Here is a 57,377-nt window from a genome sequence, read left to right on the forward strand (position 1 = left end):
CCCGCGCCGTGGACACGGCGCTGCTGGATTCCTGTGACAGGCACAGGAATGAGGGTGGGTGGGGCGACGGCGGGGCCAAACAATCAGCAATGAGATCATAGATTGGCATTAGAGGACCTTCCGACGTCCGGCTCGTTCGACCCATTGCGGACGGTAGCCATCGGCTCAGCAGCTGCTGATCATGGATGGAATTCCTACAGCGCCGTGCGTCTTATAAGACGCACAAAGGTCGCTGTAGCACTTTGAATCGCTGCATGTTTTTATCCTTAAATCGGTTCCGATTTAAGGAAACATGCAGTGGAGGCAAGTGCCCATGATGGATATAATAGATCACTCGATGTCTTAAGCCGCGTGGACGGATTTTGATCAAGTATAGGCCTGCGAAACGACGACGGGCCTGCCCCGGACTTGTCCATCAAACCTCGCCGTATGGCGAGGCGTCCCCGGAATGCCGTCGTCAAGGAATGAGAAGGCCCTGGCTGGGGTGGATGGCCACATCGGGGTGAACCCATGGAACGACGCGACAAGGAACAGGAGAACCTTTCTCGGCTTGAACGGGCCGCGCAACAGACTGCTGATCCAAAAACTATGCAGCAGAAGGCGAAAAAGCCCGAGGAAAACTTTCGCTTCAGCCTGCGCAGGGGAGATATCTGGTGGATGGTTGGCTTCGCTGCCGCCGCCTTGCTGCTATTTGGCGTCCAAGTCCTGATCAATTGGCGCTTAGAATGGCTTGACGGGCCTTTGCGCGTTCGCGTGCTGAACTACGTCAGGGGCGGCCTTGTCATTTTCGTTTTGCTGACCGTGGCGAATGTTATCGAAGTCTTTCTCATAGGCCGAATTCCCAATCGTGTGTCGCGTTTCAACCTGAAACGTATTTTTCGATTGCTCGTCGCCATCGCCATCGTCTTCGTGGCCATTTCAGTCTTATTTGTAAACTGGTACGCCGCGGTTGTTTCGCTCGGCCTGATTTCATTGATTCTCGGCTTTGCGCTGCAAATGCCGATCTCCAGTTTCATCGCGTGGATTTATATTCTGGCCAGGGCGCCTTATCGCGTTGGTGACCGCATTCGCATCGGCGATGCCCATGGCGATGTCGTTGATGTCAGCTATCTCGACACGACGTTATGGGAATTCGGCGGCGAACATCTTTGGACCGATCATCCGAGCGGACGCATCATCAAATTTCCGAATTCCACCGTGTTTGACACGCCGGTCTTCAACTACTCCTGGCCGCTGTTTCCCTATGTCTGGAACGAAATCAAGTTCCAGCTCGCGTATGAAAGCGATTTGGAATTCGTGGCACTAACCATGAGAGAGGTCGTGGAAGAGCAGATGGGCGACATCATGAGCCAGAAGGTGAAGGTCTATAAGCACATCCTGTCGAAAACGCCGGTGGACGAACTCGAAGTGAAGGAGCATCCGGTGGTTCATTTTCGCGTCAGTGAAAACACCTGGCTCGAGGCCATCGTGCGTTACCTTGTGCCGCCGAAGGAAGCGGGGCGCACCAAAACGCGCTTGATCAAGGAAATGTTGGCGCGAATGAATGCAAAACCCGATCGCGTGCTGTTTCCGAAGAGCAATTTGAGGTGAACTTCCTCGCGCCACGCCGGCGAGGAGCCACCCCGCCCGCGTCGCGGCAGGCAAGCCCGGATACCTCCAGCGTGTGCGCCCAATCCTCCTCGCTCATTTGTGTCGACATGGCTTGCGATCTCCGGCTCAGTCGGGAACCCATGAACCACAACCGACCCCTCCAAGGAATCCTCATTCCTCTAATTCGTCCCCGCGGCCTACTGCATGTTTCCTTAAATCGGAACCGATTTAAGGATAAAAACATGCAGCAATTCAAAGTGTTGGCGCTGTAGCGACAGCAATCTTTTTTGCCGAGTTGTTCATGCTGTTGACGAGACAGGCCCGGAAGAGCCGGTTCGAGATGATTGAGATCGGGAAGAGCAACACGAACGCCGCGGAGGAAGACACTGCGGCCATCAAAGAATTCTTCAAACGGCTTGATAAGGCCAACCTATAGCTGGCGCTCTTAACCAAAAGGAAGCGACCACTTTCCAAAACGGACGATCGACTGCACATAGAGGCGACCGATTTCGGCCAAGAAGCCGACGCTGGCTCGGCTTGAATAAGTGACCGATTTGGGGCCGATTGCGGACTGTCGGCTTCGGAGGTCGCAAAACGAATAGCGGCCATCCAGCCATTTAGACCAACATTGAGTTCGACCAAGCGGACGCGCACTCCCCGGCAGAGATGCGGCTGGTTGTTACTTAGCGATCATGTTGCCGTTCGATCAACAAAAATTGGTTCGGCCTTGGAATTCGGACTCACAGACTGACGACGTTTGCGGTCGCACCGGGCTGAGGGCGACGGACATCCTCAAGCCGGCAGAACATGCGCTCGATTGCGTTCTGATCGATCTCGCTCACGTCTCGTCCTCGGCAACGCGAAACAGAAGCCGAATATACCGCTCCAAATGAGCAAGACTTTCGCGCGCCAGCTCCGCGTCATTTCCTGCTTTCGCAAGGACGAATCCTCCTTGGATAACAGTCTGCGTGTATCGAGCCAGACTTTCGGCAGTCCAATCGTCCGTAACACCGCGCTCACGGCGGGCCAGTTCAATGTCGGTCTCTAGCGTCGACGCATGATCGAACATGCTGGCTCCGCACGCATCGCGGATGCTGGGGAAGGTCATGTAGGTCTCTTGAACCATCGTTCCGACCAGACAGCTGGACTCCGCCAGATCCTCTGTGATGATCGCTTTGCGAAAGGCGACATAGGCAAGCACCCGCTCCAACGCATCGGGAGGGTGATGATAGGGAGCCGCGGCGAAAAAGTCCGAGGTGGTCCTGGCCCAAAATTCCGCAGCGGCAACTCCCAGGGCTTCCTTACTACCGAAGCTGTGGAAGAATGCCCCCTTGGTTACCTCAGCCGCCCTGCAAAGATCATCAATGCTGGCCGAGGCGAAGCCTTTGGCGCGGATGGTGTCCCTTGCAGCTTCCAGGAGCCGGGTTCGGGCATCACCGCGCTCGGGAGCATGTTTGGTTGGCCTAGACATGCGAACATTCATACCATAAGGTTGGTATGTGTCAACGGCGCGCGTAGCTCTCGAAAACACGGAGTCCGATATGAATTTATATGACGACGACCTTACCCGGTTTGCCGAGCATGGAGCTGCCCTTCTCCCCGCCCCCGATCGCGAGGATCGCGTGGAGCATGACGGAGCTCTGATCTGGTATGCATCATTTGGCAGCGGTCCTCCCGTCATCCTGTTGCACGGCGGACTCGGCCACAGCGGCAATTGGGGATATCAGGTGCCGGCCTTGGTAGCGGCGGGCCACCGCGTCGTGACGATCGACAGTCGCGGGCACGGCCGCAGCACCCGCGATCACAGGCCATATTCGTATGAACTCATGGCTTCTGACGTCGTGGCTGTGATGGACCACCTTTCCCTCGACAAGGCTGCCTTCGCCGGCTGGAGTGACGGCGCCTGCGTCGCTCTGGTACTTGCCTCCAAGGCACCAGCACGCGTGGCAGGCGTCTTCTTTTTTGCCTGCAACATGGATCCTGGTGGCACAAAGCAGATCGAACCGAGTCCGCTTCTCGATCGCTGCTTCAGTCGCCACAGGAAAGACTACGCCATGCTCTCCGCCACACCAGCCGACTTCGACCAGTTCGTCAGCGCGGTGGGGCTGATGATGCGAACCCAGCCGAACTATAGCAAAGAGGACCTTGGCGCCATCGAGGTGCCTGTCATCGTCGCACTCGGCGAGCATGACGAATTCATCAAGCGAGAGCATGCCAACTACCTGGCCGATGCTATTCCGGGGGCCGCATTAATAATTTTGCCCGGCGTTAGTCACTTTGCGCCGCTACAGCGTCCGGACGAATTCAATGCGACGGTCCTTGCCTTCATAGCCAAGGTATCGATCTCGGGTTCGGACCGATGACCAGTAGCTGGCGGTCGCGGCGACGCAGCCGGCTGCGAGGAGTCAATGATGACGACATGCGGAGAACCAGATGAGCGAGACGAGCCGTAAACGTCGATTGCAGGGGAGCTGCTTATGCCAAAAAGTCTGCTATCAGGTCACCGACGCGTTCATCTTCGCAGCAAACTGTCATTGCGCAGCTTGTCGCCGCACAACGGGGTCCGCGTTTAAGGCATTCGCCCGCATTCATGGCGAAGAACTGACTGTCATTCGGGGTGAAGGGGACATCTCCTCATTCGAGAAAGACCAGTTCAGCGATGAGCATTGCAAAACATGCGGCTCGCTGCTGTTCTCTCGCGTTGACGGAGGGTTCGTTCACGTCGCGATGGGGACGCTGATCGATGCTCCGTCAATTTCACCGACGGACCACATGTTCGTCGGCTCGAAGGCGCCCTGGTTCACCATCACCGACGCACTGCCCCAGCACGAAGGACACGTAACGCGGAAGGAAGCCGATTAGGCTCGAAACATGGACCAGTTTCCCGTCAACGGTTTCACCACACACCAGTAGGGCACGGTCATCGCTGTACTGGTCTCTCACGGCTCCGTGCGGAAGGGACCTCCTGCATTTGAATCCCAATTATCGAAGCATACTCCAAAGCTGCAGAGACGATATCGCCGATGATGGAATTCATTCTTCCCGCAGGGTCATAATGCGGGTTGATCACTCCACACTGCACGAGGTCGCCTGAGATTAAGCGCGCAATCTTGGGGTAGTGGGCCGCCGAAGCACCCTGGACTTCGGGGAAATGACCGCTTTGGGGACTGGAAATATCTGAGCTTAACGACCGACATTGGGGGCGCATTGCTGCCATCCGACGCCGGTCTGATTCAAGGCGTTGCCTTTTTGAAATCGTCGCCAGGCTGATTTGTGAGGATGGCGCTCGTAATGAGCTGAACGAGATGATCCGCCCGTGGCGCGAATGAGGGTTGGTCGACCGCCCAGCCGAGAGCCGTTATCAGGGCGAACAGGTCGTCCCCATCCATATCGGTGCGCGCCGTTCCCTCGCCCTGAGCACGGAGCAGTAGTCGCGCGCCTGCCGAGTGCACCGCTGCGCACGAAGCGTAAAGAGCGGAGTCCGGGTTCGTGTGGGCGGCCGCCATCATGGCGACGACGCCCCTGTAGCTTTGGGTGAATGCCACCAATTCCCGGAACCAGGTGAGAAGCGCTTCGTCAGCCGAAGTCGAGGTTTCGAGTTCGGCTGCCCTCTGCGTCAGTGCGTCCAGATTGGTACACAGCAACGCTTCGAACAGGGCTTCTCGCGTCGGGAAATGACGAAGCAGCGTGGCCAACCCGACGCCGGCTCGGCGGGCGATATCGCGCATCGACGCGTCCGCCCCATGCTCCGCGATGACGTCACGCGCAACGTTAAGAATTTGGCTGCGATTTTTTTCTGCGTCGGCTCGCATGGACTGCCTTGATAAGTGGATCAGTGATCCGTATATGTGGATCGGCGATCCGTTTATAAAGCGGATCAGTGATCCACTAGATAGTGTGCGTGTGCGCAAATGGCAACAGGCGCTGTCCGCACGACGAAAGGAAAAGTCATGGGAAAGCTTGAGGGTAAGGTTGCAGTCATCACGGGCGGGGCTACCGGCATCGGCCTCGGCGCGGCAAAGCGCTTCATCGAGGAGGGCGCCTTCGTCTTCATCTTCGGCCGCCGGCAGGAAGCGCTCGACGCCGCTGTAGCCGACCTCGGGCCCAATGCCCGTGCGGTGAAGGGCTCGGTTTCCAATGAAGCCGATCTCGACCGGCTCTATGCGGCGGTGAAGGCCGAGCGCGGAACCCTCGACATCGTCTTCGCCAATGCCGGAGCGGGAAGCATGCTTCGGCTCGGCGAGATCACCGCCGAACACATTGATGAAACCTTCGACACCAATGTGAAGGGCACGATCTTCACGGTCCAGAAGGCGCTGCCGCTGATGGGCGAAGGCGGATCGATCATCCTGACCGGATCGAGCGCCGGCACCACGGGCGCCCCGGCAATGAGCGCCTACAGCGCGAGCAAGGCGGCAGTGCGCAACCTCGCGCGGACCTGGGCGGAGGACCTGAAGGGCACCGGCATCCGGGTAAACGTGCTGTCTCCTGGGGCGACGGCGACGGAACTCGCGAAGGAATCGCTCGGCGAGGAGGGCCAGAAAGTCTTCGCCTCGATGACGCCGCTCCAGCGCATGGCCGATCCGGCAGAGATCGGAGCGGTGGCTGCATTTCTCGCGTCGTCGGACAGCAGCTTCATGACCGCCAGCGAGGTCGCCGTTGACGGCGGCCTTGCGCAACTCTGACGCGCCACGCGCGGCCGGTCACTCCAGTAATCCGGTTATGCACACATCCACGGAAGGAAATGAAATGGAACAGCCTCTTAAAGGAAAAACTGCTCTCGTTACCGGGGCATCGCGGGGCATTGGCCGCGCCATCGCCGAACGTCTTGCAAGGGATGGTGCGACGGTCGCGCTGACCTATAACGCCAGCAAATCTGGCGCAGACGAGGCAGTGGCGGCTATCGAGAAAGCCGGAGGCACGGCGTTCGCGATCCACGCGGACCTCGTTGACCCAACGACCGTCCCGACCTTGTTCGAGAGACTCGACGACGAGTTCACCAAGCGGAACGCAAGCAAAGCCCTCAACATTCTGGTCAACAACGCTGGCAACTCCGGCTGGGTTGGCTTCAAAGACGCGACGCCGGACAGTTGGGACACCCTGATCGCGGTCTACGCCCGCGCCCCCTTCTTCATCGTTCAGGCCGCTCTGGATCGTCTCGCCGATGGTGGACGCATCATCAACATCTCTTCCGCTGCCGCCACGAAGCCCGTAACAGCCGCGCCCGTCTACTCGATGACCAAAGCGGCCATCAACAACCTGACCCATGCGCTCGCGTCCGAGCTGGGGCCGCGCGGAATTACCGCGAACGCCGTAGCGCCGGGCTACACGCGAACGGACGCGAACGCCGCCTTCCGGGAGAATCCCGAACTCGTAAAGGCGGTTGAGGCCGAAATCGCGTTGGGACGCTTTGGCGAGCCTTCGGAAATCGCCGCCGTCGTGGCGTTCCTGGCCTCCGATGACGGCCATTGGGTGACGGGCCAGACGATTGAAGCAAGCGGCGGCTACAAGCTCTAACCGCGCCGAACAATCGAAGGAGAATATAATGAGCTACGCAATTATCGGTTTCGGCAAGATCGGCCACGCTCTTGCTAGGGCGTTTGCCCGCAAGGGCATCGAAGTATCCGTTGCAACCACGCGCGATCCGGCAAGCTTTGCAGCCGATGCAGCCGCGATCGGACCCGAGATCATTCCCACAACCCTGGCGGAAGCCGTCAAGGCGGACATCATCTTTTTGGCTGTCCGTTTCGAGTCGCACCCGGAGGTCGCGAAGGCGCTGCCCAACTGGAAGGGAAAGACCATCGTCGACGCGATGAACACGAGAGCCCCGCTTGAGGAACTGGACGGTCTCCCGTCCTCTGCCGTCGTCGCGAAGGCATTCACCGGAGCCAGGCTGGTGAAAGGCCTCAACCATTTGGTCGCTGCTGTCCTTGACCAAGACCCGGCCGTACACGGTGGCAGGAGAGTCGTGTTCCTGGCGAGCGACGATGATGGCGCCGCAGCGGCGATTGGTGCGCTTGCGGAAAATCTCGGTTTCGCGCCAATCGACCTCGGCGGGCTTTCGGAAGGTGGACTGCTTGTGCACGCGCGCGGAAATAGCTGGGGTCAACTGATCTTTAAGGACCTGGTCAAGTTCGACGGATGAAGCGTGCATGAGCACTATCTGCCTCATCGGCTCAGGAGGCGTGGCCGCGGCGATCGCGAGTTGTACCGCCAAGGCTGGACACACTGTCGAGGTGGTCAGCCGGAACGGCTACAAGGACGTATCGCCGCACATCTTCGAGCTTGCAATCGCAGAGAAATAGGCCGCTGGAACATCCTAGACACCGTGGAATTAAGCGACCGCTTTTGGGACCGACAGTGATGGAGCTCAACAACCGATTTGAGGCGCGCACCGGCCGAGGTAGGCGCCGTCGTTTTCGACCTCGCGAAGTGGGGCCGCGACCGCGACGGTGAGTTCACCAGGATGGCGTGCGTTAAAGAACCCCCTCAATCTGCCTGCATGTAATCCGCCACGCTGTAGCAATGGCTCGCCTGATAGGCGTTCCGCCCCCGGTTCATGTGCGTCAGATTGAACGTGCGAATGGCGCTCACCACGCGGCGGCTGGTGAGGAATTTGCGGATCGAGACAGAGCCGCGCACATTGATACCGAAAATGTCCGCACCACGCGGGAAGAAATAACTGACGTGCTCTGGCATCGCGACGCTTTGCTCGAGAAAGGGTTCGTCCACCCGGCTCGGCGTTGCTGAGCGATCTGTAGTGAAATCCGAAAGATGCACGATGAATCTGGCGCGGATATCGTCGCCTTGAGCATAGAGCGTGAAAAGCTCCATCCAACTCGCATTGACGCGTACGAGCGGCTTGTCCGAGGTCGACGGCAGACAGGAAACCGACCAGTAGTAGCGCTCGGTCTTGCGCAGCATGGGAATGCAGTTTGGACCGTATAGCCCGAGAATCTCCAGCACTTCCCGCGCTTGCGGGCGACTAAGTAGCTTCTCAAATCGAGCGACATATTTGAAGCGCTGTTGCAGGGACTCTAAGCGCTCGCCCGCGTCCGGCAAGTCGATCTTGCCCGCTATCCAATCGCGCTGCTGCTCAAGATCAAGGAATTGCCGCACGCCGGTGGCTCTCGGGCTTGAGGTCGCGCCCATGTCAGACGTCCTGCGAAATTCGTATGCGCGTCATCGGCCGACTCCTGTGTTCTCGCTAAGGCGTCTGCGAGTCTAAGCATCGCGCCCAATGCGCCTCCGAATGATACCTCGTAGATGGTAAATTTGGAAAGTCTGCGCGACCATGAGGAGAACGTCACATGACCGTTCGCCGTCTTGGCAACGGCTCAAGACTGGTAATCCCAGCGCTGCCGAGCGGCCGCTTCCAGGATCAGAGTTCGATCTAGCTGACGGCCGCGATGGGGGCGCATAGTCCGCTCCATCCTTCAACAACGAACAAATGTCCGCTGTGGGCCGAAAGGGTCATATAAGTTCCTTGGCGATGATCCTGCGCAATGTGCTCACGAGATTTCACTGCGTATGATGTAAGGGCGCGGTTGCGAAGTGCACGTGTAAGTCAAATAAATCGAGATAAATGATTTTGCTGTACCACTTAAAAGAAGTCTCACATTTAGGCCGCCACATCCAATGCTCATCCTATACATATTCATACCAGGGGCAGCGCTCGTCTTCTTGATCATGGGTATCGCTGCGATCCCAAAGGAAACGATTTCGGCCGGACAAGCGATTATTGCGAATCATGTAGTTCTGTATCGGTTCGTGGTCGTCAGCCTCGTTGCAGCAGGGTGCTATGTCTCGGAGATATTCCGAGTCGTGATTTACTGCTGGCTCACCTTAAGCATTGCAGGCTTGATTCTGTTTGTTGTCGATCGAGACGGATTCAATTCCGGTTTCTTCCTTCGTTTTGTATTTCCGTTTGTGGCACTCTTGTATGTCTGGAACGGTTTTCGTTGAGCAAGAGGGTCGTCCTCCCCACTGCGCCATGAGCGGACATCGCGGCGTCGTAAACTTTCTCTATTTCGTCCGTCAATTTGATCAGGGCCGCCAAGGATATCGCCAATGGGATGGGAAGCTCTCGGGCAATGGGGTGAAGACGCGGTTCGCATCGAACCACTCACTGGTGGATTTGCCAACGACGTGTGGAGCGTTCGCGTCCACGGACATATCGCGGTCGGTCGTCTCGGCTCCAGGACTGACGCTGACCTCGCATGGGAAACCGAGCTACTCCAACACCTCGACCGTAAAGGTATGACCGTCCCAGTGCCGATCCCGACGACTGACGGCCGCCTGTTCGTGGACGGTCTGGTGGTAATGAAATACATGGAGGGCGGACCGCCCGAGACGGGGTCCGACTGGCGTCGCGTGGCCGACACGCTCCGCGAGCTGCATCGGCTGACGCAGGGCTGGCCGCAGCGCCCAGGCTGGCAATCGTCGACCGACCTCCTGCATGCCGAAACCGGAACGAGGATCGATCTTAACGCGATGCCGCCTGAGGGTGTTATTCGATGTCGAGCAGCGTGGGCGCGGCTAATCGGGCGTCAGACATGCGTTGTCCACGGCAATCCGAACAACCCTGGCAACGTCCGCATGACCGCAGATCGCGTCGCATTGATCGACTGGGATGAGTCACACGTGGACGTCGCCGACCTCGACCTAGTGCTGCCCGACAACGCTGCCGATCTCGACGACGGCGCGCATGACATCGCCGCGCAAGCGTCAGCCGCATGGGAAGCCGCCGTCTGCTGGCAGGACGAGTACGCAGTCAAGCGACTTGCCGAAGTTCGAGCCGTCTGAGCAGTTCGGCGGATCGACAGGCCGTATCGATGCCGCAACCTCCGGCTACTGCATTGCGCCAGAAGCCGACCCTGGCTCGGCTTGAATAAGTGACCGATTTTGGGGGCCGAGAGCAGACTGTCAGCTTACAAGATCCAAATTGCGATAGCGGCCATTGTCGGCAAATCTGGAGAGTGCAGCTTCCGACCCATTGCGGTCATTAAGCGACTGGGCCATACTGCACGCCTGAGCGTCCGCGACGCGACCACTGCGAGGACCGCGCACGCGAAAGAGCTTCCTTGAGGAGGTGCCGGTGCCCGAGCGCGCTCCATACATCGACTTCGAAAAGTTGCCCACGCCGAGCGAGGGCTTCCTCGTGACGCTCTTCATCACCGTGCGCAATGTCGCTCGGTCCCGGGCTTTCTACTCCGAGGTTCTCGGCGGCGAGGTTGTGCTGGAGGAGAACCCGTGCATGGTCAAACTCTCCAACTCGTGGGTAATCATGAACCCGGGCGGTGGCCCCACCCCCGACAAGCCGGACATCTCGGTCGTCGACTACGTGTTTGAGAACAGGCTCTCCAGCTTCATGAACCTGCGCGTGGCCGACATTCAGGCGTGCTATGAAGAATGGAGCTCGAGAGGGGCTGAGTTCGTGACGCCGCCGATCGATCGCGGTGCTGAGATTCGCTGTTACATGCGCGACCCGGACGGCTACCTGATTGAGGTCGGCCAGTCCACGGGAATGTCCAAGGGCATACTCGCAAGAAAACGCCCCGAGGACCTGCCGGGCTAGCTCGGATATCTCACACTGCCGCGGACGTTGAGAAACGCTACGACAGCGAACGTCCGCTTTCCACCCAAGCTGGACATTCAGCCCGCATAAGCCGAACGGCAGCTTTTTAGGAAATCTCGCAGTCCGCCTGAACGACCGGATGAGGGCGCAAAGCAGCCCCATCCTCCAACAACGAACAAATGTCCGCTTTGGGCCGAAGGGGGCCGTTCGATGGTGGCATTTGCTGCATAGTGTCAGGGAAGCGCCACCTGCAATCGCTCGGCATGCGGGATCAGAGACTGCATGATGCCGGGGAAGAGCGAGACGCCTTCCTCCACGGCCTTTCTCTTGCGGGCGAGGCCGTTTTCGCCCGGCAGCCGCACCCGCTCGACGCCCGGGCGGGGCGGCGTTTCGCGGCAGGCGTCGACAAGCCAGCCGGTCTGCCGGAGGAATGCGGCGCGTCCGCCGAAGGCTTCCGGGTCGAAGACCTGGACCGTCACCGCGGCGTTGGTGCCCTTCGGCGCGTCGGCGCGGCCGTAGCCGGCAAGCCCCTGCGTAAAGGCTTCGACATGCAGCGCCATGCCGTAGCCCTTCTGGCCGTGATCGAGCCCGCCGGTCGGAAGCAGGGTGCCGCCGCGCTCGAGGACACGCGGATCGCGGCTCGGATTGCCGTTTTTGTCGAGAAGCCATTCATGGTCGTATTGCCGGCCTTCGCGGATCAGCCGCTGCGCCATGTTGACGGTCGTGATCGAGGCGCTGATGTCGATCAGGATGGGATCGCCGGGCGTCGGAATTCCATGGGCGACCGGGTTCGGCGTGTAGACGCCCTTTCTGCCGCCGTAGGGCGCCACCTGGGCGCCGGACGGGCTGGAGCTTGCGATGCTGACCATGTAGCCGCGATCCGTCGCGATCGTCAGGTAGGCGGCGAGGCAGCCGATGTGATGGCTGTCGGCAATGCTGATCGTTGCCGTGCCGTATTGCGCGGTCCGCTCATAACCGCCGGACGCCTCCATGACGACGAGTTCGACCCCGTGCGCCCGGCAAAAGTCGGCAAGCGCGCCGAAGCCGACCGCATCGTTGCCGAAGCGTTGGAACATCCCGACCGAACGGATATACGCGTCCAGCCAGTCTTTCGAAACATCCACTCCACAGAGAACTCTATTCACGGTAACCTGCCTTGTGCGTGCGATTGGAGCCAAGCGACTATTCGGTCGTACGTGACGATGACGAAGATCCCAGGCTCGTCCACGGTTGTAACCGAGGGAAGTACGGGCGACTTGGTCACGCCTCTGGCCGGGTGGCCACCCGACCAGAGGCTCAGTCGCTTCCATCGCACGAAATTGCTAACGTGCAGATACAAGGGAAGGTGGGGCGACGGCGGCGCCCAACAACCAGCAATGAGATCGTGGATTGGCGGGATTGCTCTGTAGGCCACCCCTCACGGAAATCCCCACCTCACCGATCACCACGGACAAGCACATCTAGGCTTTGGTCATCGGAAATTTCGGAACTGGTCTAGCGAAAACGGCTTTGATAGTCCGTTTCGAGCCGTTACCAAGTTCAACAACCATGACCATCATGAGTTGTTTGCCACGAAGCGCAAAAAGAACATCGAAAGCCTTATTGCTGTAAATCGTGCCCGGCCGCATTTTCCATCGCCCCTGGCCGAGAGCATAGTAGGCAGGACCGTTTCGATCCATCTGCACTGTAGCGGCCCAGCCGTTGTTTGTGCTGACGACAAGAACTGTGCCCTGTTTCACTATGCCAATGAAGCAAGTCGCGCATGGTCCGGCATCGGAGGAAATCTGCTGCCATCGGCCGGAAAGTCGGACTTCCTCTGACCTGACCTCTTGTGACGAGAGTAAAGCAAAGAAAGCGAACGAAATCAGCTTGAAAGCAAGGTTCAACATCTCTCTCCCCGAGCAACAAACAAACATCTATAATTTTCTATCCCAGCGAAGATGGTGAAACCATTAACCGGCAGCGCAAGTTTCTGCATATCATTATGGATTGCTTTTTCTTGATCGAGTGAGGAGATATCGAGCGTTGTCCGCATCGGGCAAAGTGGCGGATTGCCGTAACGCCACGTCTGCAATGGGCCGATATTGTTGAAAAACTCTGGAGCGTGACCCTTTAGTGACGGCTGGCAGAATCGTATTTCTTGAACCTGCTCCGGTGGAAATTCTGATTTAGTCTTCCGCTTACTTCGGAACAACTTTCCAAATTTCGCGTCGCGTTGACGGCACCGACGGTGTTCTTCGACAATATGCACCAATAGCGGACACTAAAGCTCCGTCGTGCTTAGTCAGGATGGCGGGTGGGATGGTGATGCAATGCTCGCCCGGTAAATTGGCGCAAGATGCGGAGCTGCAACGCTGTTATCAAAACCAGCTTAGCATCGTCAGCCCAGCGCATGACTAGTTCACCCGCTTCATCAACGCCCGGAAGTCGTCATCCAAGAGACGGAAACCAGCAATAAGGTCGTTCGTCCAGGTTTGCATATCCGAAGTCGGGGTCACGATGGTCGCAGCCACAACCACCTTGTGGGCAGCCCGTCCGCGAAGATCCCAAAGGGATTGAATGCTGCTTGTGAAACTCGGGGTGAACTTGGACGTGTCGATACCTATTGTGCCAAGCAGCTTGAAGTGAAATTTCGTCGCGATACCGTGATTGTCGCGGATGGCCCTCGCGTACCGCATAGATCCGCGCTTGAGGAGTTCTTTGACTTCAGCGTTCGAAGTGGTTGCCAAGCCCCGTTTGATGAAGATTCCCATTTCATCGTTGCCGAGCAGTGCTTTAAGTGCGTCGCTGTCGCGGTCGTCCGTGGGAAACTGCACGAACGGCATAAGGCAGAGGTGCTTGGCGGCGCGGTTGAGCTTCCCCGTCGAACCGAAGCGAGCGACTGCGTGAGTAGCGACGTGTCCACAGCGCTCTTCAAGGTAGTGCTCGCAGGCAGCCGAACTCATCACCGCGTAGGCGGAAATCCGATCCACCTCTGCGACAGTAAAAGAGCCAGGAACTGGCGGATCCGGCGGAAGTTGGGCGGCAAGGTGCGTCAGGCGGTGCCGCAATGCCTCGTAGTGGCTTGAAGGCATGGGTCACGCGAACTGTATGATACTGGTCGGGAACCTGGGGACATCAATATTCAGCACACGGCGGAGGCAGTCACCCCATACGTGGAAGCGCAGATTCGTAGCCTGCTCGGTTTTGGTCGAAGTTTGTAATGCCCTGAGAAAGTCGGGAAAATCTTCACAAACCTCAATGAAGCTATTACTCACGTCTTCGGCTTTCTCCACCGCCGCATGAGCAACGTTCATGTCGCTGAAGTAGTAGGTCATGATGTCCATGACGGTTCGGTTTTTGGTGTTCTGGTAGCGATCGTTCTGCCAGACCTTGAAAGCATCGTCGCCAAATATGAGCGCGGTTGTTTTAATGGAGCGCTCATAGCGCTCCCAAATCGCATCCAAGTCGCTGCTGACGGACTTCCAGTTAGTCGTAAACTCGCGTGTTACCTTGTCCAAGAAAAGCTTGAGGTTCCCTCGGTACTGTTCTCCGAAAAGCCCGAACGCCAAGTATCGGATAGCGACTTCCATATCGCGCATGCGGAAGTCCGGAACCTTGGAGAATAGGAACTTCATGCCGGGCGACGTGGCGGTCTTTTCATCAAGCCAGTTCATGAAATCGCCGGGGAAGAGCGCACGACGCAATTCCTGTGGGGACAGTGGCACGCTGTTTTGGTTCAATCGCAGGAACAAGAGGTAGATCAGTTCATTCGAGCCCCAGTTCTTGATAACTATGGTTCGAACTGTATGGGACTGGAAGGCGTCCACGGCAGGTTCATATTCGGGCCGCTTCAGCATGTCGTGGTAGGTCATGCCGTTGAGGTCATGCCGATAATCACAATGCGCCAGCCGCAAGGGCTCATCACGGTCTACGCAGAAGCGAGCAATCGAGTTGAGGCGCTGTTTCCCGTCAATAACCGCGAAATTTCCCGGACTTGTCTCAGCAAGAACAACCTGCGGCACTGGCAGTCGGAGGAAAAGGCTCTCGATGAACTTGGACATCTTATCGGGGGTCCAAGCAACGCGGCGCTGATAATTCGGTTGCAGGTCGATTTTCTTGCGCTTTAACAAATCGACAAGGACGCTGATGGTCCAGTCGGTGGGAGCCACCACCAGCTCTTGAAAATCGCGCGAACCGATACTCAGATCGTTTTCATCGATCTCACCCACGGCGTCAAAGATATCATCGTCTTCGGGGGCCATTATAACTCCAGTACAGGGAACGCCGGCATTGCCGACGATTTTGCGAAGCGGTCATTGCATGAAATTGATGCCTGTGTGAGTAACATCTTCCGGTTGCTAAAACGTGAAACTTGCGGAAGGAAGGGACTTGAGAATGTAGTTTGCGGGGGCTGTGAACGGTAGCCGAAATTACTTCCTTGGACCAGCGCCCTTTAGGGCCGTCGCTGGGCCGGGCATGGTGCGCCGATACCAAGCGTGGGTGTGTGAGGATGCGGCGTCCTTGGCGATGACCGCAGCCTTGTCGAGATCGTCCTCGTCTTGCGCATCGTCTTCAGCGTGACAGTCAACGGCATTAGACCCTTGGCATCGCAACCTTGGTCGATGCGTTGCGATGTGGCTGTTGGCAAACGTAAATCTCTAGTGAGCGATGCTCCTATCTCGTGCATAGTTGGTCCATCAACAAACTTTTTGGCGCAAAGGAGCTGCAGTGGCCCCCATTGAGATTTTCATTGGAACCCCAATAGAACATGCATCGGAGCGGACTACCCTTGCGCGCGTGGTTGAGGTCCTGTCGGCGCAGGGCATCCCGGCAGTTATCCTCGCCAATGTGAACTTCGGCGGCCGGCAGATTGATCTCGCTATCGGCCTTGAACAGCGCACCCTCGTGATCGAGTCAAAAGGGTTCACCTCCGCTGTGCGCGGCACTGAAAACGGCAACTGGCATGTACGCGTTGCCACCGGCCGGTGGAAAGCGATTCCCAATCTTTACGATCAAGCTCTTGCTGAAAAGCTTGCGCTCCGTGACGCGATGGCGACGTTCGCTGGGACAACGGTCCCCTACCCTGATGCAGCGCTGGTGTTCGTTCCAGCTGTTCCGCCGGGTTCGACGCTCCCGAGTTGTGATTTCAAGGTATCGATTGGCGGCCTTGATGCGTTGCCAGACCTGATTGCGTCGACGGCCCACCGTGGCTGGTCGTTGGCTCAGTGGCGTTCATTTGCGGCTCATCATCGTTTGATTGCAGTCTCTTCGCTCGACGCGGCCTTGGACAACGAACTGCTCCAGGCCGAACAGTTGCTCAAGGCATATTGCGACGCATTCACGCGCACCTATGGCCCGCTCGCGTCTGCCATGATCCCGGTTCTGTGTGTTCGTGATGGTGAGGCGCTTTCCTCGGAAATTGTCGTCGAACGGGCAATGGAAGACAGCAATGTTTTGCTGATGGGAGCTTCCGGTTGCGGCAAAAGCCTTCTTGCCTATAAGACAGCTGTCGCCGCACTCGGTATCGGGTGTGTGCCGGTTATTATTCCGGCAAAGGATTTTGAGGGTAGTCTGCGCGATGTGGCGAACCGCGAGGCGGCACTGCTCGACGCTCCATCATCGGCTGCTGTGATTGCGGCTACGCGGTTGCTGGATCGGCGTATCTTTCTTCTCGTCGACGGTTATAACGAGTGCACACCCTCGGAGCGAGAGCGCCTGACACGAAGCATTGCGGCGGCCGTCAGGCGGTACGATGCACATGCCGTCGTGTCGACCAGGATCATGCTGGAGCGCTCTGACCTTCTTCCCACGCATAATTATGCCGTGCAGGCGCCGGATATGGGCATAAAGCGGGCTATTGCCCAGCAAGCCGCAGACGGTGCGTCGGTCGAAGCATTTTCTGATCTGCTCGGCACCGTTGGAAGCGGCCTTGAGGCAAGGATGATTGGTCAGCTTGGACAACAGCTGCCCGCCGGCACAAGCAAATATGGTCTGTTCGATGCCTACGTGCGCGAGCGGCTTGGCCCAGCCGCTTCGGATGGAATTCGCACCTTGTCCCGTATCGGTGGGATGATGATCGACCGGATCAGCTTCAGCCTGTCGGTTCGGGAGCTTGACCGGTTGTTGGATCGTGAGGGTGTCTCCGGCACTCTGTTGCAGACTCTTCAAGCAGCAAACATCTTGAACAAACGTGGCGACAGGGTGAGTTTCAGTCACGAAATGTTCCTGAATGTGTTTGTGGCCGAAGCGATTTTACGGCGCTCAGGTGACGATGCGGATGCGGTGGTGGCGGCGTTGGGGCAGCCGTCGCATGTGGAAATGAAGCCTTTCGTGCTGCAAGCGATCGAGGATGACCGCTTTCGCCGGCGGGTGTTATCCAACCTGTCGGACGCATGGGTCGTAAGGGCTTGTCTGGCCGGACAATTTGGAAGAGATGCTCAGCTTTGGGCAAACAAACGCTGCGACGATGTGCTTGCGCGGATCAGGCAAGAGATCGAGACGGTGCGGTTTGAGGTGTCGAAGGATTTTGTCTGGAACGTCGAGGCAAGGCCGGCGACTTTGCAGCAGTGGACGGAGCAGGATCGAGCGGTACTTGCAGCTATTCCACACGAACTTGTCGAGGGACGTCGCCTCGACGAAGTGCTCTATCTAATTGGCATGATGGATGAGCGGCTGGCCGAAGAGCATGGCAGGTTGCTTGAAGAGGCCAGGAAACAAAAGCTGGGCCTGCGTAGCGGTCTGTATGCGCTAAGTTACACGGGATTTGCGCGGCGCGAGATCGGCTTGGCGCAGATTTGTGGCCCTATCTATAGCGGGCATCTCTACAACGGGCCGAAAGTCGCAGCCAGTACAAAGCTGTTCGAGCGATTGCGCTCCAAAACCCTAAGCCCCGGTCAGGTCGGTTTGCTTATTGAACTCGACAAATATTCCGACCGGGATGCCCCTTCAATCGGACCCATTTTGCCGACTGTCCTGAAGCGTGTCTGGTCAAAGGCAGCCCATCACTTGCGCGTGGCACTCATGCACGCAGCTGGAATGAGTGCCGATGCGCTTAATGATCATGAGCGTCATGCCTTAATTACCGTCATCGAAGACCTGATGCCCACGAACAACGGATTCGATTCAACAGGTATGATTGATGCGCTGAAGTTTCTCGGCGCGCTGGATGACGACCAGGCGGAGCATGTCGCAAGCGTCAAAGCACAAATCGGAGCGGTACTGGCGAATCGTGGCGATCCCGAGATGTTTGATGTCGCAGCTGGCCTGTGGGACGCGCAATTCGATCATCCCTACGATGGTGCATATTGCGAAGCGTGGGGCGAGTTGTCTGACGACGACCGCAAAGCTCTGCTGGTGATGGCCGCGCAAAACGTTGATCACAATTCGATGTTCGCGCCTCCATTGATTGCGGAAGTGGCATCAAGCGGGGATCCGGCGGCCGGCCCTACCATTACGCGATGGACGGCTCCGCCGCCGAAAAATGAAGTGATGATCCAGGACGCCGTTCGTATCTTTGGAATGGCGCATGCTGCGCTTGCACGCCTGCATTATCCGCTGCCTAACCAGTCGGTAGAAGCCGTTCTTCCGGCCGAACAGGCGTTTCTGGCCTGTGGTGCGATTATCTATTGGCTCAACCGTGATGATCTTTCGTCCGCTGAACGCAGACTGAATTGCGCTGGGCCGCTTGCGATGTTGTCGAGGCATGAATTGGGTGTGGCGGCAGCGGTGATCGGGGAGTTTTTCGGCTCTGGCTATATGTTTTCTGAAAGCGCCCAACGACTCCCGGGATCGGAGCCGCTGGTCACATCGTTCGTCCGGGACTTTCCCGATGAAGTCGCCGCGATTTACCGCGCGGCGCTTGAACACCCGACACGTCAGACAGGGTATTTCGAGTTTTTCCGGACCGATGATGTAGTCGAGAAAGCACTGTCAAACCTCGGACACCTCGGCAACGCAAGCGATATTCCGCTACTTCGGGTCTGGTCAGTTCATCCTAAGCACGGCAACGTGGCGGTGCGGGCAATCAAGAAGATTGAAGAGGCATCCGCTTAAGCCCGAAAGGTGCCGCTCGATGGCGACATTTGCTACACAAGACCGCTCAATGTCAGGGGAAGAGCTACCTGCAATCGCTCGGCGTGCGGGATCAGCGACTGCATGATGCCGGGGAAGAGCGATACGCCTTCCTCCACGGCCTTTCTCTTGCGGGCGAGGCCGTTTTCGCCCGGCAGCCGCACCCGCTCGACGCCGGGGCAGGGCGGCGTTTCATGGCAGGCGTCGACAAGCCAGCCCGTCTGCCGGAGAAAGGCGGCGCGTCCGCCGAAAGCTTCCGGGTCGAAGACCTGGACCGTCACCGCGGCGTTGGTGCCCTTCGGCGCATCGGCGCGGCCGTAGCCGGCAAGTCCCTGCGTGAAGGCTTCGACATGCAGCGCCATGCCATAGCCCTTCTGTCCGTGATCCAGCCCGCCGGTCGGCAGCAGGGTGCCGCCGCGCTCGAGGACACGCGGATCGCGGCTCGGATTGCCGTTTTCGTCGAGAAGCCATTCGTGGTCGTATTGCCGGCCTTCGCGGATCAGCCGCTGCGCCATGTTGACGGTTGTGATCGAGGCGCTGATGTCGATCAGGATGGGATCGCCGGGGGTCGGAATTCCATGGGCGATCGGGTTCGGGGTGTAGATGCCCTTTCTGCCGCCGTAGGGCGCTACCTGTGCGCCGGACGGGCTCGAGCTTGCGATGCTGACCATGTAGCCGCGATCCGTCGCGATCGTCAGGTAGGCGGCGAGGCAGCCGATGTGATGGCTGTCGGCAATGCTGATCGTTGCCGTGCCGTATTGCGCGGTCCGTTCACAGGCGAGCTTGACGGCCTCCGACGTCAGCCAGGCGCCGGGCAGGCGGCGTCCGTTCCAGGCGATCGCGGGCCCGCGGTCGGAAATCACATGAGGTTCGCCCGCTCCCTTCATGACGCCGTCCGCAACGCTCTGCAGGTACCAGCCGGCAAGCGCGAGCCCATGGGTCGAGTGGCCGAGCAGATCGGCCTCCACGAGATAATGGGCCACCGCACCAGCCTTGTAGTCTTCGAGCCCGGCGGCGACGAACAGCGATCTTGCGAAGGCGCGCAGTGTGTCCGCCGGATACCGTCTTTCGGAGAAATTGGTCGAATCTGCCATGGAAGCTTCTCTCATGATTGAACCGCGCACATCTTTCGGCATCCGCTTCAGTTGTGAACTTTCGGGAGGTTGTCCGCGTTGACGCGTGAGTTAGGAGGTGCGCCTCTCTCCACCCTCATTGCTGTGCTTGTCACAGGAATCCAGCAGCGCCGTGTCCACGGCGCAGGAGAATCGCCTTTTCGCGATACCGGCAGATGGAGGAAGATCTGTTTGCCTGGTTCCATCATGACGATCTCGGAGAAGGTCGACCGGCTGGCAGGAGTCTTTTCGCCGTGCCGACGCACGGCGGCTGGATTCCTGTGACGAGCAGAGGAATGAGGGTGGGTGGACCAGCGTCCGCGCCAAACAACCACCATGGAAATCGTGGATTGGCGGGATATGCTCTGTATGTCACTCCTCACGTAGCCTCGTATCTTCCTCATTAACGCGGACAACCTCCCGAGAGTTTACAGCTCGCTAGCGCGCAAGAAAGCGCGGCGGCAGCTCTTCGCCGCGCAGGGTCTTCAGAACATTCTCGGCTGCGCATATCGACATGGCGCGTTTGGCGTCGAGCGTCACGCCGGCCACATGCGGGGTCACGATCGTATTCGGCAGCTTGAAGAGCGGGTTATCTGTGTCCGGCGGCTCGATCGCGAAGCTGTCGAGCCCGGCGCCGGCCAGATGTCCGGTTTGCAGCGCTTCGATCAGCGCCTCTTCCCCCACCACTTCGCCGCGGGCGGTGTTGACGAGATAGGCGCCTCGTTTCATCAAGGCGATGCGACGCGCGTCGATCAGGTTGCGCGTTTCCGGCGTCAGCGGACAGTGGAGGCTGACGATGTCGGCTTCCGCAAGCAACTTGTCGAGATCGGATTCGCGCAGGATGCCGCCGCCGAAGGCGGCGTCGGGCGCATGCGGATCATAGGCTGCGACCGTCATGCCGAGCGCCTGCGCCATCCGCGCGACCGCCTGTCCGATAAAGCCGAAGCCGACAAGAGCGAGTTGCTGGCCCCTGAGCTCGCGGCCGTAATACCGGTTCTTGTCCCAGACACCGTCGCGTATCAGCGCATCCTGGCGGGTGAGATCCTTCACGAGCGCCAGCATGAGGGCGAGCGCGTGTTCGGCGACGGATTGTCCGTTGCTGCCGGCCGTGATGGAAACCGGAATTTTGAGCCGGGTCGCCGCTTGGACATCGATATCGTTCGTACCGACGCCATGCTTGGCGATATGCTTCAGCCGGCCGCCGGCCTCCATCTCGTGCGATCCGAGCATATCGGCAATCAATCGCACGATCACGCCGTCCGGCCTGTGCGCTTCCATGATGGCGATCACAGCCAGGCGATCGGGATAGGGTCTGGTTGCGACGACCTTGATGCCGGCCTCTTCGAGGACCGCACGACCTTCCGGGGCAAGATCGCCGCCAAGCACGACAATTGTCTGATCCAAAGGCTCGCCTCCTCCTGACGCTACCTCGTTACCGGAACGCCTCCGGTGCTATTTCTCCCGCGGCGAGCGTGCCATGAGCCTGGCATAAGCGATCGCCGAAAGCATGTTGACGTGGTTTGCCTTGCCGGTTCCGGCAATGTCGAAGGCGGTGCCGTGGTCGACCGAGACACGGTCGATCGGCAGGCCGAGCGAGACGTTGACCGCGGTTTCGAAGGCGACAAGCTTGATCGGGATGTGGCCCTGGTCGTGATACTGGGCAATGACGAGGTCGAAGGCGCCGTTATAGGCGCGGGCAAAGACCGTATCGGCCGAGATCGGCCCGACCACGTCGAAGCTCTTGGCCTGCGCCTGCTCGACCGCGGGAGCAAGAAACTCCATGTCCTCGGTGCCGAACAGCCCGTTCTCGCCGCAATGCGGATTGAGCCCGGCGACGGCAATGCGCGGCTTCTTGCCGAGGCGCATGAAATGCTTGTGCCCGGCCTCGATGGTCGCAAGAACGCGTTCGGTCTTCGCCCGTTCGATCGCGCCCTTCAGCGAGACATGCGTCGAGACGTGGATCGTGTTCAGACGTTCGGAGGCGAGCAGCATGAAGGAGCTCTTCGAACCCGTCAGGTGGGCGAGCAGGCCGGTGTGGCCGTCAAAGTGATGGCCGGCGAGGTTCATCGATTCCTTGTTGATCGGCGCCGTCACGATGACATCGGCCTCGCCCGACATTGCGAGATCGACGGCACGGCGGATGTAGCGAACCGAAGCGTCACCGGCGACCGGGCTCACCTTGCCGATTTCCGGGAGGGCCGCGTCGAGCGGCACCTCATCGACGGCCACCGTGCGGCCGTCGCCCGATGCCGTGGGGCCGAAGTTGAGATCGACGCCCGTCGCGCGCCCGGCGCGCTCCAGGGCTTCGGTGTTGCCGACGATCACGAAATCGCGGCGCTCTTCCCTGGGCAGCGCGGCCAGCGCCTTGACGATAACCTCGGGGCCGACCCCTGCCGGATCGCCGAGCGTCACCGCAACTTTTGCATTCCTCTCCATCGGTCAGGATCCTTTTTTGAAACGTTAGCGGTTTAGAGCATTCAGCCTTTCACGGAAGCGCAGAACCGCTCTAACTTTTTGTTTTTACGCAATTCCGAACGGAAAACCGCTTCGCACTTTTCCTGGAATTGCTCTAGAAGGCCGCTTCGTAGATCGAGCGGATGTCCTCGCGCGTCAAGTCGCGCGGATTGTTGTCGAGCAGGCGGCGGATGGCGAAGGCGTCATCCGCCATGGCATCGAGATCGCTTTGCGGCACGCCGAGGCCCGAGAGCCGCATCTCGATGCCGAGCTCGGCGCAGAAAGCATAGGCGGCGTCGAAGACGGATTTGATGTCGTCCGAGGTCCGTCGGCCCAGGGCCTCCATGACGGCTTGCGTCTTTTCAGGAACGGAGGGCGTATTGAAGGCAAGCACATGCGGGAAGATCAGCGCATTCGCAGCGCCATGGGCCACATGCCAGCGGGTACCGAGCGGATAGGCAAGCGCATGGCCGCCGGCGGTGTTGACAGGTCCTAAGCAAAAGCCGCCATAGAGCGAGGCGAGCGAGAGCCCGGCGCGCGCCTCGGCATCGGAACCATCCCTGACGGCGCGGGCGAGATATTTGCCGACAAGGCGGGTGCCCTCGATCGCATAGATATCGATCATCGGATGCGCCTTGCGATTGGTGAAGGCTTCCACGCAATGGGCCATGGCATCGACGCCGGTCGCAGCGGTGGTGCGGGCGGGAACGGTGAAGGTCAATGCCGGGTCGACCACGGCGATATCGGCAAGCATGTGCAGGCTTTCGACGGCAAGCTTCGCCATGGTTGCCGGATCGGTTATCAGCGCGCGAATGCCGGCCTCGCTGCCCGTGCCTGATGTCGTCGGCACCTGGGCGAGTGCTGCCTTGCGCGGCCCGTGAACCCTGTTCGGCCCGACAACGTCGCGCAGCGTCTGCGAGGAGCCGGCGAGAACGGCAGCAAGCTTGGCGAGGTCCATGGCGCTGCCACCGCCGAAGCCGACGATCAGGTCCGCCTGTGCCGCTTCAGCCGCAGCGAGCACCTTGTCAAGATTGCCGGTATCCGGCTCCGGCGTCACATCGGAAAAAACCGAGACGTCGCCTTGCAGTTCAAGGACATCGACACGCGAGGCGTTGAACGCATCGGAAATGACAAGTGTGCGGCGATAGCCCTTCTCGGTCGCCCATTTCCCCAGCCGGCCCGCGGTGCCGACGCCGAACTCGATCAGATGCGGCCTGATAACCGTGATAGGCGAATCCAAACTGACCATTCCAGCGGTCCTCCCCAATGCGGCGGCGGATCAATTCCGCTATGATGTAAAGTTGTTATAGCAAGCGTGACTTTTTGACAAGGCGAGGGGTGGTGTTTTCTCTGTGTGATCTTCGATTTCAGTAGGGTTTGAATTGTAGATAATCAATCCAATACGCCTAGTGAATTGATTTTTCTGTAATTTCTCTGATGGTGTCGATTTTCGCGGTCTTCGTCGGCCTTAGCCTTTAAGCTACGAGACGACGTCGTATATTTGTAAAAAATCTACACCGCACGGAGAATATGAAACCGTGTCACCCCTGTCCTCGCCATCGGCACCGGATGCGCCCCTCTCGCCCTCATTCCTGTGCCTGTCACAGGAATCCAGCAGCGCCGTGTCCACGGCGCGGGAGACTCGCATGTTGCGGTGCTGGCCGAGGGGGAGAAAATCGTTTGGATAGCTCTGCCTCATACAGGGGTGAGTTTGCCCCCTTCTTCCACCCCAAACTCCGTCATCCTCGCCCTTGAGGCGAGGATCCATTTCCCATGGCTGCCTGTATGTGGATCCTCGGGTCGGAGCCCGAGGATGACGGAGTGTGGGAAAGGTGCTGATGCCAAACAGCTCCCTGCAGCCGGCGCCTACAGGAGTCTTTTCGCCGTGCCGACGCACGGCGGCTGGATTCCTGTGACAAGCACAGGAATGAGGGCGGGTGGGGTGGCGTCCGCGCCAGACAATAACCGCCGGACAGTGGCCATTGAGATCACGCGATGGCAGGGTCGCCCTGTGCGCCAACCTCACGCCGCTCTTCTCAGAAGGCCCTATCTCACACATTGACACGTGCAACTTCCCTAAAGCTCACATCTAGCCGATCGTATTTGCCGGCAGCCGCACATATTTGATCGCACGGCGATAATAGGTGTAGGCGATATGCAGCGTTCCATCGGGTCCTTCGACGATCGATGGATAGGAGAATTCTCGATTGAGCATGTCCTTGGAGTTGTTGCTGAGACAGGTGCCGTCGCCTGTATCGAGGTCGATGCGATGTTCGAACGTCCTGCCGCCATCATCGGAGATGGCGAGGCTGAGCGGAGCGCGCGGCACGCCCCAGACGGCCTTGCGTGACGGGCTTTCCCCGGCAGTCGTCGCGGGCGCGGAGCCGCTTTCGATCTCGTCATAGAGCGACTGGCGCCGTGCATCCGAGGTGGCGGCACTGCTGTGGTTGTAAACCATCGCAATCCTTCGATCTTTCAGAATCACCGCCTGGATCGAGGAATTGTTGTTGGGAAGATTGACCGGTCCCGGTCTGCTCCAGCTTTCGCCGTCGTCCTTAGATGATGCCGATAGGATATTCCCCGCGAAGCGGTTGCGGAAAAAGGCGATCATCTTGCCGCCGCCGAGCTTCAGGATGTTCATGTGCACGGCGCCGAGACTGTCCGGCACATCCTGCATCCGCCATGTCCGGCCCTGGTCGCGCGAGATCAGCACGCCGGCCGTGTCGGCATCGCCGCTCCAGCGCTGTCCCGGCAGGCTGACGCAGCGGAATGCGGGCAGCAGCCAGTCTTCGCGGAAGTTGACCACGATCGGCTGGCGCACGAAGGTTCCCGGCAGGTCGCAGAGGATGCGCGGTTCGCCGAAGTTTTTGCCGCCGTCCTCGGAGATGCGGCATTTGACAACCGCCCCATCCTGGTCGCCCGAGGTCTGCGATGTGTAGAGCAGCCAGACGCGCCCATCCGGCGCATTGAAAATCAAGGGATTTTGCTCGGATTTTGCCGGGTCGTCGGACATTTTTTCCGGCTCGGACCAGCGATCGGATCCGGGTACGAGACGCGACATGTAAATTGAGATGTCGCCCATTCCCTCCATCGTGCCGCCGAACCAGACGCAGGTCAGCGTTCCGTCGGGCAGGAAGGCAAGGTTTGCGGCGTGGTTCTGGATGCAGGGGGAGGGGAGATAGGCATCGCTGCGGCCGGCTTGCGCATCATTGGCCTTCAGAATGCCCGTCATCAGCGCCGGAACCGTTTCGGGCGCAAGACCTGTAAAGCTTGTGGAGCTCATGGAACTCTCCTTCACGGAAGTTGCGCATAGCCCGCCGAGAGGGCGGCGTATTCGGCATCGTTGAGTGCGACGAGCGGCGGGCGCGTCCGTTTCCAGGCGGCATTTCCGGTCTTCAGGCCGACCATCGCCTTGATCGTCGGGATCTGGACGTAGGAGTTCGACAGCGTGCGGTAGGCGTTGATGCGCGCCTGCGCCTTCTCGACGTCGGCAGCGCGGGTCTCGTCATGCACATGGTCGTAGACCGTGCGCAGCGAGTCCGCGACAAGGTTGGAAGTTGCGGTAATGCAGCCGGCGCCGCCGGCTTTCAGCAGCGGCAGCAGCAAGGGATCGGCGCCGCACAGGACCGAAAAGCCCGGGCAGGCCGTGATGATTGCCTGCATGTTGTTGAAATCGCCTGCAGATTCCTTGATGCCGACGACCGTCTCCGGGAAGGCCTTCACCAGCCGGCTGATCAGCGGGATCGATATCGGAACGCCTGAAACCTGAGGGATGTGATAGAGGATCACCTGCAGGCGGCGATCGGCCACCTTTTCCAGGATTTCGGAATAGGCGGCAAAAAGCCCGTCGTCGGAAACGCCCTTGTAATAGAATGGCGGCAGCATCACCACCTTCGTGACCCCGAGCGAAAGGGTGTGCCTCGTGAGTGCAACGGTCTCGGGGATGGCAACGACGCCCGTGCCGGGCAGGAGCTTGTCGGCCGGAATGCCGGCCTTCAGGGCTGCTTCCAGAAGTGTATGGCGTTCGGCCGTTGAGAACGAATTGGCCTCGCCGGTGGTGCCGAGAAGCGCCACGCCATGGCAGCCTTCGGCGATAAGCCGCTGGCAATGCTCGGTGAAGAGGCCTAGATCAGGGCTGCCATCGGCATTGAGAGGGGTGGTGGCGGCGCTGAATACGCCTGTAATCTTGTGATTGCTCAAGTTATCCTCCTCGTCAAGCCGAGCGCGCCTCGGCATGATCTTACCCCGTCGAGTTCATCGCAATGGGGCGGAGTTGTCAATCTTACAAGTTAACAGAAAGTTTTGTCAGTTTTATAATATATTGATCTATAATGATAAATATTTTTGTCCGCATCTTTTGAGCGACACTTTATTCTTTTCGATTGACAGATTTACAATATCGCGCAACTCTCCGGCATCATATCGCGCATCCTCGGGGAGGGTCTTTCGAGAGGCGCACCATGTTGCACGGAGGAGCAGATGAAAATTCGCAACGACCAGACCGTTTCGCAGATGTCGCGCCGCGATGCCCTCAAGCTCGGGCTTGCCGCCGGCGTCGGCTTCACCCTTTTCGGCATGAACGCGCGCATCGTGATGGCGCAGGAGGGCCAGGTCCTGAAGGCCATCAATCCGGCATTCGACCAGGACTGGTCGCCGCTGCGCGGTGGCGGCAGGACGTTCCGCTGGAACTCCTTCTGGTGGGCGTCGCCGATGTATTTCGATGCCGCAGGCAAGATCCAGCCCTATGTCTTCACGAGCTGGGAATCCCCTGACAACAAGGTGTGGACGTTCAAGATCGATCCGAAGGCCGTGTTCTCCGACGGCAGCAAGATTACGGCTGCGGACGTGAAGGGCTCCTGGGAAGTGGCCTCCATGCCGAACACCAAGAGCCAGCGCGCCGACCAAGTGCTCTCCAAGGTGCAGGGCTACAAGGAGATCGCCGGCGGCTCGGGCAACGAGCTGACGGGTGTCGCGACCCCCGACGAAGGCACGGTCGTCTGCACGCTGACCGAAGCCGACCCGATCTTCTTCATGCGGCTTGCGAACCACATCATCCCGGTCACCAAGGCATCGCAATCGCGCGGCAGCGACGGCGAGGAGGTCATCGATTGGTACCGGCCCGACAGCAATGCCGTCTATTCCGGCCCGTTCAAGCTGACGGCCATCGATATCGACACCGGCACGCTCACCTTCGAGCCGAACGAGAAATTCTTCGGCCCCAAGCCGAAGCTCGCCCGCATCGAGATCGCCTCGATCGAGGACAATGTCACCGCGACCTCGCTCATCCAGTCGGGCGAATACAACGCCCATACGGAGCTCGTCACCTCGACGATCATTCAGGACCTTGGTCCGGAATTCTCGGCGGGGCCGATCATCCCGACCAGCCAGCACTTCTGGTTCAACATTTCCCGCGCGCCGATGGACGATCCGAAGGTGCGCCAGGCCCTCATCATGGCGGTCGATCGAGACGCCCTCTTCATGGCCTCCTATCCGGATGGACCGCACAAGAAGGCGGACCAGATCCTCAATTCCGTGCCGGGCGCCGAGAATTCCGGTTTCGAGCCCTATCCTTATGATCCGGCCGGCGCCAAGAAGCTTCTGGCGGAATCGAGTTATGGCGGTCCGGAACGCCTGCCGAAGATCATGTTCGTCGGCATTTCCGCTCCGGCCATCGAGGCAGCCGCGCAGTTCATCGCCGAACAATGGCGGCAGAACCTCGGTATCACGGCCATCGACATGAAGCCGCAGCAGGACGCCTATGCCGGTCCGGACCAGAACTCGGTCCAGATCTTCCGCGACGACGTCGGCACCCGTGTTCCCGATGCCGTCTCCTATCTGACGGGCTGCATCGCTTCCACGTCCTCCAATGCGCAGAACAAGCTCGGCGGCTACAAGAACGAGAAGGTCGACAGCCTGCTCACTGAAGCCGCGCCCAAAGCGGTCGACGATCCGCAGCGCGTGAAGCTCGCCCAGGAAGCCCAGAAGGCGTTCCGCGAGGATTGGGCCTTCATTCCATGGTATTCTCAGGCCATGTCCCGCTGGGCGACGAAGGAGGTCAAGGGCATGGACAAGAACCTCGACTGGCAGGTCGTGGCGCCCTGGGACGTTTCCATCGGCTGAGCATAAGAAAGTCGCCCTCTATCGGGGCCGGCTACTGCAACAGGCAGCCGCGCGAGGACCGGAAGGTCTTCGCGCAAGTTTCAAGAAGAACAGGCTCGCTCCGCGGTTCGTTTCGCGGAGAACGCGCCGAACAACAGGTGGGAGGTGGCCTTGCTTCGCTACGTGTTAACGCGGTTTGCCATCTGGATTCCGTCCGTTCTCGTCGTCATGCTGGCCGTCTATGCGATGGCCTTCTACGGCGCCGGCGATCCGATCAAGCTGATATTCCTTCGCGCGCCGGGCGATGTCGCCTACAACCCGCAACGTATCGAGGCGATCCGCGAAAGCGCGGGCCTCAACAGGCCCTTCATCGAGCAGTTCGGCCTTTACATCTGGCACATGCTGCATGGCCAGTTCGGCAATTCGCTGAGCTCGGGCCGTTCGGTTTGGGCCATGGTCTCCGCCGCAGCTCCGGTTTCCTTCCAGCTTGCGCTCTGTTCCATCATCCTGACGGCGCTGGTTGCGATCCCGCTCGGCATGATCGCCGCGCTCAACCAGAACTCACGCATCGACTATACGATTCTCGGTTCGGCCCTGTTCCTGTGGGCAATCCCGGCCTATGTCGCAGGTCCCCTGCTGATGGTCGGCCTCATCGTGATCCTGCCGATGATCAAGGTGCCCTACGGCTGGGGCGGGGTGTTCGATATCCGCATCATCCTGCCGCTGATCGTGCTTTCCTTCCAGCCGATCGCGCTGATCGTGCGCCAGACGCGCGCCGCCGTCATCGAAGTGCTGTCGGAGGATTTCGTCCGCACCGCCCGGGCCAAGGGCGTGCCGGAAATCATGGTCGCGCTCAGGCATATCCTGCGCCCGGTGCTGACCCCCGTCGTCACCCAGCTAGGCCTCATCATGATCACCATCGTCAACGGCGCGATCTTTGTGGAGCTGGTCTTCGGTCTGCCCGGCCTCGGCCGCCTCACCGTGCAGGCGCTGACGAATTCGGATTACCCCGTCATCCTGGCGATCACGCTTATCGGATCCTTCCTGGTGATGCTGTCGAACCTTCTGGTGGACGTGCTCTACCCGCTGCTTGATCCGCGCGCCAACGACGCAAGAAGGAGCCGCTGACCATGTCCGCCATCCCTCTCCAGACGGCCGATACGGCCGAGGAACCGCCGGTCAGCCTGTGGCGCGACGCCTGGTATCGCCTGAAGCGCAACAAGCTCGCCGTCTTCGGCCTCATCGTCGTGCTGATCCTGGCCTTCGCCGCGATCTTCGGTCCCTACCTGACGCCCTATGATTATCTCAGCCAGGATCTGGCTGCCAGAAACGCGCCGCCGTCGCTGGCGCACTTTTTCGGCACTGATGATCTCGGCCGCGATGTCTTCAGCCGCGTGGTTTACGGCACACGCACGGCTTTCCTCGTCGCCGTCATCGTGACGCTCGTCGCGGTATTGATCGGGCTCACGCTCGGCGCCGTCGCCGGCTTCTTCGGCGATCCCTTCGACCGCGTCATCATGTGGCTGACTGACGTCACCATGTCGGTGCCGAACCTGCTCCTGGTCGTCGTCATCAATGCATCGCTGAAGTCGCCGATCACCAAGTGGATGGAAGCCCGCTACCTCGAGACGCTCAATCCCTTCTATCGCCAAACGATATGGGTCGACTTCATCCTGGTCTTCGGCTCGATGGCGCTGATCTCCTGGCCGCCCTATGCGCGCCTCGTCAGGGCCCAGGTGCTGTCGATCCGCAACCGGCCCTATATCACCGCCGCCCAGGCGCTCGGCCTTTCGAACTGGATCATCATCAAGCGCTACATCGTGCCGAATGCGCTGGGGCCGCTGATCGTTTCCGTCAGTGCCGGCCTCGGCACGGCGATGGTGCTCGAAAGCGCCTTCAGCTTCCTCGGCGTCGGCGTCAATCCGCCCACGCCCAGCTGGGGCAACATGATCTCGGACGGTCTGCGCGTCTGGCAGCACTATCCCCATCTTCTCGCCGCTCCGGCGGCTGTGCTCGGCCTTGCCTCGGTTGCCTTCAGCTTCCTTGGCGACGGTCTCAACGACGCGCTCAATCCGCGGGGAAGCAAGTGATGAACATGAAGACGAACGAACGCCTGCTTGATGTCCGCGATCTCACCGTCGAGATCGAGACCCGTCGCGGCCCCGCCGTCGTTGTCGATGGCATCGATCTCTACGTCAACAAGGGCGAGACGCTCGGCGTCGTCGGCGAGTCCGGCTGCGGCAAGAGCCTTACCATGCTGAGCCTGATGCGGCTTCTGCCGAACAAGATCAAGGTCACGAAGGGGGCTGCCAATTTCGATGGCCGCGACCTGCAGAAGATGTCGAATTCGGAGCTGCGCAAGGTGCGCGGCGGTGACATCGGCTTCGTCTTCCAAGATCCGATGACGTCGCTCAACCCGGTCATGCGCGTCGGCGATCAGATCTGCGAACCGCTGATCTATCACCGCAGGATATCGAAGGCGGAGGCCCGCACGCGCGCCGTCGAGCTGTTGCGACTCGTCGGCATTCCCGGTCCCGAAGAGCGTCTGCAGGCCTATCCGCACGAGCTTTCGGGCGGCATGCGCCAGCGCGTCATGATCGCGATCGGCCTTGCCTGCAATCCGAAGCTCCTGATCGCCGACGAGCCGACCACCGCGCTCGATGTGACCATCCAGGCCCAGATCGTCGACCTGGTGAAGGACCTTCGCGAGAAGCTCGGGATGTCGGTCGTCTGGATTACCCACGACCTTGCGCTGATTGCCGGCCTCGTCGATCGCGTCGCCGTGCTCTATGCGGGCACCGTCGTCGAGGATGCGCCGGTCGACGAGCTCTATGCCCGTCCGAGCCATCCCTATACGCGCGGGCTGCTCTCCTCTATCCCGAAGCTTTCGGATGCGCCGGCCAGCCGGCTGAGCTCGATCGGCGGCACGCCGCCGGAGCCGGGCCGCCGCCCCAAGGGCTGCCCCTTCGCGCCGCGCTGCCCGCTCGTCGAGGCGATCTGCCATGAGAAAGTGCCGCGGCTCGAGCCGCTGTCGGGCAGCAGCGATCACCGCGCGGCCTGTTTCGTCGTCCAGAGAATGCAGGAGGCTGCGTGATGGGTGCTCAACCGCTGCTCAAGGTCGAAAACCTCGTCAAGCATTTCCATGTCAAGCTCGGCGCCTTCGGTGAGCGCTCGGCGACGGTCTATGCGCTCGACAACGTCGATCTCGACATCATGGAAGGCGAAACGCTGAGCCTCGTCGGCGAATCCGGCTGCGGCAAGTCGACAACCGGCTTTACCATCCTCAATCTCTACAAGGCGACCAGCGGCAGGGTCGTCTACAAGGGCCAGGATCTCGCGACGCTCGACGAGAAGCAGATGCGGCCTTTCCGCCGCGACCTGCAGATCGTGTTCCAGGATCCCTATTCGACGCTCAATCCGCGCATGACGGTGGGCGAGGCGATCGGCGAGCCGATCCTCTTCCACAAGCTTGCCACCAAAGCGGAGCTCAAGGACCGGGTCGCGGCACTCTTGACCGATGTCGGCCTGCCGACGCGTTTTGCCCAGCGCTACCCGCACGAGCTTTCCGGCGGCCAGCGCCAGCGCGTGGTAATCGCCCGGGCGCTCGCCTGCCAGCCGAAATTCATCGTCTGCGACGAGGCGATCTCGGCGCTCGACGTCTCGATCCAGGCACAGATCATCAACCTCCTGCTCGATCTGCAGGAGAAATATGGCCTGACCTATCTCTTCATCGCCCATGACCTGGCGGTCGTGCGCCATATCAGCACGCGCGTCGGCGTCATGTATCTCGGCCGTCTTGCGGAGCTTGCGACGCGCGAGGAACTCTTCGACAATCCGCTGCACCCCTATACCAAGGCGCTGTTGTCCGCGGTACCGGAGACCGATCCCGAGCATGAGCGCAGCCGCAAGCGGCAGATCCTGCAGGGCGACGTACCGAGCCCGCTGAACCCGCCATCGGGCTGCCGTTTCCACACGCGCTGCCCGATCGCCATGGACGTCTGCAGCAAGGTGATCCCCGAGTGGAAGGCGGCGAAACCCGGCCACCTCGTCGCCTGTCACGCCGTCAATCCGGGGCAGGAAGCATGACGCTCAAGGCCGCCATCATCGCCGACGATCTGACGGGCGCGCTCGATACCGGCACGCCCTTCGTCGACTCCGGCCTTTCGGTCGCGGTCGCGGTCGATGTCGAGGCGGTGGCGGAAGCGCTTGCGGCCGGTTGCGATGTCGTCGTCATCAACACGGCTTCGCGGGCGCTGCCGGAGGAGGAGGCTGCCCGCCATGTACGCCGGGCGGCGGAGACGCTTCTTTCCGAAAGGCCCGGGGTCGTGATGAAGAAGATCGACTCCCGGCTGAAGGGCAATGTTGCGGCTGAAAGCATCGCGCTCGCCGAGGTGCTGGGGCTCAGGAACATCCTCGTTGCGCCGGCCATTCCGGATCAGGAACGCATGACCTATCGCGGCTGCGTCGTCGGCCGAGGTGTCGACAAGCCCTTGCCGATCGCCGATCTCTTCACCGGCCGCTCTGCGACCGTCAGCATCGCGGATGCCGAGAGCGACACCGATCTCGACTGGATCGTCGAGGATCACGACTGGCTCTCGACGCTTGCCGTCGGCGCCCGCGGCCTTGGCGCCGCGCTGGCGCGCCGTCTCGGCGAGGGTGCCCGCGCCGTCCCGGAATTTGCGGCGACGCGCAAGACGCTCTTTGCCTTCGGCTCCCGCGACCCGATCACGGTCGCGCAGATGGACCGGCTCGAAGCCGCCGGCGTTCTGCGCGCGGTCATCGATGCGCCGATGGGGCATCTCGCATGCGGGGAGGGGTTGGCGCTGCCGGCGCTGCTGCGCTGCACCGGCGAGATCTCCGCCGATGCCGCCGCGGTTGCCCGCCTCTTTGCCGGTGGCGTACATGCTGTCATCGAGGACACGAAACCGGATATGCTGATGGTCGGCGGCGGCGATACGGCGCTCGCCGTCTTCCAGGAGCTTGGAGCCAGGGTGTTGAGGCCGATGGGCGAGGTGGAGGCCGGCGTGCCGTGGTTCGAGCTGAGATCGGCCGATGGCCGGCATTTCCGATGTGCGGTAAAGTCCGGGGGCTTCGGCAATTCCGATAGTTTGCTAAGACTGATTCCCCGGAATCAGGCGGCTTGAGACAATGCCGCAAGGAGAACGAGATTGGCTGAAGTGAATGGGGCATCGTTGAAGGCGGAAGCGGGGAACGCGGAAGCGGGCCAGACCGGCAGGCCGGAACGCGGCAAGGCCGTGAAACTGGTCGACCGTGTCACGGATCAGCTGCTGGAGCGTATCCGCGCCGGCAACTATCCGCCGGATTCGCGCCTGCCAGGCGAACATGAGCTTGCCTCCATGCTCGGCGTCTCGCGCCCGATCGTGCGCGACGCGCTGGCGCGGCTGCGCGAGCAGGGCATCGTCTATGCGCGCCAGGGCGCCGGCACCTTCGTCAGCGCCCAGGGTTCGCCGACGGCGCAGCTTGCCTATTCGCCTGTAAAGACCATCGCCGATATCCAGCGCTGCTACGAATTCCGCCTGACGATCGAGCCGGCGGCCGCCTATTTCGCCGCCAAGCGCCGCGATGCCGCGGCCATCCAGAAGATCGCCGCGGCACTCGCAGACCTGCGCGAGGCGACGAACCATCAGCTTCACCGGTCGGACGCGGATTTCATCTTCCACCGCTCGGTCACGGAGGCCGCCAACAACCACTATTACACCGCCTCGATGGACGCGCTGAAGGCCCATATCGCCGTCGGCATGCATCTTCACGGCCTGTCGCTGCTCGGTCCGCGACAGGGACTGCAGCAGGTCTTCGACGAGCATGATGCCATCTACAAGGCGATCGCCGACGGCCGTGCGGAAGATGCGCGCGACCTGATGCAGGCGCATCTGGAGGGCTCGCGCGATCGTCTGTTCGAGGGAAGGGTGCTGGATCTGTCGTTTTGATTGCAGCGAATTCCCCTTCTCCCCAGCGGGGAGAAGTGCCGAGCAGCGCGAGGCGATGAGGGGGCGAGGAGCGAAAGCGACGAGCGTCCGGAGCGCAAGCGAAGGACAGAGCCGTGCGGCGAAACCCCCTCATCCGACCCTTCGGGCCACCTTCTCCCCGGCGGGGAGAAGGGGGAGTCGCGTCCTCCTTCGTCCCTCACGCGGCGATTGTTTCAAAGCCGCGGCTTGTTCGATTGTCCCCTCGCCCCGCTTGCGGGGAGAGGGCTAGGGTGAGGGGCAAAACTCTCAGCGAATCCGATAGTTGCAGACCAAAACTCGAGCGGCGGACCGCCGCTCATTCCTGCGTCCGTCATGCCTTCAGCACGGCGGGCGCAACAGCCCCTCGTCATCATGCCCCAGGGCGGAACACGAGGATCGCGGCCCCGGATCCCGGCGTTGCACGCACGGCAACGAAGAGGCGATCTAACTCCGGCACGAAGAGCGACGTCCGAGCTCCGCTGGAGGTCGTCACTCTCTCCGTCGTTCGCAGCCCGTCGCGGCTGCGCTGCACGACATCGATCACGCCCTCTCCACAGCTCACGTAAATTCGATCGCGTTTGCCGTCGAAGAACACGTCATCGGCATCGCCGCAAATGGCCAGGCTTTGGGTCATCGCGCCTGTTGCCATGTCCCAGAGGGTGAGCCTTGCAGGACTGCGGAACACGACTGCAAGCTGTCTGCCTGTTCCTTCCAAAGCCATGGGAAAGTTGGCCGACAGGTCCGGTGTCTTCCAGATCGTCACCTGCCTGCGCGTTTTGAGATCGGCAACGACGATCTGGCGCGCGTCCGGCACATTGGCGAATACTCGATCCGTTTTCGGATCGAGCTGAAAGCTCTCCGGATGGCCGGCCAGCGCTATGTCACCAATCTTGGAGCGGGTTGCCGGATCGACGATGGCCAGGCTGCCATTGCCATATCCGATAAGAACGTCACCTGTTTGCCGATCGACACGGATGTTGTCCGCATCATCGCCGAGGCTTACGGCACCCGCGGGCGACAGATCCCCGCCACGGAAGAACCGCACGGAACCGTCGCCGCCATTCGCGACAAGGATCAGATCCGGGTCAGGAAGATAAGCAATTCCCTGCGGCTCGCTCAGCCCGTCGATCCTCTCAAGGACTTTGCCAGTCTGGAGATCGATGACATCGACGCTATTGTTGCCGAGTTCGGCGACGAATAATCGCTTCCTGCCGATATCGACCGCCATATGATCGATGCGACCCCTTACGTTTTCGAGCGGGATCGTCCGTTCGAGGATCAAGGGTTCTGTGGCCGAGGCCGACGTGCTGATTGCGCTCGCGATCAGCAGGATCGACGCCAAGAGCTCAAAAGCCGACCTGGATGCGCGCATCGGACCTCGCCTCCTGCATGTTTCCTTAAATCGGAGCCGATTTAAGGATAAAAACATGAAGTAATTCAAAGTGCTACAGCGACCTTTACGCGTCTGATAAGACGCGCGGCGCTGTAGAAATCTTGCATTCGTTTCAGGCTGACGCCTGCGTCATCGCCGGCGGCCAGCTATGCGTCTCGGCCTTGCGCCGTGAGGCCCAGGCATAGAGCGCGTCGTAGATGATAAATCCGTGCTTCAGCACCTCATGGTCGTCGGGGCTCAAATCCCGCAAGCCCATTGAGATCGCCAGAAGGCCTGCCGATTGCGGTGTGAGGTCGTGCCGATCGGTGTCGGCGCCCCGCACGATCGCGGCAATCGTCACAATGGCCGGATCGCGGTCCAGGCCGTATTTCGACACGAAGGTGTCGAAGCTGCAGCCGTCGCCCACATGCGTGAATTCGACATCCGGCACGTCATAGGGTATCGCCCCGGTCTCCTTGGCGATGCGGACCACCTGGTCGGGTGGGGCAAACAGGAATTCGGGTTCCTTGTCGATGAACCGGGTAATCAACCAAGGGCATGCAATCCGGTCGATGACCGGACGTTCGCGCGTGACCCATTTCATAACTCATCCTCCTCGGTTGGGTGTCAGCCGGACGGTCGGAGCGCCGATCGCATGCCAGGCGGCGATGCCGCCCGAAAGGATCTGCGCGTCGAAGCCGCGGCGGCGCAGTTCTGCAGCGGCATCGCCGCTGACCTGGAAACCATAGACGCAATAGACGACGATCGGTTTGTCTCGCGGCAATTCATCGGCCCAATCGGCGATCTTCTGCGGGGCGCGGAGGATCGCGTCCGGCAGCATGTCGTTGCGTTTGGCAAGATCCTCGGCGAGGCAGACGTCGAGCAGGACAATGTCCTCCTTTCGCTCCAGACGCGCTCTCAGATCTTCCGGAGCGATAGCCTGCGCGCCCTCGTCGGAATCGGAAACGGACCCCGTCGAGTCGGCCCGCTGGGCCATCACGCGTCGATGACGGGAAGCGACCCGCTCCCAATGAATGTTCTTCATGAAGGCGTCGACATAGGCGCCGGCTCTGGCACCGAAATCCAGGTGATAGGCATGTTCGTACATGTCAAGCGCCAGGATGGGCACGCCGCCGGCAAGACAGTTGGTGTGGTCCGCCGCCCATTGGACCGTCAAGCGGTTGTGACGTTCCGACCAGGTGAGCAGGGTCCATCCCGAGCCGCCCGCCTGTGCCTTGGCGCAAGCCGTAAACTGGGCACGCCAGCCGGCGACACTGCCAAAATCCCGCTCCAGAGCGCTGGCGAGATCCCCGGTGGCTTCGCCTGAACCACCGAGCCCGTCGAAATAGATCTCGTGCAGGATCGCCGAGTTGGCGGCGACCAGTTCTTCCCGCTTCAACCCGTTGATGTCGAAGATGAGTGCGGAGCCCCAATCGAGCGCGTCAAGCCGGCGCTCGATTGCATTCAGGCGGCGAACCGCACCGCCGTAATTGTTCTCGTAGTGGCTCGCCAGCAGCCGTTCGGAAAGACCGTTGAGGTGGGGCGGTTTGAAGGGGAGAGGCATGATCCGGTGCATGGTTTCCTCACTGGGCGTCCTCATTCAGCACGGATAATCCGTGAACAAGCATAGGCTACGCCCGAAGTGAAAATGATACAAGTGTTGCATTTTGAAAATGAGGTGATACGGTGTGCTTATGGACCAGGGGGAACTTCAGACGGAGCAGCGATGGCTGCTGCTGATTCATCAGCTGCCGACAAAGCCGGCCTATTTTCGGGTGAAGATATGGCGGCGGCTGCAAGGTATCGGAGCGGTCGCGGTCAAGAGCACCGTTTATGCGCTGCCGGCCAATGCGGAGACGCAGGAGGATTTCGAGTGGCTATTGAAGGAGATCGTCGACGGCGGCGGCGAGGCGGTTGTCTGTGAGGCGCGTCTCATCGATGGCCTCTCGGATGCACAGGTCCGGGCGCTGTTCGACGCCGCGCGGGACGCCGACTTCGCGGAGATCGCCAGGGAGGCACGCGATCTCGCCGCAGAGCTCGATACCGAGATGACGGCAGAAAAGTGCGCAGACGCGCGCACGCAGATCGGCCGCATGCGTAAGCGGCTCGCCGAACTCGTGGCGATCGACTTCTTCGACGCCACCGGCCGCCTTACGGTAGAAGGGCTGCTCGCCGAGCTCGAGGCACGGGTCAGAGAGGACGAGGTTATGAGCAAGGCTCCATCAAAAGCTGCCGATCCGATCGCCGAATTGAAGGGGCGGATCTGGGTGACACGCCGCGACGTGCATGTCGATCGCATCGCCTGCAGTTGGTTGATCCGTCGATTCATCGATCCGGATGCCGTCATCCGCTTCGTGCCGGGTAAGGGCTATGTCGCCAAACCCGGGGAGCTGCGCTTCGACATGTTCGAAGGCGAGATCACCCATGAGGGCGACCGCTGCAGTTTCGAGGTGCTGCTCACGCGCGCCGGCCTGACCGATCCGGCGCTCCAGGCGATCGCAGAGATCGTCCACGACATCGATCTCAAGGACAGCAAGTTCGGCCGCGAGGAAACAACCGGTATCGCGAGTCTGATTGCCGGGATTGTCATGACGAACAAGGGCGACGAGCAACGGATAGGGCAGGGAGCGCCTGTGTTCGACAATCTCTATCAATATTTCCGTCAGCAGCGCGGGTAAGGAACGTTCATGGTCGATATCCACGCCACCCATCCTGCATCGGATCCTCGCGGTAATACGCCTTCGCACGGCGTCCCCTTCAGCGAAGCTGTCCGGGTGTGGGCGCGTGTCGCCGCCCTGAGCTTCGGCGGCCCGGCCGGCCAGATCGCGGTGATGCATCGTATCCTCGTCGAGGAGAAGCGCTGGATCGGCGAGACGCGGTTCCTGCATGCACTGAACTACTGCATGCTCTTGCCGGGACCGGAAGCCCAGCAGCTCGCGATCTACATCGGATGGCTCATGCACAAGACGAGGGGCGGGCTGGTCGCCGGCATCCTGTTCGTGCTGCCGGGCGTCGTCGCCATCATGGCGCTCAGCTGGATCTATGCGATCTTCGGCAATGTCGGCGCGGTCCAGGCTCTTTTCTTCGGCTTGAAGGCCGCTGTCCTTGCCATCGTGCTCGAAGCCGTTGTGCGGGTTGGCAAGCGGGCACTCAAAAACAACGTCATGGTGGCCCTGGCCGCGGCTGCTTTCCTCTCGCTCTTCCTCTTCCACGCTCCGTTCCCGTTGGTCATCCTGGCTGCGGCGGTGATCGGGTATATCGGCGGGCGCGCCGGGCAGGCCGCATTCCTGGCGGGTAACGGTCACGGCAAGCTTGGCGGCAAACAGGTCGCCGACGCCGATACTGTGCTGGGTGAAAGCATTCCCGCTCATGCAAGTCCGCCGGTCAGCTGGTCGTTGAAAATGGGCGGCGTGTTTCTGGTCCTGTGGCTGGCGCCGGTTCTGGCATTGCTGGTGCTGTTCGGCCACGGAAATGTGTTCAGTGATATCGCCGTGTTCTTCTCGAAAATGGCCGTGGTGACCTTCGGCGGCGCCTATGCCGTGCTTGCCTATGTGGCGCAGCAGGCCGTCGACACCTATGGCTGGCTGAAGCCGGGGGAGATGCTTGACGGCCTCGGCATGGCAGAAACGACGCCGGGCCCGCTGATCATGGTCACCCAGTTCGTCGGATTCATGGGCGCATTTCGCGCGCCCGGATCGCTCGACCCACTGCTCGCCGGTACGCTCGGCGGTCTTCTCACCACCTGGGTCACCTTCACACCCTGCTTCCTTTGGATTTTTCTCGGCGCCCCGTACATCGAGACGCTGCGCGGCAACGAGGCCCTGTCAGCGGCGCTGGGGACGATCACGGCGGCGGTCGTGGGCGTGATCTTGAACCTCGCCGTGTGGTTCGGGCTTCATGTCCTGTTTGGAGAGCTGCATCAGGTTCACGGGTTCGGGATGACGATCGACGTGCCTGTGCTCAGCTCCGTCAACGTCGCCTCGTTGATCCTGACACTGGGCGCCTTACTCGCGGTGTTCCGCTTCAAGATCGGGATGATCCCCGTGCTTGCGGCATGTTCGATCCTGGGCATGCTTCTGGGGGTGGCGGCCGGATCGGTCTGACTTCACGGCCTGCACGACTATTCGCAGGAGGAGATCTCAGTGACAACCCAGCGGCCGCCAAATGCCGCCTTGCACGAACAGCTCACGAAAGGCGGGGGAACGCTGCTGCCTGCCGGTGCCCAGCCGGCGGCAGCCTACCTGCTGACCTCGAGAGGACTGCGGGCGTTCGGCGATGGCCTTGTCAGTCTTCTGCTCCCCGCCTATCTCGCCACGCTCGGTTTCAACCCGTTCGAGATCGGCGTGCTGGCGACGGCGACACTCGCGGGTTCAGCGGCGCTCACCCTCGCTGTCGGACTTGTCGCGCACCATTTCGCCCGGCGCACGCTATTGATCGCCGCTGCCGTCCTGATGGTGGCGACCGGGATCGCTTTTGCAGTGGTTCAGGACTTCTGGCCGCTGCTTCTCATCGCATTCATCGGGACGCTGAACCCATCCTCCGGTGACGTGAGCGTGTTTCTGCCTTTGGAACACGCGCAACTCGCCCACAGTGTTAACGACCGTGACCGCACGGCGCTTTTCGCGCGCTACAGCCTCATCGGCTCACTTGCCGGCGCCGTCGGCGCGCTCGCCGCCGGAGCGCCCGATATTCTCGGCGGTGCCCTCGGCCTGAACATCAAAGAGGCTCTGCAGGTCGCATTTCTGCTCTATGCGTCACTTGGGCTCGCGACGCTCGTCCTCTATCGGAGGCTGCCGGTCGAGCCGCTCGATGCGAATGCGGCACCGGCGGAACCATTGGGAAAATCCAAATCCATCGTCCTGACGCTCGCCGCACTGTTCAGCCTCGACGCCTTCGCGGGCGGTTTCATCGTACAGTCGCTCTTGGCGCTGTGGCTTTTTCAGCGGTTCGATCTTTCGCTCGCCGTGGCCGGCGCGATCTTCTTCTGGTCGGGCGTGCTTTCCGCCGGATCCTATCTGGTAGCCGTGCGTATTTCCAAGCGCATCGGGCTCGTCAATACGATGGTATTCACGCACCTGCCCTCGAGCTTGTGCCTTGTGCTCGTCCCGTTCGTGCCGCATCTCGGTCAGGCCATTGGGCTTCTGCTCATCAGGAGCGCCCTGTCGCAAATGGACGTGCCGACACGCACATCCTACGTCATGGCCGTGGTGGCGCCTGGCGAGCGGGCGGCGGCGGCGAGCGTCACGGCCGTTCCGCGCAGCCTTGCGGCTGCCGCCAGTCCCATCTTCGCCGGCTCGCTTCTTGCGATTTCCGGTTTCGGCTGGCCGCTGCTTATCGCCGGGGCCTTGAAGATTGTCTACGATCTCCTGCTGCTTATGATGTTTCGCAAGATCCGCCCGCCCGAGGAAGATCGAGATCAGCCTTCGTAAGACCCTGTCTCGGAAGGGCCAGAATCGGACGCACGCGTGAGAAAGTCCCGGATGATCCGCGCGATATCTTCGGGGAATTCTTCATGGATCGCCAGTTTACCAAGATCGAAACGTTCGAGCCTGACGTTGGGCAGGTCTGCCAGGGCGTCCATTTCCGCTCGGGACTTTCGCGGCGTCTCCATACCATAAGTCACCAGGATCGGGCAGGGAACATGGCGGGCATTGTTGAGAAAGGCTGCCCGATCGGTGAACCGATCAAGTGCGCCCGTGACGAACCGCACGGATGCATGCCGAGCGCCTTTACCGCTGGTGACGGCCATTTTTGATCGAAGCCGCTCGTCGGAGAGCCAGTCCGGGTCGCTGTAGACGTGCTCGCGCGCCATTTTCTTGACGACAGGTTTACTCACGTTGAGGGCATAGAGGAGAGGGCCCGTTGCACGACTGTCGATGGCTCCTCTGATGCGTCTGAACCAGGACCTTTGGCCACCCATCATCGTGGGCAGCGGTCCCCGCCATGTGGGTGCGACGAGGACCAGCCCCTGCAAGATCTGCTTGTGACGAGCCAGATGATAGACGGCGTAGCTGGCCGCATGTCCAGCCGCGACCACGGCCTGTGGTCGAACCTCATCCATGATTTCGGCAAGGAAGGCGGAAAGGATGTCCGGACTCCAATCGGCGCGTGGCCGCGTTTCTGTGCCAAAGCCCGGCCAGTCCACTGTATGGACGTGGAAGTCCTGCGACAGGATCTGGGCAAGTTGCGCCATCTCGCTGCGGGTCGAGATCGAGCTCAGCGCAGGGAGCAGCAGCATCGGGGGGCCTGCACCGGCCTCGTCCATGGAGACCTCGACGGACACACCATCATCGACGAAGCGGATCGTCTTTTGTTCGTTCATCTTAGTCTCGCTATTTCAGGTAGGCCCGCACAACGTCGATCAGTTCGGTTGCGCCCTCATTGCGGTCCTTCTGTGCCAAATCGGCGTCTGCGACGTGCTGAAGGATATGGTCTTCGATGACGTCTGACATCAGGCCGTTGATCGCACCCCTGACGCCGGCGATCAGCTGCAGCACTCCGCGCAGCTCTTCTCGTCCTCCAGCATCCGCTCGACCGCTTCGATCTGGCCGCGGATGCGGCGAACGCGATTGAGCAGCTTGCTCTTTTCGCGCGTGGTATGGGACATGCGACTTCTCCCGAAAAGTGCCCGACGCTTTTAGACTAGTAAGGTATCCTATTTCCTGCAATGAACTTGACTGTATCCTATCCAGGAGGATACGCCGGATGACCATCACGCGCTCCAGAGCGCCGTGGCTCCGGCGGAACCGCATGAATTCGACGCGGTGCTCAAGCTCATTGCGGGGGAACGCAAGGAAGAGCTTCCCTTCCGGATGGAAGAGCCGGAAGGGCATCATCATTGAAGGAGACTGGAGGTAGGTGCGGAGCCGTCAGTGTTGTTGACACCCATCCTCTCCTTGGGGATACATGAACCCCTGACAGAACACACGCATGCCACTCATCCGGAAATCGTCAAACGGCTCAAGCGGGCCGAAGGGCATCTGAAGAGCGTCATAGCCATGATCGAGGGCGGCAAGCCGTGCCTCGACATCGCGCAGCAGCTCTCGGCGGTGGAGAAGGCGATCATCAACGCGAAGCGGACCCTGATCCAGGATCACCTTGACCATTGTCTTGAGGAGACGGTCGGAGCGCTTCCCAGGGATCGACGGCAATCGATCGACGAGTTCAAGACGATCACGAAGTATCTTTGAAGGGATGGCGGATCTCGCGGCCTACGTCGGACTGTTCATGGCCGCACTCGCCGCCGCGACCATCCTGCCGATGCAGTCGGAAGCCGTCCTCGTGGGCTTGCTGCTGACGAAGGAATATCCAGCCTTCTGGCTGGTCGCTATCGCAAGCATCGGCAACATTCTCGGCTCCACGATCAACTGGGTCCTCGGACGCGGGATCGAGCGGTTCCATGGTCGGCGATGGTTTCCAGTCGGCCCGAAGGCACTCGCGCGGGCGCAAGGGTGGTATCATCGCTACGGACGATGGTCGCTGCTGGCAAGCTGGGTGCCGATTGTGGGCGATCCGATCACCGTCGTCGCGGGCGTCCTGCGCGAGCCTCTGCCGACGTTCCTACTGCTTGTGGCCGTCGCCAAGGTAGGGCGTTATATTGCGCTCGCGGTCGCGACGACGGGCCTGACATGATGCTCTGGCAATCGATCATCGACTATCAACGGGAGACAGCGCGCCGCACCGCAAAGGCGTTGGTCTTGATCTGCGGAAACATGAAGGCCCCTTTATCCGCCGGTTCGCTTGCGCACCATTATATCGGCAGGCAAACCATGTCCCCGATATTTCCTGGTTGTATCGTTTCGGCGCGCCTAGTCACTTCGTGGTTCGTCCGCTAACGCAGTTCGCGCAGTGGCCGATGAGATCTCAGCCGCCGCCATTCAAGCGCTCCGTTCGCCTGCTCGGCGCGACGCTTTCATCGCTGACGACTGCTGGAGCTGCACAGCGGCAGTGCCAGCTCCATCTCGGATTATGACTGTTGCTTACGCCGTCATTGAGCGCAATTGGCTGATATGAAGTTCGCGGGAACACTGGGGGGATGTGTCGTGACTAGCCAGCGGTCTGTCGAAAAATACATCTTGGTCCTCATCTGCGAACCCGAAGCCGCCTTGAGACCAAGAGCAAAATTAAAGTTATTTTCGCTGCCGGCTTCGCGGGTGAAGCTGAGATAGGCGCCGAATCGTTCGTATTCGACATTGCGAAGGTTTTGGATCGACGTAAGCGCATCCTCAAAATCAGGCCAGCACGCCTGCTTCACAATGATCTCGAAAATGCGCAGGACGTCCGGGGCGAGACGTCCCTGGGCATCTGTCTTCGGCCCAACGATCTTTGCGCGGATCTCAAGAATATCACCCATTTCATTTCCACGAACCCTAACGAAGGTCGAACTGATCGGTCGCACCTCGTCCCGTTCGTAGATGCGCTGAAAATAACATTCGTAATTGCGATTGCGCATCGATGCGGCTTTCCATTCGCTCATCTCGATGCCGGCCTCTCGAAGAGCGCCGCAAATATCCGCACCTGAGACCAGCCACATCCGCAGAAACTGACTTGCCAACTCGAGCTTTGGGAGCTCGATCAGATGCCGCGATATGGATATCGGCCGAAGAGGAGAAAGAGCCGCCGTATAGGGGTGGACGGATATGCGTGATGATCGGGCAGTCTTATTGAGAGTTCGGTATTCAAGGAGCCCGACAGGATCTTCGACGTGGCGGATCTCACGATAATAAACAACGATACCTGCAAAAAGCAAAAAGGGTATCAAAAGCGCTGGCCAAAGCAGCCAGCGGTGGTTGCTGCGCATTGGGAACTTCCAATGCCAAGGTGGGCTGTCGCGAGGAGGACCGACTGTTGATAACACTTTACCCACGGCGTTACCTCGCAAGCTTGCGACCAGCGGTATCGGTCGGCGCGTGGCCAATCAGCCCCTGCGGCAAGTCCTTCTGAGGCGAGCAGCGATCTGAAAGCGGTACAGTCGACTCACCTTCGAGACGAAGATTGTGATGTCGAGCGTATCAAGCGTCAAGCAGGAGCCTCGGTGCAAGGCCGTTCGCGCTCTAGGGGCCGGGAGCTGACGGGCTGCGTCGAGGCACGAGTTAGCTAAAGAGCAGACCTCCAGGCACCCTGCGTGCATCATCTTGAAAGTAAGCTGTTGCTGTCGTTGATTTCCGGCACGGCGGCTTTTCGGAATAGCGGCAACGGACAGTGCCGCACTGGCAACCGCCGGAATAGGACTCAGCCATCACGCCTCCTCACCGCCCATGAGGTGGTATCGTGATCGGGGTGCTGGTTGTTGCTCTCCTTGATCGCCGCGGCCCAGTCGGCGCCGTTGTTTTCGGTCGCACCGGTATCTTCTATGCCTGTGATCGTATCGAACCATGCCACCATGTTCTCGGTGCAGGTATTGGCAAGCGGCGAGAAGGCGTGCGGATCGTCAAGCGAACCCATCATCAGATTGGTGCGGCCGTTTTCGAGGTGGTGGAAAAACAATGGCGTGCCACAATTGGCGCAGAAGCCGCGCTCGACAAGCTCCGAGCTCTTCCAGACGCTCGGCTTGCCGCGTGTCCAGGTGAGCGCATCATCGGGCGCGGCGACGAGCGCGGCAAAGATGTTGCCCGAGGCTTTCTGACACATGCGGCAATGGCAGAGATGCGAATTGTCAAGCATAGCGGTTGCGTGGTAGCGCACGGCACCGCACTGGCAGCCGCCGCTCACCTCCATCTCGATGCGTTTCATTTTTTCTCCTCCTTCAAGAGGCGGGTGGGCTTAATCTCTTTTAGGTTTTCATCTTTTGATCGTCCAGCTCTCCCCAGAGCGGATCCAATTCCGGTATTAGCGGGCGTGGTTTGCCAACCCAAAAGAATGGACCCGAGCACGCCTTCTCCCCGTCGGGGAGAAGGGGGAGTCGCAGCCTCCGCCGTCCCTCACGGTAGCGACGGTAGTAGCCGCCGCTTGCTCGATTGTCCCCTCTCCCCGCAGGCGGGGAGAGGGCTACGGTGAGGGGCAAAAACTCTCGTCGAATCCGATAGTTGCGGATCAAATTCGATTGCCGCGACGGCCCCTCATCCGCCCTCCGGGCACCTTCTCCCCGCAGGCGGGGCGAAGGGGGAGTCGCAGCCTCCGTCGTCCCTCACTGAGCCTGCTTCGATTGTTCAGCAGTTGGAGTTGATATCTTCTTCAAGACCTAACCGAGTTGCCCCGTCTCACGCTGCCCCTTCCGGCGCAGCTGGACGATCTCAGCCATGATCGACAGCGCGATCTCCTCCGGCGTGATCGCGCCGAGATCCAGGCCGGCCGGCCCCTTTACCCGGTCGAGCGTGGCCGCATCGATGCCGTCGGCCGCCAGCCTCTCCTTGAGAGCGGCAATCTTCCGGCGGCTGCCGACGAAACCGCAATAGGCGGCATCGGTCTCCAGGGCCGCCTTCAGGGCGGCCTCGTCGCCCTTGCTCTGCGTCGAAACGACGATGAAGCGGCGAGCCTTCGGCAGGGCTGTCAAATCGAAACTGTCGAAACGGAGATCGGCATCCGGTTCCTCGGTGAAATCGGCCGGGCGTGCTGCCACCGTGACGTGAAAGTCGAGCCGGTGCGCCAGGTCCGCAAGCGCGATCGCCACCGGGCTTGCGCCGAGGATGACGAGAGAGGGGCGCGGCAGGACGGGCTCGATGAAGATGTCCATCGTGCCCTTGCTCGGGCAGGTGTTTTTCGCAAAACGCACGCCGTCCCTGCTGTCGCCCGGCTTGACGCCGAGTTCGGTGAGCAAGTTTTCGGGCTGCACCGAGACGAGCCGCGGCTGGCCGTCGACAAGCGCGTCGTATGCCGCCTTCAGCACGGCGCCGCGCGCGCAGCCGCCGCCGATCCAGCCGGCTGCGATCGTGCCGTCGGGGCGGATCACGGCTTTGGCGCCGGCCTTGGCAGCCGTCACCGAGACGGTGCGGACCACCGTCGCCAGCACGAAGGTCTCCTCGGCGGATCGCATCCGCGATATCAGTTCCATCACATCCACATGGGCAGTCATGGTCATGTTCCTTACAGTCTTGGCCTTACAGTCTTGGCCTCACAATCGCGCAAGATAGGGTTCGAGGTCCGCCAGGCTTTGCAGCGTATGGGCGGGCGCATGGAGATCGACAAAGGGCAGGGCGGCCCTGATGCCGGCGGCATCCGGCGTGTAGCCGTCCCAGCCCATCATCGGGTTGAGCCAGACGATGCGGCGGCAGCGGCGGGCAAGCGCCGCCATTTCACGGCCGAGCAGCGCTGCATCCCCCGTCTCGTAGCCGTCGGAAACGATCATCACGCAGGTGCGCGAATAGATGACGCGCGCAGCGTAAGCCCGGTTGAAGGTCTGCAGGCACTCGCCGATCTTGGTGCCGCCGCCCGCGCCCTGGGCCATCATCGACAGCCGGTCGAGGGCGCGAGCCGCATCCCGTTCCTTCATCGCATCGGAGACATGGGCAAGCCGCGTGTGGAACAGGAAGGCTTCCGCCTCGCGGAATTCGTCGAGCACGCCGTGCATGAAGCGCAGGAACACGCCGGTATACATGCTCATCGAGCCGGAGGCATCGAGCAGCATCACGAGCCGGAGCGGCTTTTCCTTGCGCCTTCGCCTGACGAGGTTGATCGGCACGCCGCCGTGGCTGACATTGCGGTGGATCGTGCGGCGGAGATCGAGCCGGTAGCCCCTGCGTCGCGCCAGATGCCTGCGGCTGAGCCGCGTGCGCATCACCTCGGCAAGGCGCGCTGCCACCGAATGCGCCCCTGCAATCTCGGCCGGGTCGGCGAGCTTGCGGAAATCGGTTTCGGCGATGTTCTCGATGCGCGAGGCACCCTCCATCCGGCCTTCGCCGTTTGCCTCACCGTTGTCGGCTTCGTCGCCAGCGCTCACCTGGTCACCGATCAGGGCCTGCGCCCTGGCGAAGGCCTCATCGCGCATCAGCGTCTTGCCGTTGCCCGTCGGCGCGGTCCCGCCGGAGAGCGTTGTGCGGGAGCGGACGCGCTTGCCAAGCCAGAAGGCGTCGAACAGGCCGTCGAACCTGTCCCAGTCGGCCTTGCGCGCGCAGAATAGATGCTTGAAGGCCGAGCGCATCAGCTCCGGCCTGTCCGCAATGCCTGACGCCATCAGTTTGGCGGCATCCTGACCCTCGCCGAGGCCGACCGCAAAGGTGTTGTCGCGCAAGGTTCTGAGGAAGCCGGAAAGCTTCGTTGCGACAAGGCGGGAGGCCTCATCCACCTCCGTCGTCGGGAGTGCGTCACAGCGGCTCATACCGTTCTCCTCATGCGACCCTCCCGAGCAGGCGTTCCGTTACCTCCCGGCTCATGCGCATCTTGTCCTCCCGCGTTTTCAGGAGGCACATCAGCGTTTCGTGGACGGCTTCGGGCTCAGCCTGCAGATCGTGGACATCGAGGCCGACAAGTGCGCCCGCCCAGTCCAGCGTCTCGGCGACGCCAGGCACCTTGCGCAGGTCCTCCTTGCGGATCTTCTCGACCATGCGGGCGATCTGCAGGGCGAGCGACGCGCCGGCACCCGCCACCCGCGCCATAATGATGCGCGCTTCGCGATCGACATCGGGATAATCGACATAATGGTAGAGGCAGCGGCGGCGCAGCGCATCGGAAAGCTCGCGCGTTCCGTTCGAGGTCAGCACCACATGCGGGATGGAGGTGGCGCGGATCGTACCGAGCTCGGGAATGGAGATCTGGAAATCGGAGAGCAGTTCGAGCAGGAAGGCCTCGAATTCCTCGTCGGCCCGGTCGATCTCGTCGACGAGGAGCACGGGAGAGCGTTCCCTGCGGATTGCCGCCAGCAGCGGCCGCTCGAGCAGATATTCCTCGGAGAAGACCTCGTGCTCGATCTCAGACGCCTTTTTTCCCTGACGTGTCTGGATTGCAAGCAATTGCCGCTGGTAGTTCCATTCATAGAGGGCGGCGGACTGGTCCAGCCCTTCATAGCATTGCAGGCGGATGAGTTCCGTTTCGTGGACCGCCGCCAGGGCCTTGGCGACCTCCGTCTTGCCGACGCCGGCCTCGCCTTCGAGCAGCAGCGGCCGGCCGAGCATCTGCATCAGCGCGATCGCGGTCGAGAGCTCCGGATCGGCAATATAGCCGGCAGCAGTGAGCCGCTCGGCAATCAGATCTTTCGGCAGGGCTTCTTTCGGTGCTGCCTTCCTCCCGTTTTCGGAAGGAAGGTCATGCGCATCGGAGGGGGACTTGGATGACATTTCCGGCGTCCCGCTCAGGCGACCGCCCCCAGACGTTTCGCCGCCTGCCAGTTGCGCCAGAAATCGTGCGGCATCTGGATATGCGTCGAACCGAGGAAGGAGAAGGCGTCATTGACGGCATTGGAGAAGGCCGGAACGCCGCCGACATTCGGGCTCTCGCCGACGCCCTTGGCCCCGATCGGATGATGCGGCGACGGGGTGACGGTGAAGTCCGTTTCCCAATGCGGCGTTTCCACCGCCGTCGGCAGGAAGAAATCCATGAAGGAGCCGGTCACGACATTGCCGTTCTCGTCGTAGCGGATCTCCTGACCCATGGCGATGGCGAAGGCCTCCGTCAGCCCGCCATGCACCTGCCCCTCGATGATCATCGGGTTGATGCGGGTGCCGCAATCGTCGAGCGCGTAGAAGCGGCGGACCTTGTAGACACCGGTATCGACGTCGATATCCATGACGCAGAGATAGGCGCCGAAGGGATAGGTCATGTTCGGCGGATCATAGTAGCTGACCGCCTCCAGGCCCGGTTCCAGGCCGGGGGGCGGAGAATTATAGGCGGCCCAGCAGATCTCCTTCATCGACTTGAAGCGCTCCGGCAGGCCCTTGACCCGGAAGCCGTCGATATCCCATTCGAGATCGTCCTCGTGGACCTCCAGCATATAGGCGGCGATCATCTGCGCCTTGGCCCTGATCTTGCGGGCGGCCGTTGCGATCGCGGCACCTGCGACCGGCGTCGAGCGCGAGCCGTAGGTGCCGAGGCCGTAGGGTGCGGTATCGGTATTGCCCTCCTCGACTATAATGTCGTCGGCGGGGACGCCGAGCTCGGTGGCGATGATCTGCGCCCAGGTGGTCTCGTGGCCCTGGCCCTGGCTCTTGGTGCCCATGCGGGCAATGCCGGCGCCGGTCGGATGCAGCCGGATCTCGCAGCTGTCGAACATGGCGATGCCGAGAATGTCGCAGTTCTTCGATGGGCCGGCTCCGACGATCTCGGTGAAGAAGGATACGCCGAGACCCATGATTTCGCGCGTCTCACCGCGCCGGAAGGCTTCGCGCTTTTCGGCCTGTTCGCGGCGCAGACCGGCGTAATCCGTCGCCTCCATCATCCTGATCATGGCAGTCTCGTAGTCGCCGGAATCATATTCCCAGCCGAGCGCCGAGTTATAGGGGAACTGCTCCGGTCTGATGAAGTTTTTAAGCCTCAGTTCCGCCGGATCCATGCCGAGCTTCTGGGCGAGGATGTCCATCCCGCGCTCGATGCAGTAGGCGGCCTCCGTGACCCGGAAGGAGCAGCGGTAGGCGACGCCGCCCGGTGCCTTATTGGTGTAGACGCCGTCGACCGCCAGGTGGGCCGTCGGGAAATCATAGGAGCCGGTGACGATGTTGAAGAAGCCGGCCGGCCATTTCGAGGGGTCGGCACAGGCGTCGAAAGCACCGTGATCGGCCAGCACATGCACGCGCAGGCCCGTGACCTTGCCCTCCTTCGTCGCCGCGATCTCCGTCGTCATGTGATAATCGCGGGCAAAGGATGTGCTCGTCAGGTTCTCGATGCGGTCCTCGACCCATTTCACCGGCCTGCCGGTGACGATCGAGGCGACGGCGGAGCAGATATAGCCGGGATAGGCGCCGACCTTGTTGCCGAAGCCGCCGCCGATATCGGGCGAGATCACATGGATCTTGTGCTCGGGGATCTTGGCAATGAGGGCCACCACCGTGCGGATGACATGCGGCGCCTGGAAGGTGCCCCAGATCGTCAGTTCGCCCTTCACCTTGTCGAAGGAACAGATGCACTGGCAGGTTTCGAGCGGGCAGGGATGGACCCGTTGATAGGAGATCAGCTCCTTGATGGTCACATCGGCCTTGCTGAAGGCGGCATCCGTCAGGTCCCTGTCGCCGACAGTCCATTCGAAGATGTGGTTCGGATGCTTGCGCGGCCCGTGCGCGCCGTCCTTCTTGTCCTTGATGTCCTCGCGCAGGACGGGGGCGTCCGGGTCCATCGCATGGAAGGGATCGATGAGCACGGGCAGGGGCTCGTAATCCACGTCGACGGCATTGACGCCGTCATCGGCGGCATAGCGGTCGGTCGCGACGACAAAGGCGACCTCCTGGTTCTGGAACAGCACTTTGCCGTCGGCCAGCACCATCTGCACGTCGCCCGCGAGCGTCGGCATCCAGGCGAGATTGACGCCCTTCAGGTCCTCGGAGGTGATGACGGCGAGAACGCCCGGCACCTTCAGCGCCTTCTCCTTGTCGATCGACTTGATGAGCGCATGCGGATGCGGCGAGCGCACGAAGTCGCCATGCAGCATGCCGGGCAGCTTCGCGTCGTCGACGTAGTTGCCCTTGCCCTGGGTGAAGCGGATGTCCTCCACCCGTTTGCGCTTGCAGCCGAGACCTTCGAGCTTTGCTTCGCGCTCTTCGCGCGTGATGGTGATCTCGTTCATTCTGCGGCCTCCTTGAACTCGGTGCCGTTGATCTTGGCGGCGGCGTACTGGATCGCCCTGACGATGTTCTGGTAGCCGGTGCAACGACAGAGATTGCCGGAGATGCCGAAGCGGATTTCCTCCTCGCTCGGGTTGGGATTTTCCTTGAGCAGCCGATGGGCGCGCACGATCATGCCCGGCGTACAGAAGCCGCATTGGAGCCCGTGCATCTGGCGGAAGCCTTCCTGGAGGGCCGAAAGCGTGCCGTCCGGATTGGCGATGCCCTCGATCGTGGTGATTTCGGATCCCTCAGCCTGCACGGCGAAGATGGTGCAGCTCTTGACCGACATGCCGTCAAGATCGACAGTGCAGGCGCCGCAATGGGTCGTCTCGCAGCCGATATGGGTGCCGGTGAGGCCGAGATTCTCGCGAATGAAGTGAACCAGCAGCGTGCGGGGCTCGACGAGGCCTTCGACCTCGGTTCCGTTGACAGTCATCGTCACATGTGTCTTGGCCATGTTGCCCTCCCTCAGACCGCGCGGGCAGCGGCGCGCGTCAGCGCCCGCATGACCATGACGCCGCCGACGTGCTTGCGGTATTCGACCGGACCGCGTCCGTCCGCCGCCGGCTGCATGATCGCCTGAGCGAGCCCGGCGGCCTGCTTCAGCGTCGCCTCGTCAAGGTTCGTGCCGATCACGGCATCGGCCGCATCCTCTGCAAGGAGCGGGGTCTCCGATAGATTGGTAAGGCCGATGCGGCAGGTTTCGACCTTGCCGCCCGAAAGCGTCAGCACGACTGCCGCGGCCGCCGTCGCATAGTCCCCGACCTTCCGCTTCAGCTTCTCATAGGCGTAGCCATGGCCTTCGGCCGGCACGGGAACGACGATCTCCGTCAACAGTTCACCGGGCTCCAGCGCCGTGAAATAGGCGCCCTGATAGAAGTCGCTGGCGGGGACCGTCCGCATTCCGTCCGGCCCTTCGAGGCGATAGCTGGCGCCGAGCGCCAGCATCAGTGCCGGCATGTCGTTGCCGGGGTCGCCATTGGCGACATTGCCGCCGATCGTGCCGCGATAGCGCACCTGCGGATCGGCGACCAGGAGGGCCGCCTCCTTCAGGATCGGCAGAAGGGTGGCGATCTCCGACGAGCCGACGAGGTCGTGCTGTGTGGTCATCGCGCCGATCACGACATTGCCGCCTTCGCGGCGGACGCCCCTCAAACTGGCGATGCCATGAAGATCGACGAGGTGTTCCGGTGTCGCGAGCCGCAGCTTCATCATCGGAATGAGGCTGTGCCCGCCCGCGAGCGGCCGGGCGTCTTCGCCGAGGCTGGAGAGAAGCTTTACCGCATCGGCGACCGTTTCGGGCCGATGGAAATCGAATGCGCCCGGTATCATGATCTTTCTCCTGTTCGATCGAAATACGACGCCAAGCAGAAGAGGTTTCCCCCGGCCGTCAGCGCTGGCAAGTGCAGCCGGCCGGATCAGTCACCAAAGGCGAAAATTCGCACGAAATGCGGCTTTCGACGCACGATTTGCGTCAGTCGGCCTGACCTATTTCAGGGTTTGCGGCATCGCGCCGGACAAGTCCAAGCCGCGCCTTCAATTCCGCCATTTTCGCACGGCTCACCGGCACGCGATGGGGAACAGGACCATCCAGCTCCACCACGGCGCCGTCGCCTTCCTTCCGCATGAAGGTGATGTGGGAGACGGCGACGATATGACTGCGGTGAACGCGCATGAAATCGGTCGGACAGAGCTGCGATTCCATGTCCGAAATGGACCAGGGGCACATGCGCTCGCGCAGGCCGTCATGGACAAGGGTATAATGAGCATCGGCGCGGATGCTGCGGACATCGGAAGCCGCGATGAACTGCGTGCCGTTGGATATTTCGAGCGGGATGCGCTTTGCCGGCGGTCGCGATGGCTGACCGAGACCGGCAAGCGGCGCCGCCGTCACTCTTGGCCGCGCTCCGGGCGAGGGGCGCGCCTTCAGTCCGGCGCCTTCATCGAGCAGGGTAGCTGCCTCTTCTCCCACAGTCCGCTCCTGGGGGCGCTGACGCGCCTCCGGCACGAGGAACAGCAGGAAGCCGACGGCGATCAGGAAACAGAGCAGCGCGACGACCAGCGCCAGCACCTGCGGCGATGCGGTGAGCCCGTCCATGACCATGGCGTGATCGGTGCCGGCAGGCCGGAAATGCATTCCGTCCATCGCCGTATAGTGCATGCCTGAGACGGCAATACCGAAGGCTATCGCGCTGAGCGCCAGTCGGAAGCCGCCCTGGTGCGCAAGATAAATGCGCAAGCCGCCATAGGCGGCGGCGATGGCGATAAGGACGGACAGCAGGACCATTGCCGGGTCATGCTCGATCGTGAAGTGGCCGGTGAGCCCGTGAATGCCGACATAATGCATGGAGGCTATGCCGATCCCGAGAAGCAGGGCGGAGGCGGCAATCCGCAGTCTGGAAGGATCGCCGATACTGACGAAGAACAGCGAAATGCCGACCACGAGGGCGCAGATGAGGAAGGATGTGACCGTCGGAAAGACGAGATAGGCGGTGTCGGGCGGAAGCGGCGCGGCAAGCACGCCGACGAAATGCATGGTCCAGATGCTGACGGCGAGAAAGCCGGCAGCACCGGCAAGCAGCAGTCTGCGATTCGCCCCTGGCGAACTGCGGATGCGGCCGGCCAGGCCGAAGCCCGTATAGCCGCCCAGAGTCGCGACGATCACCGAGAGCGCCACCAGAAAGGGATCGTGCCCGACAAACATGACATTCATGACCGCGTCCGATCCTTCCATAGACACGGCTCCTCCTCATGTTCAGGTTATATCCGGGGCCACGACATTGACAAGCAATGACGACGGCATGGCGACGACCTACAGCGCCTCCCTTCGCCGGGGGGCGGATGAGGAGCGGTCACGGCACTTAAGTTTTGTTCGCAACTGTCGGATTCGATGAGAGTTTTTGCCCCTCACCCTAGCCCTCTCCCCGCAGGCGGGGAGAGGGGACAATCGCGCAAGTGGCGACCGCGTATCAACAGTCGCTGTAAGGGACGCCGGAGGGCGCGACTCCCCCTTCGCCCCGCCTGCGGGGAGAAGGTGCCCGATAGGGCGGATGAGGGGCTTTCACCGCACTTTAAATTGACCCGCAACTATCGGATTTGCCGAGAGTTTCGCCCCTCACCCCGCAGCGGGGCGAGGGGACGATTGCGGAGAGCTGAACTGCTCTATTGAAGAAATTCCGTGACCTCGGTCAGGAACCGGTCGCGCCCTTTTTCGGAGCGGTCGAGATGAACGTAATGGGTCGCATCCGTGATCGTCACGGCCCGCACGGTCTGCGCATTGGTGAGCTCGTTTTCGAGCGTCGTCACGTCTTCCGGCCTGCTCCAGAAATCATTGCCGGAGCGCAGGATCAGGACGCGCGCCGTGATCGGCCCGGCCTCCCAGAGCTTGCGACCCGAGGCGAGTTCGAAGGAGTCGGCCAAGGCGCCGGAGGGCGCCCGGAAGGATGGCGGTTCGCGCGTCCCGGAGGTCGGGTCCGAGGCAAGTGCTGCCGCCTGATAGGCTTCGACCACGGCTGGATCGCGCCATTCGCTGTTGTCCTCGACCGGGATCGAATTGTCCCAGGAGGGCAGCAGCGATGCGGCGGTGTTCATCCGGTAGGCGCCGACCTTTTCGGCATCGAAGCGTGTCGGGTCTTTCGGATCGGCCGCAGCACTGCCTGGCCCCAGCGTTGCGTGGCCGGAATGGGCGCCATAGAGACTGTTATAAAGAACGAGGTGACTGACGTTCTCAGGGTTTTGGCTGGCATACATGCCGGCCCAGTGGCCGCCGGTCGCCCAGCCGAGGAGGGCGACTTTCGGCTGCTCGGTGCGTTCCTTGACCGCGTCGATCACCGCGGCGAGATCGGCGACGACCTCGTCGGAGCGGCTGAGCGGCGCGCCCTTTGGGGGAGCATCCTGGCCCGGACGGCTCGAGCCGCCATAACCGCGGGCATCCATGACGAATACGCGGTGGCCGGCCTTGGCGAGGTCGGCGGCGAGCGAGCCGCCTTCGACAGGCAGATCGAAGGAGGCAACGCCCGGCACGCGGGCGCCGTGCAACAGGATCACCGGCGGCTTGCCGCCGGCTGCCGCACGATCACTGACTTCGCGAACGAACAATCGGCCGTTGTCCCGCGCCGATACGGTGAAATCGGTCCGCTCGATTTCGGCAAGGGCGGGCGTCGCCGAAACGGCGAGGGTGGCGGCAAGTGTTATCTTCTTCATCATGCTGATATCCTTTTCTCCTGTGCTGGATCATGGAAAAGGTGGGGCCGGACCGATCATCTGCACAGACGGCAAACGGGTATCGCAGGATATGCAGGACATATCGAACATCGAGCTTCGCACGCTTCGCTATTTCGTGGCCGCAGCGGAGGAACTGCATTTTCGCCGCGCGGCCGCACGGCTCGGCATCGCGCAACCGCCGCTCAGCCAGGCGATGCAAAAATTGGAGCGGGATATCGGCGTCGAGCTTTTCGACCGCACGCAGCGTCAGGTGAGGCTGACGGAAGCCGGGCAGGCATTTCTGACGGAGGCGCGCCGCACGATCGCGCAGGCGACACGCACCGTGCGGGCAGCGCAGCGCGCGGCGCAGGGCCTCGTCGGCACCGTCCGCGTGACCTATGTGGGGGCTGCAACTTATGAATTCCTGCCCCGCCTGATCCGCAGCTACCGCGCCGCGTATCCGGATGTCGAGCTGGAACTGACAGAGCGACCCACCGCGGCTCAGGTTCGCGCGCTTCAGCTTGGCGAGGCCGACGTGGGCTTCGTGCGGCCGCCGGTCTTCAATGCCGACGACCTGCGTTTCGAGACGATCGCGAGGGACGACATGGTCGTCGCATTGCCTGGGGATCATCGGCTTGCGGAGCATGAGGTGATCGATCTCGCAGACCTCGCCGGGGAGGGCTTTGTGATGTTTCCGCCCCAGCACGGGCCGAGCTTCCACGCCCATATCCTGATGGCCTGCGAGGCGGCGGGCTTTTCCATGCGCGTCGTCCAAGAGGCCGTGCAGATGCACACGATCGTCAGCCTCGTAGCGGCAGGCCTCGGTATCGCGCTCGTGCCGGGTTCGATGCGCAATCTGCGCCAGATTGGCGTGGTCTACCGGGATCTCAGGACACCGGCGGGGCGTTTTCAGGCGGAGCTTGCCACCATCTGGCGCCGCGGCGAACCTTCCTCGGTTGTGACCGGATTTCTCGATCAGGTGCGGTCGCTTCAGTCACCGTAGACCGTCCCTCCATCCGCCAATATCGCAAAAAAAAGCGTGTCTCCCGCGCTGTAGACACGGCGCTGCTGGATCCCTGTGACAGGCACAGGGAAGAGGGACGTTGGGGGCGCCTCTGCCCCAATGACCATCCGAAGATGGCTGTAGTGACAAGAACCGGAGCCAGACTTCAGGTAACTCCGAGGGTAGTTGTTTGACGCGGGAGCCTCCCCAGCCTCCCTCACATGAGGAGTTTGTGGTCAAGGGTTATAAAGGTGGCATTGAGTCTT

General features: G+C 61.1%; 52 protein-coding genes and 1 pseudogene. 24 read left to right on the top strand and 29 right to left on the bottom strand.

What is annotated here, in order from left to right; all coding sequences use genetic code 11:
• Positions 1–510 precede the first annotated feature (510 nt).
• Positions 511–1,590 carry a mechanosensitive ion channel family protein gene (locus AAE029_RS33795; RefSeq protein WP_371077307.1) on the top strand — a complete coding sequence of 360 codons (1,080 nt, stop codon included), beginning with the start codon at positions 511–513 and terminating at the stop codon, positions 1,588–1,590.
• A gap of 252 nt (positions 1,591–1,842) precedes the next feature.
• On the opposite strand, the gene AAE029_RS33800 is transcribed toward AAE029_RS33795, so the two are convergent.
• Together AAE029_RS33800 and AAE029_RS33805 are read right to left on the bottom strand one after the other, a co-directional pair.
• Positions 1,843–2,232, bottom strand: a complete 390-nt coding sequence (locus tag AAE029_RS33800) for a hypothetical protein (RefSeq protein ID WP_371077308.1) — start codon at positions 2,230–2,232, stop codon at positions 1,843–1,845.
• Between the two features lie 196 nt (positions 2,233–2,428).
• Positions 2,429–3,061, bottom strand: coding sequence for a TetR/AcrR family transcriptional regulator (locus AAE029_RS33805; protein ID WP_371077354.1), 633 nt, complete (start codon positions 3,059–3,061; stop codon positions 2,429–2,431).
• Positions 3,062–3,131: 70 nt separating this feature from the next.
• Here AAE029_RS33805 and AAE029_RS33810 point away from each other — a divergent pair, with 70 nt between their 5' ends.
• On the top strand, positions 3,132–3,953 hold the full coding sequence (locus AAE029_RS33810) for an alpha/beta fold hydrolase (RefSeq protein ID WP_371077309.1): 822 nt from the start codon (positions 3,132–3,134) through the stop codon (positions 3,951–3,953).
• Positions 3,954–4,023: 70 nt separating this feature from the next.
• A complete protein-coding gene (locus AAE029_RS33815) occupies positions 4,024–4,452 on the top strand; it encodes a GFA family protein (RefSeq protein WP_371077310.1) in 429 nt (142 codons plus the stop codon).
• Positions 4,453–4,823: 371 nt separating this feature from the next.
• Here the strand turns inward: AAE029_RS33815 and AAE029_RS33820 are convergent, their stop codons facing one another.
• Positions 4,824–5,402, bottom strand: coding sequence for a TetR/AcrR family transcriptional regulator (locus AAE029_RS33820; protein ID WP_371077311.1), 579 nt, complete (start codon positions 5,400–5,402; stop codon positions 4,824–4,826).
• Positions 5,403–5,540: 138 nt separating this feature from the next.
• Between AAE029_RS33820 and AAE029_RS33825 the strand changes: the two genes are divergently transcribed.
• The 4 genes from AAE029_RS33825 (at position 5,541) to AAE029_RS33840 (ending at position 7,895) form a co-directional block, all read left to right on the top strand.
• Positions 5,541–6,275 carry an SDR family NAD(P)-dependent oxidoreductase gene (locus AAE029_RS33825; RefSeq protein WP_371077312.1) on the top strand — a complete coding sequence of 245 codons (735 nt, stop codon included), beginning with the start codon at positions 5,541–5,543 and terminating at the stop codon, positions 6,273–6,275.
• A gap of 64 nt (positions 6,276–6,339) precedes the next feature.
• Positions 6,340–7,107, top strand: coding sequence for an SDR family NAD(P)-dependent oxidoreductase (locus AAE029_RS33830; RefSeq protein WP_371077313.1), 768 nt, complete (start codon positions 6,340–6,342; stop codon positions 7,105–7,107).
• Between the two features lie 28 nt (positions 7,108–7,135).
• Positions 7,136–7,735: an NADPH-dependent F420 reductase gene (locus tag AAE029_RS33835; protein WP_371077314.1), complete on the top strand. Its 600-nt coding sequence runs from the start codon at positions 7,136–7,138 to the stop codon at positions 7,733–7,735.
• Between the two features lie 7 nt (positions 7,736–7,742).
• Positions 7,743–7,895, top strand: a complete 153-nt coding sequence (locus AAE029_RS33840; RefSeq protein WP_371077315.1) for a hypothetical protein — start codon at positions 7,743–7,745, stop codon at positions 7,893–7,895.
• Positions 7,896–8,079: 184 nt separating this feature from the next.
• Here the strand turns inward: AAE029_RS33840 and AAE029_RS33845 are convergent, their stop codons facing one another.
• On the bottom strand, positions 8,080–8,742 hold the full coding sequence (locus tag AAE029_RS33845) for a hypothetical protein (protein ID WP_371077316.1): 663 nt from the start codon (positions 8,740–8,742) through the stop codon (positions 8,080–8,082).
• Between the two features lie 531 nt (positions 8,743–9,273).
• Between AAE029_RS33845 and AAE029_RS33850 the strand changes: the two genes are divergently transcribed.
• From AAE029_RS33850 to AAE029_RS33860, 3 genes are all read left to right on the top strand, one after another.
• Positions 9,274–9,555 (top strand): hypothetical protein, encoded by a 282-nt coding sequence (locus tag AAE029_RS33850; RefSeq protein ID WP_371077317.1) that lies wholly within the window; start codon positions 9,274–9,276, stop codon positions 9,553–9,555.
• A 105-nt stretch (positions 9,556–9,660) separates the two neighbouring features.
• On the top strand, positions 9,661–10,395 hold the full coding sequence (locus AAE029_RS33855) for a phosphotransferase enzyme family protein (protein WP_371077318.1): 735 nt from the start codon (positions 9,661–9,663) through the stop codon (positions 10,393–10,395).
• A 292-nt stretch (positions 10,396–10,687) separates the two neighbouring features.
• Positions 10,688–11,167: a VOC family protein gene (locus AAE029_RS33860; protein WP_371077319.1), complete on the top strand. Its 480-nt coding sequence runs from the start codon at positions 10,688–10,690 to the stop codon at positions 11,165–11,167.
• A 233-nt stretch (positions 11,168–11,400) separates the two neighbouring features.
• On the opposite strand, the gene AAE029_RS33865 is transcribed toward AAE029_RS33860, so the two are convergent.
• The 4 genes from AAE029_RS33865 to AAE029_RS33880 all read right to left on the bottom strand — a co-directional run bounded on the left by AAE029_RS33865 (position 11,401) and on the right by AAE029_RS33880 (position 15,411).
• The gene (locus AAE029_RS33865; protein ID WP_371077320.1) at positions 11,401–12,312 is read right to left on the bottom strand and encodes an Ldh family oxidoreductase; all 912 of its coding nucleotides are present in this window, start codon (positions 12,310–12,312) and stop codon (positions 11,401–11,403) included.
• A gap of 315 nt (positions 12,313–12,627) precedes the next feature.
• A complete protein-coding gene (locus tag AAE029_RS33870; RefSeq protein ID WP_371077321.1) occupies positions 12,628–13,056 on the bottom strand; it encodes a hypothetical protein in 429 nt (142 codons plus the stop codon).
• A gap of 507 nt (positions 13,057–13,563) precedes the next feature.
• A complete protein-coding gene (locus tag AAE029_RS33875; protein WP_371077322.1) occupies positions 13,564–14,241 on the bottom strand; it encodes a hypothetical protein in 678 nt (225 codons plus the stop codon).
• A gap of 3 nt (positions 14,242–14,244) precedes the next feature.
• Positions 14,245–15,411, bottom strand: a complete 1,167-nt coding sequence (locus AAE029_RS33880) for a DUF262 domain-containing protein (protein ID WP_371077323.1) — start codon at positions 15,409–15,411, stop codon at positions 14,245–14,247.
• 466 nt (positions 15,412–15,877) lie between these two features.
• Between AAE029_RS33880 and AAE029_RS33885 the strand changes: the two genes are divergently transcribed.
• Entirely contained in the window at positions 15,878–19,201 is a 3,324-nt protein-coding gene (locus AAE029_RS33885; protein WP_371077324.1) for an NERD domain-containing protein, read from the top strand.
• A gap of 32 nt (positions 19,202–19,233) precedes the next feature.
• Here the strand turns inward: AAE029_RS33885 and AAE029_RS33890 are convergent, their stop codons facing one another.
• The 6 genes from AAE029_RS33890 to AAE029_RS33915 all read right to left on the bottom strand — a co-directional run bounded on the left by AAE029_RS33890 (position 19,234) and on the right by AAE029_RS33915 (position 26,985).
• Positions 19,234–20,313 (bottom strand): Ldh family oxidoreductase, encoded by a 1,080-nt coding sequence (locus AAE029_RS33890; protein WP_371077325.1) that lies wholly within the window; start codon positions 20,311–20,313, stop codon positions 19,234–19,236.
• A gap of 456 nt (positions 20,314–20,769) precedes the next feature.
• Entirely contained in the window at positions 20,770–21,735 is a 966-nt protein-coding gene (locus tag AAE029_RS33895) for a hydroxyacid dehydrogenase (RefSeq protein WP_371077326.1), read from the bottom strand.
• 48 nt (positions 21,736–21,783) lie between these two features.
• Positions 21,784–22,767, bottom strand: a complete 984-nt coding sequence (gene pdxA / locus AAE029_RS33900) for a 4-hydroxythreonine-4-phosphate dehydrogenase PdxA (RefSeq protein ID WP_371077327.1) — start codon at positions 22,765–22,767, stop codon at positions 21,784–21,786.
• A gap of 133 nt (positions 22,768–22,900) precedes the next feature.
• Positions 22,901–24,034: an iron-containing alcohol dehydrogenase gene (locus AAE029_RS33905; protein WP_371077328.1), complete on the bottom strand. Its 1,134-nt coding sequence runs from the start codon at positions 24,032–24,034 to the stop codon at positions 22,901–22,903.
• Positions 24,035–24,874: 840 nt separating this feature from the next.
• Complete coding sequence (locus AAE029_RS33910; protein ID WP_371077329.1) at positions 24,875–26,068, bottom strand: exo-alpha-sialidase; 1,194 nt, start codon at positions 26,066–26,068, stop codon at positions 24,875–24,877.
• 11 nt (positions 26,069–26,079) lie between these two features.
• Entirely contained in the window at positions 26,080–26,985 is a 906-nt protein-coding gene (locus AAE029_RS33915; RefSeq protein ID WP_371077330.1) for a dihydrodipicolinate synthase family protein, read from the bottom strand.
• A gap of 279 nt (positions 26,986–27,264) precedes the next feature.
• Here AAE029_RS33915 and AAE029_RS33920 point away from each other — a divergent pair, with 279 nt between their 5' ends.
• The 7 genes from AAE029_RS33920 (at position 27,265) to AAE029_RS33950 (ending at position 34,832) form a co-directional block, all read left to right on the top strand.
• The gene (locus AAE029_RS33920) at positions 27,265–28,905 is read left to right on the top strand and encodes an ABC transporter substrate-binding protein (protein WP_371077331.1); all 1,641 of its coding nucleotides are present in this window, start codon (positions 27,265–27,267) and stop codon (positions 28,903–28,905) included.
• Between the two features lie 150 nt (positions 28,906–29,055).
• Positions 29,056–30,012 carry an ABC transporter permease gene (locus tag AAE029_RS33925; RefSeq protein ID WP_371077332.1) on the top strand — a complete coding sequence of 319 codons (957 nt, stop codon included), beginning with the start codon at positions 29,056–29,058 and terminating at the stop codon, positions 30,010–30,012.
• Between the two features lie 2 nt (positions 30,013–30,014).
• Entirely contained in the window at positions 30,015–30,974 is a 960-nt protein-coding gene (locus tag AAE029_RS33930) for an ABC transporter permease (RefSeq protein WP_371077333.1), read from the top strand.
• Positions 30,974–31,978, top strand: a complete 1,005-nt coding sequence (locus tag AAE029_RS33935; protein WP_371077334.1) for an ABC transporter ATP-binding protein — start codon at positions 30,974–30,976, stop codon at positions 31,976–31,978. The genes AAE029_RS33930 and AAE029_RS33935 overlap by 1 nt, the downstream gene beginning before the upstream one ends.
• Positions 31,978–32,970: an ABC transporter ATP-binding protein gene (locus AAE029_RS33940; protein ID WP_371077335.1), complete on the top strand. Its 993-nt coding sequence runs from the start codon at positions 31,978–31,980 to the stop codon at positions 32,968–32,970. The genes AAE029_RS33935 and AAE029_RS33940 overlap by 1 nt, the downstream gene beginning before the upstream one ends.
• Positions 32,967–34,028: a four-carbon acid sugar kinase family protein gene (locus AAE029_RS33945; RefSeq protein WP_371077336.1), complete on the top strand. Its 1,062-nt coding sequence runs from the start codon at positions 32,967–32,969 to the stop codon at positions 34,026–34,028. Before AAE029_RS33940 ends, AAE029_RS33945 begins: the two co-directional genes overlap by 4 nt.
• A 24-nt stretch (positions 34,029–34,052) precedes the next feature.
• Positions 34,053–34,832 carry a FadR/GntR family transcriptional regulator gene (locus AAE029_RS33950; RefSeq protein WP_371077337.1) on the top strand — a complete coding sequence of 260 codons (780 nt, stop codon included), beginning with the start codon at positions 34,053–34,055 and terminating at the stop codon, positions 34,830–34,832.
• 388 nt (positions 34,833–35,220) lie between these two features.
• Here the strand turns inward: AAE029_RS33950 and AAE029_RS33955 are convergent, their stop codons facing one another.
• From AAE029_RS33955 to AAE029_RS33965, 3 genes are all read right to left on the bottom strand, one after another.
• Positions 35,221–36,222: a YncE family protein gene (locus AAE029_RS33955; RefSeq protein ID WP_371077338.1), complete on the bottom strand. Its 1,002-nt coding sequence runs from the start codon at positions 36,220–36,222 to the stop codon at positions 35,221–35,223.
• Positions 36,223–36,355: 133 nt separating this feature from the next.
• Positions 36,356–36,826, bottom strand: coding sequence for a chromate resistance protein ChrB domain-containing protein (locus AAE029_RS33960; RefSeq protein WP_371077339.1), 471 nt, complete (start codon positions 36,824–36,826; stop codon positions 36,356–36,358).
• 3 nt (positions 36,827–36,829) lie between these two features.
• The gene (locus tag AAE029_RS33965; protein ID WP_371077340.1) at positions 36,830–37,822 is read right to left on the bottom strand and encodes a Fe-Mn family superoxide dismutase; all 993 of its coding nucleotides are present in this window, start codon (positions 37,820–37,822) and stop codon (positions 36,830–36,832) included.
• Positions 37,823–37,916: 94 nt separating this feature from the next.
• On the opposite strand from AAE029_RS33965, the gene AAE029_RS33970 reads away from it, so the two are divergent.
• The 3 genes from AAE029_RS33970 to AAE029_RS33980 all read left to right on the top strand — a co-directional run bounded on the left by AAE029_RS33970 (position 37,917) and on the right by AAE029_RS33980 (position 41,651).
• Positions 37,917–38,900, top strand: a complete 984-nt coding sequence (locus tag AAE029_RS33970; protein ID WP_371077355.1) for a chromate resistance protein ChrB domain-containing protein — start codon at positions 37,917–37,919, stop codon at positions 38,898–38,900.
• A gap of 9 nt (positions 38,901–38,909) precedes the next feature.
• On the top strand, positions 38,910–40,325 hold the full coding sequence (gene chrA, locus AAE029_RS33975) for a chromate efflux transporter (protein ID WP_371077341.1): 1,416 nt from the start codon (positions 38,910–38,912) through the stop codon (positions 40,323–40,325).
• Between the two features lie 102 nt (positions 40,326–40,427).
• Entirely contained in the window at positions 40,428–41,651 is a 1,224-nt protein-coding gene (locus AAE029_RS33980; protein ID WP_371077356.1) for an MFS transporter, read from the top strand.
• Here AAE029_RS33980 and AAE029_RS33985 read toward each other — a convergent pair.
• Both AAE029_RS33985 and AAE029_RS33990 read right to left on the bottom strand, forming a co-directional pair.
• The gene (locus AAE029_RS33985; protein ID WP_371077342.1) at positions 41,639–42,544 is read right to left on the bottom strand and encodes an alpha/beta fold hydrolase; all 906 of its coding nucleotides are present in this window, start codon (positions 42,542–42,544) and stop codon (positions 41,639–41,641) included. The two genes, AAE029_RS33980 and AAE029_RS33985, sit on opposite strands and share 13 nt — an antisense overlap.
• A 10-nt stretch (positions 42,545–42,554) precedes the next feature.
• Positions 42,555–42,829, bottom strand: a pseudogene (locus AAE029_RS33990) (metal/formaldehyde-sensitive transcriptional repressor).
• Positions 42,830–43,136: 307 nt separating this feature from the next.
• Between AAE029_RS33990 and AAE029_RS33995 the strand changes: the two are divergent.
• Positions 43,137–43,412, top strand: coding sequence for a metal-sensing transcriptional repressor (locus AAE029_RS33995; RefSeq protein ID WP_371077357.1), 276 nt, complete (start codon positions 43,137–43,139; stop codon positions 43,410–43,412).
• A gap of 4 nt (positions 43,413–43,416) precedes the next feature.
• Positions 43,417–43,854 (top strand): YqaA family protein, encoded by a 438-nt coding sequence (locus tag AAE029_RS34000; protein WP_371077343.1) that lies wholly within the window; start codon positions 43,417–43,419, stop codon positions 43,852–43,854.
• Between the two features lie 355 nt (positions 43,855–44,209).
• Here the strand turns inward: AAE029_RS34000 and AAE029_RS34005 are convergent, their stop codons facing one another.
• From AAE029_RS34005 to AAE029_RS34050, 10 genes are all read right to left on the bottom strand, one after another.
• Positions 44,210–45,022, bottom strand: a complete 813-nt coding sequence (locus tag AAE029_RS34005) for a DUF6030 family protein (protein WP_371077344.1) — start codon at positions 45,020–45,022, stop codon at positions 44,210–44,212.
• Positions 45,023–45,453: 431 nt separating this feature from the next.
• A complete protein-coding gene (locus tag AAE029_RS34010) occupies positions 45,454–45,954 on the bottom strand; it encodes a GFA family protein (RefSeq protein ID WP_371077345.1) in 501 nt (166 codons plus the stop codon).
• 448 nt (positions 45,955–46,402) lie between these two features.
• Positions 46,403–47,233, bottom strand: coding sequence for an XdhC family protein (locus tag AAE029_RS34015; protein ID WP_371077346.1), 831 nt, complete (start codon positions 47,231–47,233; stop codon positions 46,403–46,405).
• A 39-nt stretch (positions 47,234–47,272) separates the two neighbouring features.
• Entirely contained in the window at positions 47,273–48,475 is a 1,203-nt protein-coding gene (locus AAE029_RS34020) for a VWA domain-containing protein (protein ID WP_371077347.1), read from the bottom strand.
• 10 nt (positions 48,476–48,485) lie between these two features.
• Positions 48,486–49,430: an AAA family ATPase gene (locus tag AAE029_RS34025; RefSeq protein ID WP_371077348.1), complete on the bottom strand. Its 945-nt coding sequence runs from the start codon at positions 49,428–49,430 to the stop codon at positions 48,486–48,488.
• Positions 49,431–49,444: 14 nt separating this feature from the next.
• Complete coding sequence (locus tag AAE029_RS34030; RefSeq protein ID WP_371077349.1) at positions 49,445–51,865, bottom strand: aerobic carbon-monoxide dehydrogenase large subunit; 2,421 nt, start codon at positions 51,863–51,865, stop codon at positions 49,445–49,447.
• Positions 51,862–52,362: a (2Fe-2S)-binding protein gene (locus AAE029_RS34035; RefSeq protein WP_371077350.1), complete on the bottom strand. Its 501-nt coding sequence runs from the start codon at positions 52,360–52,362 to the stop codon at positions 51,862–51,864. Before AAE029_RS34035 ends, AAE029_RS34030 begins: the two co-directional genes overlap by 4 nt.
• Positions 52,363–52,373: 11 nt before the next feature.
• Positions 52,374–53,237 carry a xanthine dehydrogenase family protein subunit M gene (locus tag AAE029_RS34040; RefSeq protein WP_371077351.1) on the bottom strand — a complete coding sequence of 288 codons (864 nt, stop codon included), beginning with the start codon at positions 53,235–53,237 and terminating at the stop codon, positions 52,374–52,376.
• 142 nt (positions 53,238–53,379) lie between these two features.
• Positions 53,380–54,609: an MHYT domain-containing protein gene (locus AAE029_RS34045; RefSeq protein WP_371077358.1), complete on the bottom strand. Its 1,230-nt coding sequence runs from the start codon at positions 54,607–54,609 to the stop codon at positions 53,380–53,382.
• A 458-nt stretch (positions 54,610–55,067) separates the two neighbouring features.
• Positions 55,068–56,111 (bottom strand): alpha/beta hydrolase, encoded by a 1,044-nt coding sequence (locus tag AAE029_RS34050; RefSeq protein ID WP_371077352.1) that lies wholly within the window; start codon positions 56,109–56,111, stop codon positions 55,068–55,070.
• On the opposite strand from AAE029_RS34050, the gene AAE029_RS34055 reads away from it, so the two are divergent.
• Positions 56,083–57,111 (top strand): LysR family transcriptional regulator, encoded by a 1,029-nt coding sequence (locus tag AAE029_RS34055; protein WP_371077353.1) that lies wholly within the window; start codon positions 56,083–56,085, stop codon positions 57,109–57,111. The genes AAE029_RS34050 and AAE029_RS34055 overlap by 29 nt on opposite strands.
• Positions 57,112–57,377 lie beyond the last annotated feature (266 nt).

Source organism: Sinorhizobium sp. CB7, from assembly GCF_041357635.1.
Taxonomy (GTDB): Bacteria; Pseudomonadota; Alphaproteobacteria; order Rhizobiales; family Rhizobiaceae; genus Rhizobium.

Coding starts and splice junctions, on each gene's coding strand:
- AAE029_RS33795 (WP_371077307.1), top strand. CDS start 511: ATGGAACGACGCGACAAGGAACAGGAGAACCTTTCTCGGCTTGAACGG.
- AAE029_RS33805 (WP_371077354.1), bottom strand. CDS start 3,061: ATGTCTAGGCCAACCAAACATGCTCCCGAGCGCGGTGATGCCCGAACC.
- AAE029_RS33810 (WP_371077309.1), top strand. CDS start 3,132: ATGAATTTATATGACGACGACCTTACCCGGTTTGCCGAGCATGGAGCT.
- AAE029_RS33815 (WP_371077310.1), top strand. CDS start 4,024: ATGAGCGAGACGAGCCGTAAACGTCGATTGCAGGGGAGCTGCTTATGC.
- AAE029_RS33820 (WP_371077311.1), bottom strand. CDS start 5,402: ATGCGAGCCGACGCAGAAAAAAATCGCAGCCAAATTCTTAACGTTGCG.
- AAE029_RS33825 (WP_371077312.1), top strand. CDS start 5,541: ATGGGAAAGCTTGAGGGTAAGGTTGCAGTCATCACGGGCGGGGCTACC.
- AAE029_RS33830 (WP_371077313.1), top strand. CDS start 6,340: ATGGAACAGCCTCTTAAAGGAAAAACTGCTCTCGTTACCGGGGCATCG.
- AAE029_RS33835 (WP_371077314.1), top strand. CDS start 7,136: ATGAGCTACGCAATTATCGGTTTCGGCAAGATCGGCCACGCTCTTGCT.
- AAE029_RS33840 (WP_371077315.1), top strand. CDS start 7,743: ATGAGCACTATCTGCCTCATCGGCTCAGGAGGCGTGGCCGCGGCGATC.
- AAE029_RS33845 (WP_371077316.1), bottom strand. CDS start 8,742: ATGGGCGCGACCTCAAGCCCGAGAGCCACCGGCGTGCGGCAATTCCTT.
- AAE029_RS33855 (WP_371077318.1), top strand. CDS start 9,661: ATGGGATGGGAAGCTCTCGGGCAATGGGGTGAAGACGCGGTTCGCATC.
- AAE029_RS33870 (WP_371077321.1), bottom strand. CDS start 13,056: ATGTTGAACCTTGCTTTCAAGCTGATTTCGTTCGCTTTCTTTGCTTTA.
- AAE029_RS33875 (WP_371077322.1), bottom strand. CDS start 14,241: ATGCCTTCAAGCCACTACGAGGCATTGCGGCACCGCCTGACGCACCTT.
- AAE029_RS33880 (WP_371077323.1), bottom strand. CDS start 15,411: ATGGCCCCCGAAGACGATGATATCTTTGACGCCGTGGGTGAGATCGAT.
- AAE029_RS33890 (WP_371077325.1), bottom strand. CDS start 20,313: ATGGCAGATTCGACCAATTTCTCCGAAAGACGGTATCCGGCGGACACA.
- pdxA (WP_371077327.1), bottom strand. CDS start 22,767: ATGGAGAGGAATGCAAAAGTTGCGGTGACGCTCGGCGATCCGGCAGGG.
- AAE029_RS33905 (WP_371077328.1), bottom strand. CDS start 24,034: ATGGTCAGTTTGGATTCGCCTATCACGGTTATCAGGCCGCATCTGATC.
- AAE029_RS33910 (WP_371077329.1), bottom strand. CDS start 26,068: ATGAGCTCCACAAGCTTTACAGGTCTTGCGCCCGAAACGGTTCCGGCG.
- AAE029_RS33920 (WP_371077331.1), top strand. CDS start 27,265: ATGAAAATTCGCAACGACCAGACCGTTTCGCAGATGTCGCGCCGCGAT.
- AAE029_RS33930 (WP_371077333.1), top strand. CDS start 30,015: ATGTCCGCCATCCCTCTCCAGACGGCCGATACGGCCGAGGAACCGCCG.
- AAE029_RS33935 (WP_371077334.1), top strand. CDS start 30,974: ATGAACATGAAGACGAACGAACGCCTGCTTGATGTCCGCGATCTCACC.
- AAE029_RS33940 (WP_371077335.1), top strand. CDS start 31,978: ATGGGTGCTCAACCGCTGCTCAAGGTCGAAAACCTCGTCAAGCATTTC.
- AAE029_RS33945 (WP_371077336.1), top strand. CDS start 32,967: ATGACGCTCAAGGCCGCCATCATCGCCGACGATCTGACGGGCGCGCTC.
- AAE029_RS33955 (WP_371077338.1), bottom strand. CDS start 36,222: ATGCGCGCATCCAGGTCGGCTTTTGAGCTCTTGGCGTCGATCCTGCTG.
- AAE029_RS33960 (WP_371077339.1), bottom strand. CDS start 36,826: ATGAAATGGGTCACGCGCGAACGTCCGGTCATCGACCGGATTGCATGC.
- AAE029_RS33965 (WP_371077340.1), bottom strand. CDS start 37,822: ATGAGGACGCCCAGTGAGGAAACCATGCACCGGATCATGCCTCTCCCC.
- AAE029_RS33970 (WP_371077355.1), top strand. CDS start 37,917: ATGGACCAGGGGGAACTTCAGACGGAGCAGCGATGGCTGCTGCTGATT.
- chrA (WP_371077341.1), top strand. CDS start 38,910: ATGGTCGATATCCACGCCACCCATCCTGCATCGGATCCTCGCGGTAAT.
- AAE029_RS33985 (WP_371077342.1), bottom strand. CDS start 42,544: ATGAACGAACAAAAGACGATCCGCTTCGTCGATGATGGTGTGTCCGTC.
- AAE029_RS34000 (WP_371077343.1), top strand. CDS start 43,417: ATGGCGGATCTCGCGGCCTACGTCGGACTGTTCATGGCCGCACTCGCC.
- AAE029_RS34005 (WP_371077344.1), bottom strand. CDS start 45,022: ATGCGCAGCAACCACCGCTGGCTGCTTTGGCCAGCGCTTTTGATACCC.
- AAE029_RS34010 (WP_371077345.1), bottom strand. CDS start 45,954: ATGAAACGCATCGAGATGGAGGTGAGCGGCGGCTGCCAGTGCGGTGCC.
- AAE029_RS34015 (WP_371077346.1), bottom strand. CDS start 47,233: ATGACTGCCCATGTGGATGTGATGGAACTGATATCGCGGATGCGATCC.
- AAE029_RS34020 (WP_371077347.1), bottom strand. CDS start 48,475: ATGAGCCGCTGTGACGCACTCCCGACGACGGAGGTGGATGAGGCCTCC.
- AAE029_RS34025 (WP_371077348.1), bottom strand. CDS start 49,430: ATGTCATCCAAGTCCCCCTCCGATGCGCATGACCTTCCTTCCGAAAAC.
- AAE029_RS34030 (WP_371077349.1), bottom strand. CDS start 51,865: ATGAACGAGATCACCATCACGCGCGAAGAGCGCGAAGCAAAGCTCGAA.
- AAE029_RS34035 (WP_371077350.1), bottom strand. CDS start 52,362: ATGGCCAAGACACATGTGACGATGACTGTCAACGGAACCGAGGTCGAA.
- AAE029_RS34040 (WP_371077351.1), bottom strand. CDS start 53,237: ATGATACCGGGCGCATTCGATTTCCATCGGCCCGAAACGGTCGCCGAT.
- AAE029_RS34045 (WP_371077358.1), bottom strand. CDS start 54,609: ATGTTTGTCGGGCACGATCCCTTTCTGGTGGCGCTCTCGGTGATCGTC.
- AAE029_RS34050 (WP_371077352.1), bottom strand. CDS start 56,111: ATGATGAAGAAGATAACACTTGCCGCCACCCTCGCCGTTTCGGCGACG.